Source organism: Nocardia sp. NPDC051321, from assembly GCF_044455225.1.
GTDB lineage: Bacteria > Actinomycetota > Actinomycetes > Mycobacteriales > Mycobacteriaceae > Nocardia.
The window spans coordinates 55,654-112,993 of the sequence record NZ_JBITEM010000022.1 but is presented as its reverse complement, the minus strand read 5'-3'; the positions used below and the strand labels follow the sequence as shown (position 1 = coordinate 112,993).

Annotated in this window: 52 protein-coding genes and 1 tRNA gene (2 of these 53 running past the window's edge); 36 read left to right on the top strand and 17 right to left on the bottom strand. The window is 66.9% G+C overall.

Going from position 1 to position 57,340, the window contains the following annotated elements; all coding sequences use genetic code 11:
• The 6 genes from ACIA8C_RS39570 to hisH form a co-directional block, all read left to right on the top strand.
• Window positions 1-276: the 3' portion of a penicillin-binding transpeptidase domain-containing protein gene (locus tag ACIA8C_RS39570; RefSeq protein WP_397143986.1), read on the top strand. 1,476 nt of this gene lie to the left of the window's left edge; only the last 276 of its 1,752 coding nucleotides appear in the window; the start codon falls outside the window, past its left edge; its stop codon occupies window positions 274-276.
• A 156-nt stretch (window positions 277-432) separates the two neighbouring features.
• A complete protein-coding gene (locus ACIA8C_RS39565) occupies window positions 433-2,010 on the top strand; it encodes a protein kinase (RefSeq protein WP_397143984.1) in 1,578 nt (525 codons plus the stop codon).
• A gap of 115 nt (window positions 2,011-2,125) precedes the next feature.
• On the top strand, window positions 2,126-3,463 hold the full coding sequence (hisD, locus tag ACIA8C_RS39560; RefSeq protein WP_397143982.1) for a histidinol dehydrogenase: 1,338 nt from the start codon (window positions 2,126-2,128) through the stop codon (window positions 3,461-3,463).
• Window positions 3,460-4,593, top strand: coding sequence for a histidinol-phosphate transaminase (locus tag ACIA8C_RS39555; protein ID WP_397143980.1), 1,134 nt, complete (start codon window positions 3,460-3,462; stop codon window positions 4,591-4,593). Before hisD ends, ACIA8C_RS39555 begins: the two co-directional genes overlap by 4 nt.
• Before the next feature lie 20 nt (window positions 4,594-4,613).
• Window positions 4,614-5,231 (top strand): imidazoleglycerol-phosphate dehydratase HisB, encoded by a 618-nt coding sequence (hisB, locus tag ACIA8C_RS39550; RefSeq protein WP_397144012.1) that lies wholly within the window; start codon window positions 4,614-4,616, stop codon window positions 5,229-5,231.
• Entirely contained in the window at window positions 5,228-5,863 is a 636-nt protein-coding gene (hisH, locus tag ACIA8C_RS39545) for an imidazole glycerol phosphate synthase subunit HisH (protein WP_397143978.1), read from the top strand. Before hisB ends, hisH begins: the two co-directional genes overlap by 4 nt.
• Window positions 5,864-5,874: 11 nt before the next feature.
• Here hisH and ACIA8C_RS39540 read toward each other — a convergent pair whose 3' ends face one another.
• A complete protein-coding gene (locus ACIA8C_RS39540) occupies window positions 5,875-6,336 on the bottom strand; it encodes a hypothetical protein (protein WP_397143976.1) in 462 nt (153 codons plus the stop codon).
• A gap of 258 nt (window positions 6,337-6,594) precedes the next feature.
• Between ACIA8C_RS39540 and ACIA8C_RS39535 the strand changes: the two genes are divergently transcribed.
• The 6 genes from ACIA8C_RS39535 to hisI all read left to right on the top strand — a co-directional run bounded on the left by ACIA8C_RS39535 (window position 6,595) and on the right by hisI (window position 10,932).
• Complete coding sequence (locus tag ACIA8C_RS39535; RefSeq protein WP_397143974.1) at window positions 6,595-7,035, top strand: MarR family winged helix-turn-helix transcriptional regulator; 441 nt, start codon at window positions 6,595-6,597, stop codon at window positions 7,033-7,035.
• Between the two features lie 121 nt (window positions 7,036-7,156).
• Entirely contained in the window at window positions 7,157-7,888 is a 732-nt protein-coding gene (gene priA, locus ACIA8C_RS39530; protein WP_397143972.1) for a bifunctional 1-(5-phosphoribosyl)-5-((5-phosphoribosylamino)methylideneamino)imidazole-4-carboxamide isomerase/phosphoribosylanthranilate isomerase PriA, read from the top strand.
• On the top strand, window positions 7,885-8,709 hold the full coding sequence (locus ACIA8C_RS39525) for an inositol monophosphatase family protein (RefSeq protein ID WP_397143970.1): 825 nt from the start codon (window positions 7,885-7,887) through the stop codon (window positions 8,707-8,709). The genes priA and ACIA8C_RS39525 overlap by 4 nt, the downstream gene beginning before the upstream one ends.
• A complete protein-coding gene (gene hisF / locus ACIA8C_RS39520; RefSeq protein ID WP_397143969.1) occupies window positions 8,706-9,479 on the top strand; it encodes an imidazole glycerol phosphate synthase subunit HisF in 774 nt (257 codons plus the stop codon). The genes ACIA8C_RS39525 and hisF overlap by 4 nt, the downstream gene beginning before the upstream one ends.
• 109 nt (window positions 9,480-9,588) lie before the next feature.
• Entirely contained in the window at window positions 9,589-10,533 is a 945-nt protein-coding gene (locus tag ACIA8C_RS39515; RefSeq protein ID WP_397143967.1) for a TIGR03564 family F420-dependent LLM class oxidoreductase, read from the top strand.
• A gap of 51 nt (window positions 10,534-10,584) precedes the next feature.
• Complete coding sequence (gene hisI, locus ACIA8C_RS39510) at window positions 10,585-10,932, top strand: phosphoribosyl-AMP cyclohydrolase (RefSeq protein ID WP_397143965.1); 348 nt, start codon at window positions 10,585-10,587, stop codon at window positions 10,930-10,932.
• A 1-nt stretch (window position 10,933) separates the two neighbouring features.
• Here the strand turns inward: hisI and ACIA8C_RS39505 are convergent, their stop codons facing one another.
• The 4 genes from ACIA8C_RS39505 to ACIA8C_RS39490 all read right to left on the bottom strand — a co-directional run bounded on the left by ACIA8C_RS39505 (window position 10,934) and on the right by ACIA8C_RS39490 (window position 13,117).
• Complete coding sequence (locus ACIA8C_RS39505; protein ID WP_397144010.1) at window positions 10,934-11,374, bottom strand: MarR family winged helix-turn-helix transcriptional regulator; 441 nt, start codon at window positions 11,372-11,374, stop codon at window positions 10,934-10,936.
• Between the two features lie 201 nt (window positions 11,375-11,575).
• Entirely contained in the window at window positions 11,576-12,148 is a 573-nt protein-coding gene (locus ACIA8C_RS39500; protein ID WP_397143963.1) for a permease, read from the bottom strand.
• Between the two features lie 95 nt (window positions 12,149-12,243).
• Complete coding sequence (locus ACIA8C_RS39495; protein WP_397143961.1) at window positions 12,244-12,705, bottom strand: peroxiredoxin; 462 nt, start codon at window positions 12,703-12,705, stop codon at window positions 12,244-12,246.
• A gap of 118 nt (window positions 12,706-12,823) precedes the next feature.
• Complete coding sequence (locus tag ACIA8C_RS39490; protein ID WP_357391332.1) at window positions 12,824-13,117, bottom strand: hypothetical protein; 294 nt, start codon at window positions 13,115-13,117, stop codon at window positions 12,824-12,826.
• Between the two features lie 205 nt (window positions 13,118-13,322).
• Here ACIA8C_RS39490 and ACIA8C_RS39485 point away from each other — a divergent pair, with 205 nt between their 5' ends.
• From ACIA8C_RS39485 to ACIA8C_RS39430, 12 genes are all read left to right on the top strand, one after another.
• On the top strand, window positions 13,323-14,870 hold the full coding sequence (locus tag ACIA8C_RS39485) for an anthranilate synthase component I (protein WP_397143959.1): 1,548 nt from the start codon (window positions 13,323-13,325) through the stop codon (window positions 14,868-14,870).
• A complete protein-coding gene (locus ACIA8C_RS39480) occupies window positions 14,867-15,652 on the top strand; it encodes a TIGR02234 family membrane protein (protein ID WP_397143957.1) in 786 nt (261 codons plus the stop codon). Before ACIA8C_RS39485 ends, ACIA8C_RS39480 begins: the two co-directional genes overlap by 4 nt.
• Window positions 15,653-15,834: 182 nt before the next feature.
• Window positions 15,835-16,653 carry an indole-3-glycerol phosphate synthase TrpC gene (gene trpC / locus ACIA8C_RS39475; protein WP_397143955.1) on the top strand — a complete coding sequence of 273 codons (819 nt, stop codon included), beginning with the start codon at window positions 15,835-15,837 and terminating at the stop codon, window positions 16,651-16,653.
• On the top strand, window positions 16,650-17,912 hold the full coding sequence (trpB, locus tag ACIA8C_RS39470; protein ID WP_397143953.1) for a tryptophan synthase subunit beta: 1,263 nt from the start codon (window positions 16,650-16,652) through the stop codon (window positions 17,910-17,912). The genes trpC and trpB overlap by 4 nt, the downstream gene beginning before the upstream one ends.
• 73 nt (window positions 17,913-17,985) lie before the next feature.
• Window positions 17,986-18,786 carry a tryptophan synthase subunit alpha gene (gene trpA / locus ACIA8C_RS39465; RefSeq protein ID WP_397143951.1) on the top strand — a complete coding sequence of 267 codons (801 nt, stop codon included), beginning with the start codon at window positions 17,986-17,988 and terminating at the stop codon, window positions 18,784-18,786.
• 72 nt (window positions 18,787-18,858) lie between these two features.
• Window positions 18,859-20,022 carry a prolipoprotein diacylglyceryl transferase gene (gene lgt / locus ACIA8C_RS39460; protein ID WP_397143949.1) on the top strand — a complete coding sequence of 388 codons (1,164 nt, stop codon included), beginning with the start codon at window positions 18,859-18,861 and terminating at the stop codon, window positions 20,020-20,022.
• Window positions 20,023-20,375: 353 nt separating this feature from the next.
• Window positions 20,376-20,891, top strand: coding sequence for an NINE protein (locus ACIA8C_RS39455; protein WP_397143947.1), 516 nt, complete (start codon window positions 20,376-20,378; stop codon window positions 20,889-20,891).
• Between the two features lie 270 nt (window positions 20,892-21,161).
• Window positions 21,162-21,890, top strand: coding sequence for an amino acid ABC transporter substrate-binding protein (locus ACIA8C_RS39450; protein WP_397144008.1), 729 nt, complete (start codon window positions 21,162-21,164; stop codon window positions 21,888-21,890).
• A gap of 12 nt (window positions 21,891-21,902) precedes the next feature.
• Window positions 21,903-22,571: an amino acid ABC transporter permease gene (locus tag ACIA8C_RS39445; RefSeq protein WP_396989929.1), complete on the top strand. Its 669-nt coding sequence runs from the start codon at window positions 21,903-21,905 to the stop codon at window positions 22,569-22,571.
• Window positions 22,572-22,645: 74 nt separating this feature from the next.
• A complete protein-coding gene (locus ACIA8C_RS39440; RefSeq protein ID WP_397143945.1) occupies window positions 22,646-24,169 on the top strand; it encodes a hypothetical protein in 1,524 nt (507 codons plus the stop codon).
• Window positions 24,170-24,393: 224 nt separating this feature from the next.
• Entirely contained in the window at window positions 24,394-25,812 is a 1,419-nt protein-coding gene (gene pyk, locus ACIA8C_RS39435; RefSeq protein WP_397143943.1) for a pyruvate kinase, read from the top strand.
• A gap of 95 nt (window positions 25,813-25,907) precedes the next feature.
• Window positions 25,908-26,741: an acyl-CoA thioesterase gene (locus ACIA8C_RS39430; RefSeq protein WP_397144006.1), complete on the top strand. Its 834-nt coding sequence runs from the start codon at window positions 25,908-25,910 to the stop codon at window positions 26,739-26,741.
• A gap of 70 nt (window positions 26,742-26,811) precedes the next feature.
• On the opposite strand, the gene ACIA8C_RS39425 is transcribed toward ACIA8C_RS39430, so the two are convergent.
• The 4 genes from ACIA8C_RS39425 to ACIA8C_RS39410 all read right to left on the bottom strand — a co-directional run bounded on the left by ACIA8C_RS39425 (window position 26,812) and on the right by ACIA8C_RS39410 (window position 30,006).
• A complete protein-coding gene (locus tag ACIA8C_RS39425) occupies window positions 26,812-27,231 on the bottom strand; it encodes a hypothetical protein (protein ID WP_397143941.1) in 420 nt (139 codons plus the stop codon).
• 135 nt (window positions 27,232-27,366) lie between these two features.
• Window positions 27,367-27,987, bottom strand: coding sequence for a low molecular weight phosphatase family protein (locus tag ACIA8C_RS39420; RefSeq protein ID WP_397143939.1), 621 nt, complete (start codon window positions 27,985-27,987; stop codon window positions 27,367-27,369).
• A 251-nt stretch (window positions 27,988-28,238) separates the two neighbouring features.
• A complete protein-coding gene (locus ACIA8C_RS39415) occupies window positions 28,239-28,751 on the bottom strand; it encodes a monooxygenase family protein (protein ID WP_397143937.1) in 513 nt (170 codons plus the stop codon).
• A gap of 1,171 nt (window positions 28,752-29,922) precedes the next feature.
• Window positions 29,923-30,006, bottom strand: a tRNA-Leu gene (locus ACIA8C_RS39410).
• Window positions 30,007-30,230: 224 nt separating this feature from the next.
• Between ACIA8C_RS39410 and ACIA8C_RS39405 the strand changes: the two genes are divergently transcribed.
• The 8 genes from ACIA8C_RS39405 (at window position 30,231) to polA (ending at window position 41,304) form a co-directional block, all read left to right on the top strand.
• Complete coding sequence (locus ACIA8C_RS39405) at window positions 30,231-30,848, top strand: ANTAR domain-containing response regulator (RefSeq protein ID WP_150406672.1); 618 nt, start codon at window positions 30,231-30,233, stop codon at window positions 30,846-30,848.
• A 286-nt stretch (window positions 30,849-31,134) separates the two neighbouring features.
• A complete protein-coding gene (locus ACIA8C_RS39400) occupies window positions 31,135-32,334 on the top strand; it encodes a branched-chain amino acid ABC transporter substrate-binding protein (protein WP_397143935.1) in 1,200 nt (399 codons plus the stop codon).
• A 113-nt stretch (window positions 32,335-32,447) separates the two neighbouring features.
• Window positions 32,448-33,485: a branched-chain amino acid ABC transporter permease gene (locus tag ACIA8C_RS39395; protein WP_397143933.1), complete on the top strand. Its 1,038-nt coding sequence runs from the start codon at window positions 32,448-32,450 to the stop codon at window positions 33,483-33,485.
• Window positions 33,482-34,906, top strand: a complete 1,425-nt coding sequence (locus ACIA8C_RS39390) for a branched-chain amino acid ABC transporter permease (protein ID WP_397143931.1) — start codon at window positions 33,482-33,484, stop codon at window positions 34,904-34,906. Before ACIA8C_RS39395 ends, ACIA8C_RS39390 begins: the two co-directional genes overlap by 4 nt.
• On the top strand, window positions 34,903-35,898 hold the full coding sequence (locus ACIA8C_RS39385; RefSeq protein WP_397143929.1) for an ABC transporter ATP-binding protein: 996 nt from the start codon (window positions 34,903-34,905) through the stop codon (window positions 35,896-35,898). The genes ACIA8C_RS39390 and ACIA8C_RS39385 overlap by 4 nt, the downstream gene beginning before the upstream one ends.
• 89 nt (window positions 35,899-35,987) lie before the next feature.
• Entirely contained in the window at window positions 35,988-36,683 is a 696-nt protein-coding gene (locus tag ACIA8C_RS39380; RefSeq protein ID WP_397144004.1) for an ABC transporter ATP-binding protein, read from the top strand.
• Between the two features lie 53 nt (window positions 36,684-36,736).
• Window positions 36,737-38,419, top strand: coding sequence for a DUF885 domain-containing protein (locus ACIA8C_RS39375; protein ID WP_397143927.1), 1,683 nt, complete (start codon window positions 36,737-36,739; stop codon window positions 38,417-38,419).
• Between the two features lie 140 nt (window positions 38,420-38,559).
• Window positions 38,560-41,304, top strand: coding sequence for a DNA polymerase I (polA, locus tag ACIA8C_RS39370; RefSeq protein WP_397143924.1), 2,745 nt, complete (start codon window positions 38,560-38,562; stop codon window positions 41,302-41,304).
• Between the two features lie 60 nt (window positions 41,305-41,364).
• On the opposite strand, the gene ACIA8C_RS39365 is transcribed toward polA, so the two are convergent.
• The 5 genes from ACIA8C_RS39365 to ACIA8C_RS39345 are packed head-to-tail and all read right to left on the bottom strand — an operon-like array spanning window position 41,365 to window position 44,970.
• Window positions 41,365-42,444, bottom strand: a complete 1,080-nt coding sequence (locus ACIA8C_RS39365) for an FAD-dependent oxidoreductase (RefSeq protein WP_397143922.1) — start codon at window positions 42,442-42,444, stop codon at window positions 41,365-41,367.
• A gap of 46 nt (window positions 42,445-42,490) precedes the next feature.
• Window positions 42,491-43,096, bottom strand: coding sequence for a nitroreductase family protein (locus tag ACIA8C_RS39360; protein WP_397143920.1), 606 nt, complete (start codon window positions 43,094-43,096; stop codon window positions 42,491-42,493).
• Window positions 43,083-43,625, bottom strand: coding sequence for an amidohydrolase family protein (locus tag ACIA8C_RS39355; RefSeq protein ID WP_397143918.1), 543 nt, complete (start codon window positions 43,623-43,625; stop codon window positions 43,083-43,085). Before ACIA8C_RS39355 ends, ACIA8C_RS39360 begins: the two co-directional genes overlap by 14 nt.
• A complete protein-coding gene (locus ACIA8C_RS39350) occupies window positions 43,564-44,112 on the bottom strand; it encodes an amidohydrolase family protein (RefSeq protein ID WP_397143916.1) in 549 nt (182 codons plus the stop codon). Before ACIA8C_RS39350 ends, ACIA8C_RS39355 begins: the two co-directional genes overlap by 62 nt.
• Window positions 44,113-44,136: 24 nt before the next feature.
• Window positions 44,137-44,970: an LLM class F420-dependent oxidoreductase gene (locus ACIA8C_RS39345; protein ID WP_397143913.1), complete on the bottom strand. Its 834-nt coding sequence runs from the start codon at window positions 44,968-44,970 to the stop codon at window positions 44,137-44,139.
• Window positions 44,971-45,403: 433 nt separating this feature from the next.
• On the opposite strand from ACIA8C_RS39345, the gene ACIA8C_RS39340 reads away from it, so the two are divergent.
• Window positions 45,404-46,333, top strand: a complete 930-nt coding sequence (locus tag ACIA8C_RS39340) for an AsnC family transcriptional regulator (protein WP_397143911.1) — start codon at window positions 45,404-45,406, stop codon at window positions 46,331-46,333.
• A 42-nt stretch (window positions 46,334-46,375) separates the two neighbouring features.
• Here the strand turns inward: ACIA8C_RS39340 and ACIA8C_RS39335 are convergent, their stop codons facing one another.
• Entirely contained in the window at window positions 46,376-47,197 is an 822-nt protein-coding gene (locus ACIA8C_RS39335; RefSeq protein WP_397143908.1) for a MarR family transcriptional regulator, read from the bottom strand.
• Window positions 47,198-47,454: 257 nt separating this feature from the next.
• On the opposite strand from ACIA8C_RS39335, the gene ACIA8C_RS39330 reads away from it, so the two are divergent.
• Window positions 47,455-47,973: a GNAT family N-acetyltransferase gene (locus ACIA8C_RS39330; RefSeq protein ID WP_397143906.1), complete on the top strand. Its 519-nt coding sequence runs from the start codon at window positions 47,455-47,457 to the stop codon at window positions 47,971-47,973.
• A 104-nt stretch (window positions 47,974-48,077) separates the two neighbouring features.
• Here ACIA8C_RS39330 and ACIA8C_RS39325 read toward each other — a convergent pair whose 3' ends face one another.
• Together ACIA8C_RS39325 and ACIA8C_RS39320 are read right to left on the bottom strand one after the other, a co-directional pair.
• Window positions 48,078-48,488: an SgcJ/EcaC family oxidoreductase gene (locus ACIA8C_RS39325; protein WP_397143903.1), complete on the bottom strand. Its 411-nt coding sequence runs from the start codon at window positions 48,486-48,488 to the stop codon at window positions 48,078-48,080.
• 110 nt (window positions 48,489-48,598) lie between these two features.
• Window positions 48,599-49,561: a sigma-70 family RNA polymerase sigma factor gene (locus ACIA8C_RS39320; RefSeq protein ID WP_397143901.1), complete on the bottom strand. Its 963-nt coding sequence runs from the start codon at window positions 49,559-49,561 to the stop codon at window positions 48,599-48,601.
• Window positions 49,562-50,133: 572 nt separating this feature from the next.
• On the opposite strand from ACIA8C_RS39320, the gene ACIA8C_RS39315 reads away from it, so the two are divergent.
• Both ACIA8C_RS39315 and ACIA8C_RS39310 read left to right on the top strand, forming a co-directional pair.
• Complete coding sequence (locus ACIA8C_RS39315; protein ID WP_397143899.1) at window positions 50,134-52,176, top strand: AMP-binding protein; 2,043 nt, start codon at window positions 50,134-50,136, stop codon at window positions 52,174-52,176.
• A protein-coding gene (locus ACIA8C_RS39310) for a type I polyketide synthase (RefSeq protein WP_397143897.1) crosses the window boundary here: on the top strand, window positions 52,173-57,340 show its 5' portion. 334 nt of this gene lie beyond the right edge of the window; the window shows 5,168 of its 5,502 coding nt (coding positions 1-5,168); the start codon lies at window positions 52,173-52,175; its stop codon lies off the right edge, out of view. Before ACIA8C_RS39315 ends, ACIA8C_RS39310 begins: the two co-directional genes overlap by 4 nt.

The following is a 57,340-nucleotide window of genomic DNA, read 5'->3' as shown; positions in this document are numbered from 1 at the left end:
CCGGACAAGACACCGGCCCCGCTGCCCGCGAGCGTTGCCGACCAGGTCAAGGCCATGATGCGGGAGACGGTCACCGCCGGAACCGCCACCCAGCTGCGGGATATCCCGGGTCTGCTCGGCAAGACCGGCACCGCCGAATTCATCGACGACACGCACGCGCACGGCTGGTTCGTCGGCATCGCCGATGACCTGGCATTTGCCGTGTTCATCAACGATGCGAACAGCTCAGGACCCGCGGTCGACGCGGCCGGGCGGATGCTGCGGGCGGCGCGCTAGCTCCGCCGCGCCGATCTGGGCGGAGAATATGCCCGTGCTGGCGCGGACCGAAGTCGCGCGGCCAGCTACACTCGTCCCCGGACCGCGTCTGTAAGCAATATGCGGGATGTCACGATTTCGAGAAGGTTCGGAGTAGGCGCCATCGATACCGGTCAGTTGATCGCGGAGCATTACCGCCTGGTCGAGCGGATTGGTAGCGGCGGCACAGGCGTTGTTTGGCGTGCCATCGACGAGCGTCTGCAACGCTCGGTGGCCGTCAAGCAGATCCATATCAAGCCGAGCCTCCCCGAGGCCGAGCGTGATGTGGTGCGCCAGCGTGCCATTCGCGAGGCGCGCAACGCCGCTCGCTTCCAGCATCCGAACGCCATCGTGGTGTTCGACATCACCGAGCATCAGGGCGATCCCTGCTTGGTGATGGAGTACCTGAAGTCCAACAGCCTGGCGGGCGTGCTGTCCGCGCAGGGCCCACTGCCGTTGACGCAGGTCGCGCGGATCGGCGAGCAGGTCGCCTCGGCGCTCATCGCTGCGCACGACGCGGGCATCGTGCACCGCGACGTGAAGCCGGGCAACATCCTGCTCGACGACCACGGCACCGTGAAAATCACCGACTTCGGTATCTCCCGTGCCGCGGGCGATGTCACGCTCACCGAAACCGGCCTGATCTGCGGCACCGCCGCCTATCTCGCACCGGAGATGGCGCGCGGCGCCGACCCGACCCCGGCCTCGGACGTATTCGCCTTGGGCGCAACGCTTTTCCACGCGCTGGAGGGCGAGCCGCCGTACGGCGCGAACGCCAACCCGCTCGCGGTGCTCTACGCCGCCGCCAACGGCCAGGTCAGCGAGCCGCGAAACGCCGGTCCCGCAACGGATTTCCTGCTCGACCTGCTCAGCCCGGAACCGCAGGACCGGCCGACCATGCGCGCCGCCCTCGATCATCTCGCCGCGTTCGCCGACTCCGGCCCCGCGCCGGTGGCGGCCGGATTCGTGCCCGCCAGTGAGGCTTTCGTGCGCCGCCGCAACGGTGCGCCGGAATCGGCGACGCGCGCGCTGCGTCCGTCGGCGGTGTCCGCGCCGGTGCATCAGCCGACCGAGCGCCAGCCGCGCCCGCAGAAGCAGGCACCGCGCCCGCAGCACGCGCCGCGACGGCCCGCGCAGTCGAACACCGCGACCCATCCGCGGACCCAGGCTCAGCCGCGACCGGTGCCGCGCAAGTCCGGCGGCAAGAGCAAGGCCGTGATGATCGGCGCGGTGGTCGGCGCCGTCATCGCGGTGGCCGCGATTCTCATCGCCGCGATGAGCCAGAAGGACTCGAATTCGCCGACGGTGCAGGCGGATTCGCCGTCGACGAGTGCGTCGAGCGGTGGCACGAGCTCGACGCCGCCGTCCGGCACGCCGGGCAGGACCACCAGCGATGGCAAGGTCACCGAGGGACCGGGGACCGCGCTGGTGAAGAAGTTCTACGACGACGCGGCCGGATCGTGGTCCATTTTGACGCCTGCGGCGCAGAAGCTCTACGGCACCGAGACGGCGTTCCGTACCTACTGGGATGCGCACACCGTCGAAAACTTCGCCGGTCTCCGGAAGGACCGGGACAACAACCCGGACGGATCACTCGATATCAAGCTGGACAGCCTCATCGTCGACGGCCAGGACAAGCCGATGACCCTGCGGGTGGTCAGCTCCGGTGGAAAGCTGCTCATCGACAGCGACACCCGCTTCCCCAACCTTTCCTGACAGGCGTGCGGCGCACCGAAGCGGCCCGCGAGGATAACCGGTGGCATCGGCCCGATAGGCTGGTAGCTGCAACTTTCCTGTTGCGGATTCGGCTGAGGACAAGGATCGACACCACATGACTACCCGCATCGAGCTCGCCCGCGTTGATCTGCGCGGTCGCACTCCTTCCGTTGCCGAGCTGCGCGCCGCGCTGCCGCGCGGGGGAGTCGACGTGGACTCGGTGCTGCATCAGGTGCGGCCGGTGGTCGAGGCGATCCGGGATCGTGGCGTCGCGGCAGCACAGGAGTACAGCGAGCGGTTCGACGGGGTCACGCCCGCGACGGTGCGGGTGCCCGCCGCTGAGCTGGAAAAAGCGCTGACCGAGCTGGACCCTGCCGTGCGTGCGGCACTGGTGGAATCCATTGCCAGGGCCAGGAAGGTGCACGCCGATCAGCGGCGCACCGACAAGACCACCGAGGTGGTGCCCGGCGGCACGGTGACCGAGCGGTGGGTGCCCGTCGAGCGGGTCGGGCTGTATGTGCCCGGCGGCAATGCCGTGTATCCGTCCAGCGTGGTCATGAACGTGGTGCCCGCGCAGACCGCGGGCGTCGGCTCGCTGGTGGTGGCCTCGCCGCCACAGGCCCAGTTCGGTGGCCTGCCGCACCCGACCATCCTGGCTGCCGCGCGGTTGCTCGGCGTCGACGAGGTGTGGGCGGTCGGCGGCGCGCAGGGCGTCGCGCTGCTGTCCTACGGCGGCGTCGATACCGACGGCGCGCAGCTGGAGCCGGTCGACTTGATCACCGGTCCCGGCAATATCTACGTGACCGCCGCCAAGCGGCTGTGCCGCGGCCTGGTCGGCATCGACGCCGAGGCGGGGCCGACCGAGATCGCGATCCTGGCCGACGCGACCGCCGACCCGGTGCACGTGGCGGCGGACCTGATCAGCCAGGCCGAGCACGACGTGCTGGCGGCCAGCGTGCTGGTCACCGACAGTGCCGAGCTGGCCGACGCGGTGGACACGGCGCTGACCCGGCAGCTGCCGGTGGTCAAGCACGCCGATCGGGTGACGGAAGCGTTGCGCGGCAAGCAGTCCGGGACGGTGCTCGTCGACGACATCGCGCAGGGTCTGCGCGTGGTGAACGCCTACGCGGCCGAGCACCTGGAGATCCAGACCGTCGACGCGGCCGCGGTGGCCGCCCGAGTGCGCAGTGCCGGAGCGATTTTCGTCGGCGCGTACGCACCGGTGAGCCTCGGCGACTACTGCGCCGGCTCCAATCACGTGCTGCCGACGGCCGGATGTGCCAGGCACTCCTCGGGTTTGAGCGTGCAGACGTTCCTGCGCGGCATCCACGTCGTCGACTACACCGAGGCGGCGCTGAAGGATGTCGCCGGTCACGTGGTCGCGCTGGCCAATGCCGAGGACCTGCCCGCACACGGTCAGGCTGTGCAGGCGCGTTTCGAGGCGCTGTCATGACCAGGCAAGCCACCGTACCCGGCGCGGATATCAGCCTGGACGACCTACCGCTGCGAGAGAATCTGCGCGGCAAGAAGCCTTATGGCGCACCGCAATTGACGGTGCCCGTGCAGCTGAACACCAACGAGAACCCGCACCCACCGAGCAAGGCGCTGATCGACGACGTCGCCGAATCCATTCGGCTCGCCGCCGCCGACCTGCACCGCTACCCGGACCGGGACGCGGTGGCGTTGCGCACCGGCCTGGCCGAATACCTCACCAGGCAAACGGGTGTCGCGGTGGACGCCGACAACGTCTGGGCGGCAAACGGTTCCAACGAGATCCTGCAGCAGCTGCTGCAGGCGTTCGGCGGACCTGGCCGCAGCGCACTTGGTTTCGTGCCGTCGTACTCGATGCACCCGATCATCTCCGAAGGCATCGACACCGAGTGGATCGAAGCCAAACGCAACGCGGACTTCTCCCTCGATGTCGATTACGCGGTGGCCGCCATCGCGGAGCGTTCGCCGAACGTGGTGTTCGTGACCAGCCCCAATAATCCGACCGGGCACAGCATTCCGCAGGACGACCTGGCGCGGATCCTCGAGGCCGCGCCGGGCATCGTGGTGGTCGATGAGGCCTACGGGGAGTTCTCCGCGCAGCCGAGTGCGCTCGCGCTGATCGACCGCTTCCCGGCGAAGCTGGTGGTGACCAGGACCATGAGCAAGGCGTTCGCCTTCGCGGGTGGCCGCCTCGGCTACCTGGTGGCCGCGCCCGCGGTGATCGACGCGATGCTGCTGGTGCGGCTGCCGTACCACCTTTCGGTGGTCACCCAGGCGGCCGCGCGGGCGGCGCTGCGGCACGCCGACGAAACCCTCGGCAGCGTCGCGGAACTCGCGGCGCAACGCGACCGGGTCGCGGCGGCGTTGGCCGAGCTCGGCTTCGACGTGATCCCAAGCGACGCGAACTTCCTGCTGTTCGGCCGGTTCACCGACGCGGCCGCCAGCTGGCAGCGCTACCTGGACCACGGTGTGCTGATCCGCGACGTCGGCATTCCCGGCTACCTGCGCACCACCATCGGCCTCGCCGCGGAGAACGACGAATTCCTGAAGGTCAGCCGAGTCCTGGTCCGCACCGACCTGACGCCCCGATGAATTCGCCTGTGGAGGAAGCAATCATGAACCGAACCGCGCGGGTGGAGCGCGTCACCAAGGAGTCCAGCATCGTGGTGGAGCTGGACCTGGACGGCACCGGCAAGACCGAGATCGCCACGGGCGTCCCGTTTTACGATCACATGCTGACCGCACTCGGCGCGCACGCCAGCTTCGACCTGACCGTGCGAGCCGAGGGCGATACCGAGATCGAGGCGCACCACACGGTGGAGGACACCGCGATCGTGTTCGGCCAGGCGCTGGGAAAGGCGTTGGGCGACAAGGTGGGCATCCGCCGGTTCGGTGACGCCTACATTCCGATGGACGAGACCCTGGCGCACGCCGCGGTCGACGTCTCCGGACGGCCCTATTGCGTGCACGTCGGCGAGCCGGAGCACCTGCTGCACGCCGTTATTCCCGGGTCCGGCCCTGGCGCACCGTATTCCACGGTGCTCAACCGCCACGTCTTCGAGTCGATCGCGTTGAACGCCCGCATCGCGCTGCACGTGCGCGTGCTGTACGGCCGCGACCAGCACCACGTCACCGAGGCCGAATTCAAGGCGGTGGCACGGGCTTTGCGTGCCGCGGTCGAACTCGACCCGCGGGTGCAGGGTGTGCCCTCGACGAAGGGGACATTATGACCTTGAAGTCTGTTGCCCTGCTCGATTATGGCTCGGGCAATCTGCACTCGGCCGAGCGTGCGCTGGTGCGGGCGGGCGCGAAGGTCGAGGTGACCGCCGATCCGGAGATCGTGCTGGCCGCCGACGGCCTGGTGGTGCCCGGCGTCGGCGCCTACGCCGCCTGCATGGCCGGACTGCGAAAGGTGCGGGGCGAGCGGATGATCGGCCAGCGGCTGGCCGGTGATCGTCCGGTGCTCGGCATCTGCGTCGGCATGCAGATCCTGTTCGAGCGCGGTGTGGAATTCGGCGTGCAGACCGACGGCTGCGCGGAATGGCCCGGCGTGGTGGAACGCCTGTCCGCGCCGGTGCTCCCGCACATGGGGTGGAACACCGTGTCCGCGCCGCGCGACAGCGTGCTGTTCGCGGGCATGGACAAGGACACGCGTTTCTATTTCGTGCACTCCTATGCCGCGCAGACCTGGGATCTGCCGCCCGGCGAGCATTTCGCCGCGCCGAAGCTGACCTGGGCAGAGCACGGCGTGCCGTTCCTCGCCGCGGTGGAGAACGGGCCGCTGTCGGCGACCCAGTTCCACCCGGAGAAGTCCGGCGACGCCGGGGCCCAGCTGCTGCTCAACTGGGTGCAGGCGCTGTAACCCGAAGCGGCCTACTTGGTTTCGGCCCGGTTGACCAGCCAGCGTCCGTTCACGTTCTCGACGGTGATCAGCAGCGACATCTTGTTGGTCTTCGGCATGCCGTCGGTCTCGTCGCTTGTCGTCGTCCGCACCACGTCGACGGTCACGTCCGCGCGCGCCTCGTCACCGGAAACGATCCGGCAATCCACCGAATCGACCGTCGCGCGGGTGTGACTGGCGGCGGCGTTCGCCTGAATGGTCGGCCGCGCCTCCACGAACTCCGCCCGGAACATGCCGGTGGTGATGTCGAGCATCTTGCCGACGTGGTCATCGAAACGCGCGTAGTCGTAAGTCCCGGCGACAGTGCCGAAATCGCACCCGGCCAGCCGCGCCTCCTCGGGCGGCGCGGCCGCGGCGGTCTGCGCGGTGGCGAGCACCGCGGTGCAGGTGGCCGCCGAAATCAGGAGCACGGCAGGCAGGGTCGAACGCGACATACGAGATCCCTAGGGAGAGTGCGGAGTCGGCGATCGGAGTGATCGCCGTGGCGAGACACTACCGGCGATTCGCCGGTCGCGGGTGCTGCCCGCCGACTTGGTTGCATCCGGGTAGACCCTGACCGGGATGGCCGCGGGCGACCATCCTGTTCGACGATCGCGGCAAGCACTGTATTGCGGTTCGGTGATGGTGCCCCAACGTTGCTGTGGCCACGTCAACATATTGTGGGTGGCACCAACAAGGGTTAGATTGCTGCCATGGCGAACTCGCACGAGAGCGCTCCCGCCAGGCTGCGGGCGCTGCCCACCCGGCTGGTCAATCAGGTTGCCCTCGTCGCCAACCGGGCCACCGAGCGCGCGCTGAACGCCACCGGCTCCCGGCGTTATCACTACGCGCTGCTCGCCGCGCTCGGCGAGTTCGGCTCGATCAGCCAGGCCGACCTGGGCAGACGCACCCGGATCGACCGCAGCGACATCGTCGCCACCGTCAACGAGCTGGCCGACCGTGGTTTCGTCGAGCGCAGTCCGGACGAGGGCGATCGCCGGCGCAAGATCGTCACCATCACCGACGCGGGCACCGCGCATCTCGCCGAGCTCGACGAGCGACTGGCCGGTGCGCAGGACGAACTGCTGGCCGGTCTCAACGCCGCAGAGCGTGCTGAGCTCGTCCGACTATTGACTCGCATCCTCGATCGGTGATCCAGCTCCTATATGCGCAGGCCGGAGACCGGCCGAGTGGAGCAAGCCACTAAGGTGGTCGCGTGAGTGAGCGCAGCGATCGAACCAGCAACACAGCGTCAGAGGCGAGCGAGGCGCAGTCGTGAGTCTTGTGCTGCTACCCGCCGTCGATGTGGCCAATGGCGAGGCTGTGCGCCTCGTGCAAGGGGAGGCCGGTAGCGAAACCAACTACGGCTCGCCGCGCGACGCAGCCCTGGAATGGCAGCGTGCGGGCGCGGAGTGGGTGCATCTGGTCGATCTCGACGCGGCGTTCGGGCGCGGCTCGAATCGTGAACTGCTGGCCGGAGTTGTCGGCGAACTCGACGTCAAGGTGGAGCTGTCCGGCGGCATCCGTGACGACGAGACCCTGGAGGCCGCGCTGGCCACCGGATGCGCCCGGGTAAACCTCGGCACCGCCGCGCTGGAGGATCCGGTGTGGTGCGCCAAGGCCATCGCCAGGTACGGCGAGCGCGTAGCGGTCGGCCTCGACGTGCGCATCATCGACGGCGACTACCGGCTGCGCGGGCGCGGCTGGGTCAGCGACGGCGGCGATCTGTGGGAGGTGCTCGAGCGCCTGGAGCGCGACGGCTGCTCCCGCTACGTGGTCACCGACGTCACCAAGGACGGCACGCTGACCGGCCCGAACCTGGACCTGCTCCGCGAGGTGTGCAACGCCACCGACGCGCCGGTCATCGCCTCCGGCGGCGTCTCAACCATCGAGGACCTGGTCGCGATCGCCGAACTGGTGCCAGAAGGAGTCGAGGGTTCGATCGTCGGTAAGGCGCTCTACGCGGGCCGGTTCACGCTGCCCGAGGCGCTGGCCGCGGTGAGATGAGCCCGGACCTAACGGCACTGCTAGCTGTCGCCCGCGAGATCCTGGACTCGGTCACCTCCCGCTTCATCGAGGGGGTCGGCGCGCCGAGCGCGGTCACCAAGGGCCGCAACGACTTCGCCACCGAACTCGACCTGGAGCTGGAACGCACCATCTCCGCCGAGTTGGAGCGGCGCACCGGAATCAAGGTGCACGGTGAGGAATTCGGCGGACCGCAGCTCGTCTCGGGCACCGCGTGGGTGCTCGATCCGATCGACGGAACCTTCAATTACTCTGCCGGGCACCCGCTTTCGGGCATGTTGCTGGCGCTGGTGCACGATGGCGAGCCGGTGCTCGGCCTGACCTGGCTGCCGCTGCTCGGTCAGCGCTACGCCGCGATCGAGGGCGGACCCGTCCTGCTGAACGGCCAACCGCTGCCGCCGCTGCCGCACGGGAAGCTGGCCGAGGCGATGATCGGGTTCGGCGCGTTCAATGTCGACGCGCAGGGGCGAATTCCCGGACAGTTCCGATTCGATCTGCTCGGCCCGCTCAGCAGGCTCTCCTCCCGCGTGCGGATGCACGGCTCTACCGGCATCGACCTGGCGTTCACCGCGTCCGGTGTGCTCGGCGGTGCCATCGTGTTCGGCCACCATCCCTGGGACAACGCCGCGGGGGTCGCGCTGATCCGCGCCGCGGGTGGCGTGGTCACCGACCTGGCCGGCGCGCCGTGGACCATCACCTCGGGCTCGGTGCTCGCCGCCGCGCCAGGCGTGCACGAGGAGCTGCTCGAAATGATCTGCACGGTGGCCGAACCGGCTACCGCGGAGGAAGGGGCGAGTCAATGACGTTGGCGGTACGCGTGATTCCGTGTCTGGATGTCGACGCGGGCCGGGTGGTCAAGGGCGTGAACTTCGAAAACCTGCGGGACGCGGGCGATCCCGTCGAGCTGGCCGCGACCTACGACGCGCAGGGCGCCGACGAGCTGACCTTCCTGGACGTCACGGCCTCCACCGGCGATCGCGGCACCATGATCGACGTGGTCACCCGGACCGCCGAGCAGATCTTCATCCCGCTGACCGTCGGCGGCGGCGTGCGCACCGTCGAGGACGTCGACCGGTTGCTGCGGGCCGGTGCCGACAAGGTCTCGGTCAACACCGCCGCCATCGCGCGACCCGACGTGCTGCGCGAGATGTCGGAACGCTTCGGCTCGCAGTGCATCGTGCTGTCGGTGGACGCGCGCACGGTGCCGGAAGGACAGCCCGCGACGCCTTCCGGATGGGAGGTCACCACGCACGGCGGTAAACGCGGCACCGGTCTCGACGCCGTCGAATGGGCAACGCGCGGAGCCGAATTGGGTGTCGGCGAGATCTTGCTCAACTCGATGGACGCCGACGGCACGAAGGCGGGCTTCGACCTCGGGATGATCCGCGCCGTCCGCGCCGCGGTCTCCGTCCCCGTCATCGCCAGCGGCGGCGCGGGCAGCGTCGAACACTTCGCCCCCGCCGTCCAAGCAGGCGCCGACGCGGTCCTGGCCGCCAGCGTCTTCCACTTCGGCGACCTCACCATCGGCCAGGTAAAAGACGCCATGCGCGCCGAACACATCGTCGTCCGCTAACTCCGCGCCCCGATTCGCCGACGATGTGCGCGGCACGTCGGGGCTGAAGTGGTCGGCGGGAATCCGCCGTGGCGGAATCTGTTGCGCGCGAGCCGGTGTTGCTCCGGGTATGAGCCTTGGTATCGCGCTGTCTCCGTTCACGCTCGACGCGACCGATCACGCGGTCGATGCGGCTGTTGCCGCCGGCCGGCAAGCCGCCGCGGCGGGGTTGAGCTCGCTGTGGTTCGGCCATACGTTCAGCCATGACAGCATCGTGTTGTCCGCGGTGGTCGGCCGGGAGGTGCCCGAGCTGGAGGTGGGGACCTCGGCGGTACCGATTTCGGCGCGACATCCGCTGCTGATCGCCAGCCAGGCGCAGACCGCGCAGGCGGCGACGCACGGCAGGTTCGCTCTCGGACTTGCCCTCGGTACGGCGGCGTTCACCGAGCCGGTTTTCGGCGTTACCTTCGACCGGCCGATCGCTCGGCTGCGCGAGTTCCTGACCGCGCTGCGCAGCGTACTCGACACCGGCACAGTCGATTTCCACGGCGAGACGCTCACCGCGGTCGCGCCGCTGCCCGCCGCGGTGGCGGGTGCGAAGCCGACCGTGCCGGTGCTGGTCGCCGCGATGGGGCCGCAGGCGTTGCGCGTCACCGGCGAATTGGCCGACGGCACACTGCCTTTCCTGGTCGGCCCGAAGGCACTGGCCGAGCAGATCGTCGCACCGATCACCAAAGCGGCTGAGCGAGCTGGACGTTCCGCGCCGCGCATTGTCGCCATGGTTCCAGGGGTCGTCACCGCCGATATCGAGGGCGCTCGCGCAGCGGCCGAGGAGTCGACCGCGTTCTACAACGACATCCCCTCGTATCAGCGAATCATCGAACTGTCCGGTGCTTCTCGCGCCGCCGAGCTGGTCGTCATCGGCGACGAGCAAACGATCGCCGACCGGGTCGCCGAGTACTTCGAGGCAGGCGCCACCGACGTGGTCTTCGCCCAAACGGACCTGACAACCCCCGCCGACGAACAGCGCACCTGGCAATTACTCGGCGAACTGAACCGTTCCGCTCAGCAGTAGGGGAACGACCCGTTCGGCCCTGCACCCATGTCCGACTGTTATAACGGTGCTATGACTCTCGATCCCGCCATCGCCACCAGGCTCAAGCGCAACGACGCCGGTCTGGTTGCCGCCGTCGCGCAGGAACGCGGCACCGGTGACGTGCTGATGGTCGCGTGGATGGACGACGAGGCGCTGGCCCGCACGTTGGAAACGCGCAAGGCGACCTACTTTTCCCGCTCGCGCCAGCAGTACTGGGTGAAGGGGGAGACCTCCGGCCACACCCAGTATGTGCACGAGGTCCGGCTCGATTGCGACGGCGACACCATCCTGCTGGTGGTCGACCAGGAGGGCGCGGCGTGCCACACGGGGACGCACACCTGTTTCGACTCGGATGTCCTGCTGGCCGAACCGGCCTGAACTAGGCGTCCGAGGGCCGATTTTCCTGATCCGTGGCACTGGTTCGGCTCAGCGCGTCGGTGAGATGGTCGGCGAGGAGCTCGCTCAACTCCGCCAGCTGAGCCGTCTGCTCCGGCTCCAGACCATCGAATACCAAGCGGCGCACGGCATCCAGGTAACCGGGCGCCGCCTCGATCACTTTGTGGTAGCCGTCGTCTGTCAGTACCGCCTGCACGCCGCGGCGCCCGGCGGTAGCCGAGCGCTCCGCCCAGCCCATCCGCTCCAGCTTCGACACCACATGCGAAAGCCGTGATAGCGATGCATTTGCCTTGTGGGCGAGGTCACTCATCTGCAGCCGATGGCCCGGTTCCTCGGAAAGCAAGGTTAAAACCCAGTACTCAAAATGGGTGACCCCGGATTCGCGCTGCAGCTGCGTATCCAAAGCGCCTGGTAGGCGGGTCATCAACGCGACAATCGCGCGCCAAGCTCGTTGTTCTACGGGGTCGAGCCACTTCGTCACTATGTGCCTTCTTTCAAGCCAAGTGACGTGGTTTTGTTAGGTTGCCTACCGATTATTGAAAAGCATGTTCACAGTCACCCGTGGCACTGAGTTTGCCACGACTTCGCTCGCCCGTCATGCAGTTGTTCAGTAGCGTGAGTTCACTCACAAACCGTCCGGGCGGGTCATGGCCGGATCGGCGGTGGCCGGCTGGGTGGTTTGCCGCTTCGGATGCCTGCGCCGCCACCACCGCATGGCGACCAGAACCAGTGCCGCGAGCCAGATCGCGGCGGCGACGATCGCGCCGACCATGGTGGCGCCGCGGAAGGCGGGCGCGTCGACATCGAGGATGCGCTGTCCGGCATGGGCGGCGTTGCTGCCGCCGAGCACGATGGTCAGCGTCATCAGATTGGGAATCGCGACGAGCACGGCGATGACGACGGCCGCGCCCGCCATGAACCGGCCGCCCCGGCGCCGCCACACCCGCAGCGCGAACAGCAGCAGGAACAGCGGGATCACCGTGCACACGCCGCCGAAGGTCAGACCCCAGCCGATGCCCTTGGCGAAGCTGCCGTTGACCATCTCCGCGATCCGCTGCGCCCACCAGCGTGGGATGAACGCGGACAGGATGAAGTAGGCGATGAACAGCAGGGCGACCACCGCCAGCCCGCCGATGATCCAGGTCTTCCAGGCGGGCCCGGTCGATTTCTGCTGCAGCTGTCCGTCGGTCGCAGTCATGAGCCAAGCGTAAGCCGGGTGAGCGGCGGAAACGTGGTGATCGCCCCGGCGTTTCCGGTACGGCCGTCCCGGCAGCCGGATCGGCGCGCCCGGAACTACTTCGCGCGCTCGCGCAGGAACTTCAGCGCCTCGTCGGCGTGCACATTGGCGCGAAACTCGCCGCTGATGATCTTGCGGACGGTGCGGTCCTGATCGATCACGAAGGTCTGCCGCTTGACCGGCGCCAGCTTGCCGAGCAGCCCGCGCTTGACGCCGAACTGCGCGGCGACCGTGCCGTCGGCATCGGACAGTAGTGGATAACCGAGGCCCTGCTTGTCGGCGAAACCGGCCTGGGTGTCGACGCCGTCGGCGCTGATGCCAGCGCACGAGGCGCCGAGCGCGGCGAAGTCGCCTGCCACATCACGGAAGTGGCAGGCCTCCGCCGTACACACCGGGGTGTTCGCGGCGGGATAGAAGAAGAGGACCAGCGGGCCGTCCGCGAGCAACGCGTCGAGCGAACGGGGAGTGCCGGTTTGATCGGGGAGCTCGAACTGGGGAGCGAGCTGTCCTGTCTGCATAGAAAGGGACAGTACCGGGCACATGTCGCACCCGGTACCGGTCCGTTCGGGCTCAATGGCGAACCGCCGCCTGCCTGCCGAGGAACGCGCGGCCTGCCGGTGGACGACGCGCTACGTCCTATATGCCGATCAGTGCCGCGACTTCGGGGTTCTTGATCTGCATGACGTCGAGAATGCCGTGCGCGCGCAGGAACGGCTTGAGTTCCTTGATCCGGTCGGCGTGCGTGGCGTATTCGTCCGGGAAGTGGTTCTTGTCCAGGGACTCGAGTGCCTTCGCGTAGGTGACGAAGGTGGCTAGTGCGTTCGGGGCACCCTGTTGGCCTGGTTTCGACTGCAGACCGACCATCCGTGGGGCCTGGCTCGGCGCACCGCCCGGGGCGGCGTGCCTGCCCTCCGGTTGCGAGGGGTACATCAGTTGTCTCCTCTCGATCATGGATACCGCGTGCGAGATGGAACGGAGCGAGTGTAGAGACGCCCGTCACATCGCTGGCGAGGGCATGAGAACCGGGCGGTCGTGTTTGTGACTGGTGTGAATTAGGGGGCGCGCGTCATCGACGCGTCGGATTCCTTCGGGGTGCGCCGGGAAAGGTGTCGGACGGACCTGGGAGGATGTGGTCATGCAAGGCGCGTCGACCCCAACCACCACGACCCGTGCACAGTTCCACCAGCTGGCCGCGGAACATCGAGTTGTCCCGGTGACCCGAAAGGTATTGGCGGACTCCGAAACTCCGCTCTCCGCCTACCGCAAGCTGGCCGACGATCGAGCGGGCACGTTCCTGTTCGAGTCGGCGGAGAACGGACGATCGTGGTCGCGCTGGTCGTTCATCGGCGCGGGCAGCCCGTCCGCGTTGACCGTGGTCGACGGCGAGGCGGCGTGGCTCGGCAATATCCCGGTCGACGCGCCCTCCGGCGGCGATCCGCTGCTCGCGCTGCGCGAAACACTCGAACTGCTGCAGACCGAGCGGCTGCCCGGCCTGCCACCGCTCACCAGCGGCATGGTCGGCTACCTCGGCTACGACGCGGTGCGCCGGATCGAGCGCCTGCCCAACCTGGCGGCCGACGATCTGCAACTGCCCGAAATGGTGCTGCTGCTGGCCACCGACCTCGCCGCGTTCGACCATCACGAGGGCGCGATCACGTTGATCGCCAACGCCGTCAACTGGAACGGCACCTCCGACCGGGTCGACGAGGCCTATGACGACGCGGTCGCCCGGCTGGATCGGATGACCGAGGCGCTCGCCGCGCCCGCGCCGTCCACCGTGTCGGTCTTCGATCGTCCCGAGCCGGAATTCCGCCGCCGCCGCACCACCGAGGAATTCGGCGTCGGCGTGCGCCGCCTGGTCAAGGAGATCGAGGCGGGCGAGGCTTTTCAGGTGGTGCTCTCGCAGCGCTTCGAGATGGACTACGACGGTGCGCCGCTGGATCTGTACCGGATGTTGCGCGCGTCGAATCCGAGCCCGTACATGTACCTGCTGCACATCCCGGACGGCGACGGCGGCACCGCGTTCTCCATCGTCGGCTCCAGCCCGGAGGCGCTGGTCACCGTGAAAGACGGTGTCGCGACAACACATCCGATCGCGGGCACCCGCTGGCGCGGCGACACCGAAGAGGACGACCTGCTGCTGGAAAAGGGCCTGCTCGCCGACGAGAAGGAAAACGCCGAGCACCTGATGCTCGTCGACCTCGGCCGCAACGACCTCGGCCGGGTCTGCCAGCCGGGCACCGTGCGGGTCACCGAATACCGGCACATCGAGCGGTATAGCCATGTGATGCACCTGGTCTCGACGGTGTCGGGCCGGCTCGCCGAGGGCAAGATCGCGTTCGACGCGGTGCGCGCCTGTTTCCCCGCGGGCACGCTCTCCGGTGCGCCGAAGGTGCGCGCGATGGAACTCATCGAAGAACTCGAGCCGACCCGGCGCGGCGTCTACGGCGGCGTCGTCGGCTATCTCGACTTCGCGGGCGACGCGGACACCGCGATCGCCATCCGCACCGCGTTGCTGAAGAACGGCACCGCCTATGTGCAGGCGGGCGCGGGCATCGTCGCCGATTCGGTCGCCGAGTACGAGGACGTCGAAGCCCGCAACAAGGCGATGGCGGTGCTCAAGGCGATCGCGGCGGCGAAGACGGTGCGCGCGTACGGGGCGCCGAACGGCGGCGACGCATGACGGCAGCCGAGCCCGGCGGCGAAGCCGCTACCCCAGACCCCGACCTCGTCACACCGGACACCGCGGGCACCGAGACGATCGAACCGGGCCCCGCGCGGCGCAAGTCCCCGGTCGGCGCCCTCGTGCTGCTCGCCGTCGCGGCCGCCGCGCTGTGGGGCTCCTCGCGGATGACCTGGGTGACGGTCGCCTCCACCGACGGCCTCACCGAACCGCGCACCGACCGCCTCAACGGCGGCGTCTGGTTCGGCGCGCTCACGCCGCTGGCCCTGGTGCTGCTCGCGTCCATCGCGGCCGTGCTGGCCACCAGGGGCTGGCTGCGCCGCATCCTCGGCGTGGTCATCGCCCTGATCGCCGCCGTCGCCGCGGTACCGTCCTTCGCCCTGCTCACCAGCTCGGGCAAGATCGCCGAGCGCGCCGCCAAGCTGGCCGAGCTACCCGCCAGAGCGCAGGTGGGGGAGGCGACGACCTCGGTCTTCCCGGCCGTACTCGCCCTGCTCGGCGCGCTGGCGGCGTTCGCGGCGGGTGGACTGCTCGCCCGGATGCCGCAGGACACCGCGCGACTGTCCGGCAAATACGACAACCCGGTGTTCCGCCGCGCCGCCGCCACCGAGCAGGTGACCAAGCAGCGCGACGAGCCCGGCGAGCCTGGCTCACCCCAGCTGTCCGAACGCGTGCTGTGGGACGCCCTGGACGCGGGCACCGACCCCACCGAGGACGCCGTGAACTCCGGTGGGCGACCCAACGATCCGGACGCCGGCGGGCCAGGCGGACGTGTCCGCTGAGTGATTCGCGCACGTGACTGTGGCGGTGCACACCTTGCGCATGGACTGGTTGCCTGGTCCACAACATGCCCCGGCGCAAACGCGGCCGGTACGCCCATTTATTCTTTGTCAGCATCGGTGAGACAGCGCCTGGGGAGATTCTCAGGCAGCAAGTCCGTCTCCCCAGAAAGGATTCGAGCCAGATGACGGTACTCGACTCGATTCTCGACGGGGTCCGCGCGGATGTGGCCGCGCGGGAAGCCCTCCTCGATTTCCAGGCGATCAAGGCGGCCGCAGCGGCGGCCAACAGCCCGCTCGACGCACGCGCGGCCCTCCTCGAAGACGGCATCGGCGTGGTCGCCGAGGTGAAGCGGGCCAGCCCCTCCAAGGGCGGACTCGCCGACATCCCCGACCCGGCCAGCCTGGCCAAGGCGTACGAGGACGGCGGCGCGCGCATCATCAGCGTGCTGACCGAAGGCCGCCGCTTCCACGGGTCGCTGGAAGACCTGGACGCGGTCCGCGCCACGGTGAGCATCCCGATCCTGCGCAAGGACTTCGTCGTCGGGCCGTACCAGATTCACGAGGCCCGCGCGCACGGCGCCGACGTGATCCTGCTGATCGTCGCGGCGCTGGAACAGGACGTGCTGTCCTCGCTCATCGACCGCACCGAATCGCTCGGCATGACCGCGCTGGTCGAGGTGCACACCGAGGAGGAGGCCGACCGCGCGCTCGAGGCAGGCGCCTCGGTGATCGGCGTGAACGCTCGCAACCTCAAGACCCTCGAGGTCGACCGGGACGTGTTCGCCCGGATCGCGCCCGGTCTGCCCACCGAGGTCATCCGGATCGCCGAATCCGGCATCCGCGGCACCGCCGACCTGCTGGCCTACGCGGGCGCGGGCGCGGACGCCGTGCTCGTCGGTGAAGGTTTGGTGACCAGCGGTGATCCCCGCGCGGCCGTGTCCGAGCTGGTGACCGCGGGCACCCACCCGTCCTGCCCGAAGCCGGCACGGCGGGGCCGGTGACCGGAGTGACCGAGCTACCCAAGGCCAGCGAAGGCGTCGCGCACCGCAGCGCCCACGAGCCAGATACCGGCGGCCACTTCGGCGTCTACGGCGGCAGGCATGTGCCGGAGGCGCTGATGGCGGTGATCGAAGAGGTCACCGCGACCTACGAGAAGTCGCGCCTTGACCCGGACTTCCTGAACGAGCTGGACCGGCTGCAGCGCGATTACACCGGCCGCCCGTCGCCGGTGTTCGAATGCACCAGGCTCGCCGAGCACGCGGGCGGCGCGCGCATCCTGCTCAAGCGGGAAGACCTGAACCACACCGGTTCTCACAAGATCAATAACGTGCTCGGCCAGGCGCTGCTCGCCAAGCGCATGAGCAAGACCCGCGTCATCGCCGAAACCGGCGCGGGCCAGCACGGCGTCGCAACCGCCACCGCATGCGCGCTGCTCGGCCTCGACTGCGTCATCTACATGGGTGCCGTCGACACCGCACGGCAGGCCTTGAACGTGGCCAGGATGCGGCTGCTCGGCGCCGAGGTGGTCTCGGTGACCACCGGCTCGCAGACGCTCAAGGACGCGATCAACGAGGCGCTGCGCGACTGGGTCAGCAACGCCGACGACACCTACTACTGCTTCGGCACCGCAGCGGGCCCGCACCCGTTCCCCATGCTGGTGCGCGACTTCCAGCGCGTCGTCGGCCTGGAGGCCAGGGCGCAGGTGCAGGAATCCACCGGCAGGCTGCCGGACGCGGTCGTCGCCTGCGTCGGCGGCGGCTCCAACGCCATCGGCATCTTCCATCCGTTCCTCGACGACGCCGACGTCCGGCTGATCGGCTACGAGGCGGCCGGTGACGGCGTCGAAACCGGCAGGCACGCGGCCACTTTCACCGGCGGCACGCCCGGCGCGTTCCAGGGTGCCTACTCCTACCTGCTGCAGGACGAGGACGGCCAGACCATCGAGTCGCACTCCATCTCGGCCGGTCTGGACTACCCGGGCGTCGGCCCCGAACACGCCTTCCTCAAGGACATCGGCCGCGCCGAATACCGCCCGATCACCGACACCGAGGCGATGGACGCGCTGCTGCTGCTGTCCCGCACCGAGGGCATCATCCCGGCGATCGAATCCGCACACGCGGTAGCCGGGGCGCTGCAATTGGGCAAGGAGCTCGGACCGGGCTCGATCATTCTGGTGAACCTGTCCGGTCGCGGCGACAAGGACATGGATACGGCGGCGCGGTGGTTCGGGCTGATCGATGAAGGGGCGGTGCAATCGTGAGGGAGCGCAGCGAGCGAACCATGGGCACAGCGTCTATGACGTCGACGGAGCCGAGCGTCAGCGAGGTGCAGTCGTGAGTCAGCAGTCTCGTCTCGCAAATACTTTTGCCGCGGCTCGCGGTGAAGGGCGTGCCGCGCTCATCGGCTACCTGCCCGCGGGCTACCCCGACATGGCCGGGTCCATCGAGGTCGTCCGCGCCATGGTCGAATCCGGTTGCGACATAGTTGAAGTCGGCGTCGCCTATTCCGATCCGGTGATGGACGGCCCGACCATCCAGGCCGCCGCCGATCAGGCGTTGCGCGGCGGCGTGCGGGTGCGCGACGTGTTCTCCGTCGTCGAGGCGATCACCTCGGCGGGTGGCCAGGCCGTGGTGATGAGCTACTGGAATCCGGTGCTGGCGTACGGCGTCGACCGTTTCGCGCGCGACCTCGCCGGTGCGGGCGGGGCGGGCATCATCACCCCGAACCTCATTCCGGAAGAGGCCGACGACTGGTTCGTCGCCTCGTCCACGCACAACCTGGACCGCATCTTCCTGGTCGCGCCGTCCTCCACCGAGGAGCGTCTGGTGAAGACCCTGGAGGCATCGCGCGGCTTCGTGTACGCGGCCTCGACCATGGGCGTCACCGGCGCCCGCGACGTGGTGTCCTCGGCCGCGCCCGCGCTGTGCGCACGGATCCGGACGCATTCCGACATCCCGATCGGCGTCGGCCTCGGCGTCCGCTCGGGTGCGCAGGCGGCCGAAATCGCTTCCTACGCAGACGGAGTCATCGTGGGTTCGGCGCTGGTGACCGCAGCGGGGGAGAGTCTCGACGCGGTCCGCGCGCTCACCACCGAGCTGGCCGATGGTGTCCGTTCGGCGACCGTCGCCTCCTAATACGGCGTCTGGGGACCGCCGCCACGGTGCGGTGGTTCCAGCGCCGGTGACGTTCTCCGCTACGGTGGCCCCGTGACCTTACGAGTCCTGGCGTATATACCCAGCCCCCCGCAGGGCGTGTGGCACATCGGCCCATTCCCGCTGCGGGCCTACGCGCTGTGCATCATCATCGGCATCGTCGTCGCCATCTGGTGGGGCGAACGGCGCTGGCGCGACCGCGGCGGACAGCAGGGCGCGATCCTGGACGTCGCGATGTTCGCGGTGCCGTTCGGTCTGGTCGGTGGGCGGCTCTATCACGTCGCCACCGACTGGCAGAAGTACTTCGGCGCCGACGGCGACCCCAAGGCCGCGCTGGAGATCTGGAACGGCGGCCTCGGCATCTGGGGCGCGGTGCTGCTCGGCGGCGTCGGCGCCTGGATCGGCTGCCGGGTGTATCGAATCCCGTTGCCCGCGTTGGGTGATGCGATCGCCCCGCCGATCCTGCTCGCGCAGGCCATCGGCCGCCTCGGCAACTACTTCAACCAGGAGCTGTACGGCCGCAAGACCGACCTGCCCTGGGGCCTGGAGATCTACTTCCGGTACAACGACAACCTGAAGCCGGACGCGATGAACGGCGTCTCCAACGGCGTCGTCGACAAGGTCGTGCATCCCACGTTCTTGTACGAGCTGATCTGGAACGTGCTGATCGTGGTGCTGCTGGTGCAGCTGGACAAGCGCTACCAGATCGGGCACGGGCGCCTGTTCGCGCTGTACGTCGCGGGCTACAGCTTCGGCCGCTTCTTCGTCGAGCTGATGCGCGACGACGAGGCGACCAAGATCGCGGGCATTCGCATCAACTCGTTCACCTCCGCGCTCGTATTCCTCGCGGCCATCGCCTATTTCGTGTTCGCGACCAAGGGACGCGAGACCGCGGAGCAGTTGCAACCGTCCACCGAGCCCCGCCCATGGCCGTGGCAGGTCGGCGCGGTGCGCGCGGCGAACGCCGCGGCCGTCGCGAATGCGACCTCGGATACGGTTGTGCTGGAAAAGGATTCGGCCGCGACGGCCGACGGTGCCACGGCGACGGACAAACTCGAGCCGGACGAGTCGAGCGAAACGGCCGAGGCGGCTGACCCGTCCACCGAAGCGGCAGCCGACACCAACACCGCAGTCGATACCGACACGGACAAGGACACCGACGCGGACTCCGCCACGGTGAAGACCGCGTCGAAGAAGGCCACGGATTCCGACAAGTAGTCGGTGAATGTCCGCTGCCTGCAACGAATGGGCGATCCTCGGCGATAACAGCGTGGAGTCCGGCGAATCCTGTCGCCGGACTCCGATCCAACGCCTTGAACTGCACTGCGTGGTCGAGTCGGACGAAGTACAGTCTGATAAAGCCGCACGGCCGGACACGGCCGCGGAGCTGAAACTACAAGTCTCCGATCAGGGCAACTGATTTCGTAACGACATGGGTAACTCGTCGGGGACGTCCGAACTCAGCTGCGCAGCCGACCGCCGGACCGCGACGAAACTGTCGCGGCACTCGACGTCCGGCAAAAGTCGCGCCAGAGGCGGGGGAGCGCCCAGCACGAATGAGGAGGACATTGGTGACCGACCCCTACCAGCAGAACAACCCAGGATTCGGCGGGCCGCAGTACGGTCCGCCCGGCACGGGGCCGGATCTGAACAAGCCGCAGGACACCGCGGCCATGCCGCAGCAGTTCGACTCGCAGCCGTACGCCCAGCAGCCCGCCGACCCCTACGCGCAGCCGCAGTACGGCCAGCCCAACCCATACGGCCAGCAGCCGGGCGGCTACCCGCCATCCGGTGGCTACGGCCCGCAGGGCTACAACCCGAACGATCCGGAAGCCCCCTGGGGCCGTGACCAGTTCGGTGCGCCGTTCTCCGACAAGCAGAAGCTCGTGGCGGGCCTGCTCCAGATCTTCCTCGGCAGTTTCGGCGTCGGCCGCTTCTACACCGGCCACACCGGGCTTGGTATCGCCCAGTTGGTCGTCAGCGCCGTAACCTGCTTCACCCTCGGCTGGATCTGGGGCGTCATCGACGGCATCTTGATGCTGACCGGCAAGGTGCCCGACAGCGACGGTCGTCCGCTGCGCGACTGAGCCACGCCGAAAGACCACGGGCATTGCCGATCCGGCGGTGCCCGTTCGCCTTTCCAGAGCGTTACGAGCAGGTCAGAGCCCGAGGAATGGGGGCAGGCCCACGCGATTCGCCCTCGAATTCGGCGAGTGCAACCCTTTCGCGCACCATGATCGATATAGGGTCCTTCGGATAAGTCCCGGCGTAGCATGAGCCGGATTTGCGTGTTGTGCGTGGGATGTCCGCGTACCGAAGAGAGGGAACCCGTGCGTCGCAAGCTGTTCGCCGCCGCCATGCTCGCCATCGTCGCCGCCACCGGGCTCACCGCCTGCGGTAGCAGCAGCGATCCGAACGTGTTGAAGGTCGGCACCGAAGGCACCTACTCCCCGTTCAGCTTCCAGGGTTCCGACGGCAAGATCACCGGCTACGACATCGAGGTGATCCAGGCCGTCGGCGACAAGCTCGGCAAGAAGGTCGAATTCGTGCAGACCCCGTGGGACGCCATCTTCGCCGGGCTCGAGTCCAAGCGCTTCGACCTGGTCGCCAACCAGGTGACGATCAACGACGAGCGCAAGAACAAGTACTCCCTGTCCGCCCCGTACACCACCTCCGACGGCGTGATCGTCACCCGCGCCGACAACAACGCCATCACCACCCTCGCCGACCTGAAGGGCAAGACCTGCGCTCAGTCCGCCACCAGCAACTGGGGCAAGGTCGCCACCGCCGCGGGCGCGAAGGTCGAGGCGGTGGAAGGCTTCGTGCAGGCCATCCAGCTGCTGAAGAACGGCCGCGTCGACGCCACCGTCAACGACACCCTCGCCGTCGCCGAATACACCAAGAAGACCGGCGACACCGGCGTGAAGGTCTCCGGCAAGACCGGCGAGACCAGCAAGCAGGCCTTCGCCACCCGCAAGGACGACGCACTGATCAAGGACGTGGACAAGGCCCTCACCGAACTGCGCGCCGACGGCACGCTGGCCAAGATCTCGGACAAATACTTCGGCACCGACGTCAGCAAGTAGCCGACGCCCTCCATGGACCCCGCTACCAGGGAACTGATCTGGCACAACCTGTGGCCGATGCTGCAGGCCACCCTCAAACAGACACTGCCGCTCACCGCGGTCAGCTTTGTCATCGGCTTGGCGATCGCGGTGTTCGTCGCGCTGGCCAGAATGTCGCCGGTGTGGCCGCTGTCGGCGGCCGCCCGGTTCTACATTTCGATCATCCGCGGCACGCCGCTGCTGGTGCAGCTGTTCATCGTGTTCTACGCGCTGCCGCAATTCGGGTTGGTGATCGACCCGTTCCCGGCTGCGGTGATCGCGTTCAGCCTCAATGTCGGCGGCTACGCGGCGGAGATCGTGCGCGCGTCCATTCTCAGCGTCGCGAAGGGGCAGTGGGAGGCCTCGCAGGCGGTCGGCCTGACGTATCCGCAGATGATGCGGCTGATCATCCTGCCGCAGGCGTCCCGGATCGCGGTGCCGCCCTTGTCCAACACGTTGATCTCGTTGGTGAAGGACACGTCGCTGGCCTCGACGATCCTGGTGACCGAACTGCTGCGCGTCGCCCAGCTGGCCGCCGCGCCGACCTTCGACTTCTTCGCGCTGTACGGCGTCGCGGCGGTCTACTACTGGATCATCTGCCTGATCCTCGGCTTCGGCCAAACCAGGTTGGAGACGCGCCTGGCGCGGCACGTGGCCACCTGACGCGCCCCTCGTTTTCCTGTCTTGGCGGCGCGCCGCCCCGGGGCTAAGTTGTCCGGGATCGGAAGGAGTCGGCGGTGGACGGCTGGTACGTGCTCGAAGCCAGTGCGCCGCATCGCAGCCGAATTCCGATGCCGGACAACGCGCTACCCGCGTCCGTCGCGGCCGGTGCCGGGTTGGGCGCGGACTACTTTCGCGCGTGGTTCAGTTACTGCGCGTTGTTCGGTCAGTGGTTCCTCCGGCTCTGGTGGACCGCGCGTCCGCCGGAACGTCTGTGGGAGGCCGATCGGGTCGCCGGGCGTGGCAACTGCCTGCTCGCGGTGGGGCCGCTGAACGAAGTGGTCATCGAGTCGCGGCACACCGTCGATGGTCTTCCGCATCGGTATCGCATTGCCCGTCGCAGCGCGCACGACTCGTCGCCGCGCACCGTGCGATTCGGCCTCGGTCACGCGGTGACGGCCCGCGCCGACGAGGTGTTCGACCTCGACGCGGCCGCCGAGTTGTTCGGCGCCTACTACCGCACCGGAACCGTGCCGAGTGCGGAATACACACTGCGGGAACTGTATTCACCCGATGTGCTGGACGATCTCGGTGCGCGGACGCACGTGCTGACCGTCGAGTACGACTATCTCCGGCCGGTGCTCGCCACCGTCGCCGACGGCGAGTTCGCACAGGTGCTGCAGGAATGCGAAGCCAGTGCCGGTTTCGCCGTGCTCGGACTGTCGGCGTTGCCGTCGGGGCAGACGTGGGCCGAACTCGACGAGAAGGATGCCGCCGGAACCGGGGAGTTCGTGCAGGCCGCCGGATCAGGTGGCCGCTACCTGGTCGAATGGCGGATGTGGGACGGCGATGACTACCGCATGTTCGTCATCGGCCACCACGCGACGTCGCCGCTGCAGAGTCTGAAAGAGTCGATGCGGCAGCTCGATGAGCTGGGGGACGAGCTCCGGGCGCTGCGGGTGTCGATGGACCGGCCGCTGGATTCGATCAGCATCCCGGCGGCCGAGTGGGCGAGGCCGGCGGAATTCCCGGAGATCAAGACCGCCGAGATCGTCTATTCCGACCCCGCGATGGCACCGACCCACTCAGTTGCCGAGACGGCTGTGCCTCGCCCGGTGACCGAGGTGGCTGAGGCCGGGTACTCGGGACCCACCACTGCGCCTCTCCCGGTGACCCAAGCGGCTGAGGTCAGGTACTCGGAGCCCGCCACCGGGAGCTTCCCGGCCATGGATGCTGTCGCGTACTTGGAGACCGCAACTGCGCCCCTCCCAATCGTCGAAGCGGCCCAGATCGCGTACTCGGATCCGTCGACGGCTGCCGACGACTCGGCGACCAGCGCCGCGCGACAATCCGGTCCGATCGATGAGCCGCTCGCGCCTGTCATCGAGCTGCGCGCCCCCGAGATCGCGGATACCCCACCCCGCAGCACCCCACGACCGACCGACGACATCCTGATTTCCTTCGACGGCCACGTCCAACACGTCTACCCGAACGAGGTCTTCACCCCGGCCGAAGTCGACCTCCTCCTCGTCCACTACACCCGCACCGGCACCATCCCCGAACTCGGCTTCAGCTACCGCGAAATCACCTTCGATCCGTGACGTGACAACCCGGCGCCGACCCGTCGATTTCACCCGGTTCGGCCCCGCGAATTTCTACCAGCGAGTAACATTTTCCGACCATGTTTCAAATATGTTGCCGTGGCCTGGGGCGTTGCGCCATCCGTAACGGTTGTAGGTTTCACCAAGTCGCGAACGTTTTTTTCACTCAGCTTTCACCTGGGGCACAGGCAGCTCTGGGTACCGGTCGGGACTAGGCTCTACCCGTGATGCGACGGACGAAGATTGTGTGCACGCTCGGCCCGGCTACTGCCTCCGAGGACCGTATCCGCGAACTCGTCGAGAGCGGCATGGACGTGGCTCGACTGAACTTCAGTCACGGCGAACACGCGGATCACGCAGAGAATTACAAGAAGGTACGGGCGGCCTCCGATCACCTCGGCAGAGCGGTCGGCATTCTCGCCGACCTCCAGGGACCGAAGATCAGGCTCGGCCGATTCATCGAGGGCAAGACCGTCTGGGCGACGGGTGAAGAGGTCAGGATCACCGTCGACGAGGTCGACGGAACCCACGACCGTGTTTCGACCACATACAAGGAACTCGCGCAGGACGCGAAGGCGGGCGACCGACTGCTCGTCGACGACGGCAAGGTGGGGCTCACCGTGACCCGGGTAGACGGCAACGACGTCGTCTGCCGGGTCACCGAGGGTGGACCGGTCTCCAACAACAAGGGTGTTTCGCTGCCGGGCATGGACGTCTCGGTGCCCGCGCTGTCCGAAAAGGACATCGAGGATCTGGAATTCGCGCTGAACCTCGGCGTCGACTTCATCGCACTGTCGTTCGTGCGGTCCCCGTCCGATATCGAGCTGGTGCACGACATCATGGATCGGGTCAACCGCCGGGTGCCGGTGATCGCCAAGCTGGAGAAGCCGGAGGCGATCGACAACCTGGAAGCCATCGTGCTCGCGTTCGACGCGGTCATGGTGGCCCGCGGCGACCTCGGTGTCGAGCTGCCGCTGGAGCAGGTGCCGATCGTGCAGAAGCGGGCCATCCAGATGGCGCGCGAGAACGCCAAGCCGGTGATCGTGGCGACCCAGATGCTGGAGTCGATGATCGAGAACTCGCGTCCAACCAGGGCCGAGGCCTCCGACGTCGCCAACGCGGTGCTCGACGGCGCCGACGCGGTGATGCTCTCCGGCGAGACCTCGGTCGGCGCATGGCCGATCGAGACGGTGCGCACCATGGCGCGCATCGTGCACGCGGTGGAGACCGAATCGACCAGGGTGCCCCCGCTCACCCACGTGCCGCGCACCAAGCGCGGCGTCATCTCCTACGCCGCCCGCGATATCGGCGAGCGGCTCAACGCGAAGGCACTGGTGGCGTTCACCCAGTCCGGTGACACCGTGCGCAGGCTGGCCCGGCTGCACACCCCGCTGCCGCTGCTGGCGTTCACCCCGCTGCCGGAGGTGCGCAGCCAGCTCGCGCTGACCTGGGGTACGGAGACCTTCATCGTGCCGATGGTGGACACCACCGACGCTATGATCCACCAGGTCGATGTAGCACTGCTGTCCATGGAGCGATATCAAAAGGGTGACCTCGTGGTAATCGTGGCCGGCTCCCCGCCGGGTACGGTCGGTTCCACCAACCTGATCCACGTGCATCGCATCGGTGAGGAGGATCATTAACAGTGAATAGTTCTCTTGGAGGGTCGGTCGTCGATTCGTCGGCGGCCGGGAAGTCTGATCTGGACGTTTTGCTCGGTCTGCTCGATCTGGAGCAGATGGACGAGAACGTGTTCGTCGGGCAGCATCCGGAGAAGGTGTGGAGCCGCACATTCGGCGGCCAGCTCGTCGCGCAGGCGATCATCGCGGCGGGCCGCACGGTCGGTGACCGTCCGGTGCACGCGATCAACGCGCATTTCGTGCGCGGCGGCGATACCAAGAAGCCGATCGAGTACCGGGTCGACCGGCACCGCGACGGCCGTGCGTTCGCCAACCGCACCGTCACCGCCCTCCAGGACGATCAAGAGCTGTTCGTGATGCTCGCCGCGTTCCAGGACTGGAACAAGGGGCTCGAGCACGGGCACCCGCTGCCCGACGTGCCCGACCCGGACACGTTGCCGCGCATCGAGGAGAGCTTCGTCGGCTTGGAAGACAAGCTGGAGATGTTCATCAAGGCGCCGCACCCGATCGACATGCGCTACACCAATGACCCGGCCTGGATCATGAAGGGCACCGGCGAGCGGCTCAACCACAATCGAGTGTGGATGCGCACGGACGGGCGGCTGCCGGACGATCCGCTGCTTCACGTTGCGACGCTGGGTTATTCGTCCGACACCACGGTGCTGGATTCGATCATCACCACGCACGGGCTTTCCTGGGGACTCGACCGGATCGTGGCGGCGACGGTGAACCATTCGATCTGGTTCCATCGGCCGTTCCGGTTCGACGAGTGGGCGCTCTACGCCACCGAATCCCCGGTGGCGTCGGGCTCGCGTGGCCTGGCCACCGGTCGCTTCTTCTCTCGCGAGGGCGATCTGCTGGCCACCACCGTGCAGGAGGGGCTGATTCGGCACTTCCCGGCGCGGGGCAAGTCGGCCGCGCGAGAGGTGTAATTTCCGCTGAACTTCGCCGCATCCGCTTCCCGATCCGCTGGGAAGCCGGTGCGGCGCAGTCGTTTCCGGGTCAGATCCGCTCGCGTTCGATGTCGAGGTCCACGTCGGCTCGCTGCCTGGCGCGGATCGAGAACGGAATGTTCTGGCCCGGCTCGGTGCGGGCGGCACCGTAGATCCCGTGCAGCAGTTGCTGTTCCAGCCCGGCCATGTCGGTGTCGGTGAGTTCGGCGGGCGCGCCGACCAGGCTGAGCGCGATCTCGTAGGTGCCGCGCTCGCCCGGCTCGGTGCCGGGATGCTCCATCCGCCACTGGGTTTCGAGCGTGACGTGGGTCGGATCGTCGGTGTCCACCGGTAGCGTGAACCGCCACGCGAACACCTCGCGGTCCTGCAGGTGGTCGTCCACTACCTCGCGCACGGTCTCGACGACTCGTTCGAGAGTTTCCGGTGTCACATACACATGGAGCGAAACATCCGAAATGCGTTTCGGCATGTCTATTCCTGTCGTGTGTCGAACCAGCAACGGTGGAAGTTGGTGTCCGCGGGAGTGTAATACGTCCGGCAGGGAAATGGACATAGCAGCTCTGCATTGCTGTGTCGGAACGTTGAAATTTGCTGGTTCGGAAGACTACCTGATGCGGTGCGCCGCCAGGAAGGACGCCAGCGGCGGGGCCGCTTCGCGGGGCTCGATGACCAGGCCGGGGCGCTCGTCCGCGACCGGCCTGCGCTGTTCGTGCGGTGCCAGCGCGAGCAGCAGCGGCGCCAACGCTTCGGCGATCCGGTCGCCCACCTCGCAGTAGGCCTGCTCGGACAGCCCGACCGGGTCGATGATGTTCTCCCGGCCCACGATGGACAGGTCGTTGCGGGCGAGGTGCAGCTCAGCGATGGAGCGTGCGCCGGTGACGTGCGCGATCCGGTGCGCTTCGAGCAGGGTGAAGGTGCGCGCCGCGACGCCGAAACCCATTTCGCTCACCGTGTCGCGGATCTGCTGGGTCATGGTCAGCACCAGATCGGCGTTGTCGACCATCTCGTCCTTGAGGCGCCTCGCCTTGAAACCGCTCGCGTCCGCGCCGAGGCCCTCGATGGCTTGCGCGGCCAGCGGTTCGGCCGGAAAGCCGACCAGCGCACGGGTTCCCGCGCTCTCCGCGGTGAGGTTCGGCAGGTCGTGTTCGACCGCGAGCGCGCGGGTGAGGCGCTCGGCGATTACCGAACGGCAAACATTGCCGTTGCAGACGAACAGGACGTGCATAGGAATACGGTAAACGTTGGATAACGCCGCCGATGTCTGAAAACCACCAAAACACGCGGTCCAAGCCAATATTCATCTACAGGTCAAGTGCCGTACACGAATAGCGGCGCACATGAGGTGTGCGTCGCATCGGTAAACGATCATGTTCGACTGTGTCCCTGTGCACTTACCCCACCCCGGGATCATCGAAACACACCGTTGTAATTGCGTTGTGATACGCCAGCGTAGCCAGTAATCGTTCGATTGGGTAACTACTCGAGTTCGCCACTGTAGTAAGTCTTTTCGTCCACCACCGGGGCGACCTTCGACTGCTGGTCGTGCACTCGTCCCCTGGTGGAGAACATCCGCCCGCGCGAGGCGACCACCGGCGCGAACCGTGTCATCCCCGTCGAGGTGTCCATGTCGTCGTACATCGCGTCGATGCCGCCCCGCAGGAAGTACGCCTCATGCCAGAACCCCGTGCCGCCCGAGTCCTGCAGAAACTTATGCCACCAATCCCGGTGCGGCGCCGACCGCGTCCACCGTTCCAGACTGTCCAGGTCCCGCCAGTACTGCCGCGCCCCCCAGTGCGGCGGAAACAGCGACCAGATCACGTCCTCGTGCGACAGCAGCCCGTCCGGCCGATCCTGGTGCGAGCTATACAGTTTCGGCCCGAGCCCCAGCAACCGCAGCATGCCGCGCGGCTTGCGCACCCGCATCCCGAGATAGATGACAACAAGATCCGGATACTCACCCAGATCCACCGTGCTCCTGTTCACCCGCACCGCAACCTCCGCTGATTTGGGCGTCCTATTCGCCCACCCTACGCGTGAATACGACCCCAGCGCCCAAACAGTTCGATGCGCGTGCGCTCCGTTCGTCGGTTCGATGCTGAGCCGGCCGGCCGTGCGTGCCGTAAGCCGTAACGACCCGGCCCATCCGGACCTCGGCCGCGCATCGTAGGTTCTAGCGCCCTGCTCGCCGACCCGAGCCCGCCCCGGCCGTGACGCATGTCCGATCCAGCTGGTCCGTCGCACGGTGGCCGCACGCAACCCCCACAGCTACACGCCTTCTGATTTCCCGCACCGGAAATCGCAATTCCCGGTGCGGGAAATCAGGAATGGTGCGTCGCTAGGCCAGCGCGGAATCGTGAGGCGATTCGAAACCGCAAGGTGCACACCGAGATTGATCCTATTTTGGAACGTTCCAATTGACAATGGTCATCTTTTCGAAATCGACTGTGTTTCAACAATTTCGGTCGATGGCTTGTCGTAAGGTATTGGCACCTCCCGCCGAGGGGCGATGGACCTAGTCCAAACATCGCGCCCAGGATGGAGGTGGTGGGGAATGGCGAAACATCGCCGAGCAAAGAGCAAAGCCCCGGTCGACTATGGCATCTTGATTGCAACAGCTGCCGTGGTCGCCGGGGCGCTCGTGCTAGTCCGCTGGTTGAGGGGCTAGGAGACCCACCAGGTGGGGCGTCGCGACAACGGCGTCCCACCGCCAGCATCACTTGCGTGACATCTCGATCATACTCGACGCCGAACGAGAAGGCTCGATTCGGAGAAAAAGAGTCGCCTCGGAATCAATCGACGATCCGAGACCACGAGATGTGAAGCGGCGCAAGCAAGTCGCCACTCCACCCGAACCCTCAGTTCCGGAGGGAGCGTGCACACCACTCGCGTCAACTGCGCCCTCTATATAAAGGATGTGCCTTTTGGAACGGATGAGCGGAGGAACACAGGCACTCCGCACCGCGCGGAATCATCATCGGTGCACGACGCAACTTCGAAATGAGCACGCAATCGATCGCAACCCACCCACGTACGCAACCACGCCATGGGGGGTTCGGGGGGCGAAGCCCCGCCGAGCGGGGTCTGGGGGCCGCGCCCCCGGTGTAATGACGAGACGACCCCCGTCCGCGCGTTCCGCGAACAGGGGTCGCCTGTCGTCGAGTGCCGAGTGTGGGACTCGAACCCACACGTCCTTTCGGACAACGGTTTTTGAGACCGTCGCGTCTGCCAGTTCCGCCAACCCGGCGCACCGGGAGGAAATGATAGCGGGTGGGGTGGGCTTGGACCTAACTGGTTGGTCGGTAACGCGCGGCCAGGCGGTTTGCCCTGGGTATATGCGTTCTATGCCGAAGTGAAAGGTACTCTTTACATCACTCGATAGCGCGGCGGTGAGGTCGATGGTCGGCTTGTTGGACCAACGTCCACACTGCCGCGTGTCGGGACAGGCATCTGAACCAGAGGGGTCTACCTATGAGTACAGCAGCAGGGGGCGCAAGCACTAAGCGCGACGCGGGGGCGAAGCGGGTTGTCGTCGCTGAGGATGAGGCGCTCATCCGCATGGACCTGGTCGAGATGCTGACCGAAGAGGGTTACCTGGTGGTCGGTGAGGCCGGCGACGGCCAGCAGGCGGTGGATCTGGCGGTGGAGCATCGTCCGGATCTGGTCATCATGGATGTGAAGATGCCGCGCCGGGACGGTATCGATGCGGCGGCCGAGATCGCGTCGAAACGTGTTGCGCCGGTGGTGATTCTGACCGCGTTCAGCCAGCGCGACTTGGTCGAGCGGGCGCGTGACGCGGGCGCGATGGCGTATTTGGTGAAGCCGTTCACCAAGTCGGATCTGGTGCCGGCGATCGAGCTGGCGGCGAGCCGTTTCCATGAGATCACCGCGCTGGAGGGCGAGGTCGCGAACCTGTCCGACCGCTTGGAGACGCGCAAGCTGGTGGAGCGGGCCAAGGGCGTGTTGATGCAGACGCAGGGTCTGTCCGAGCCGCAGGCTTTCAAGTGGATTCAGCGGACCGCGATGGATCGCCGGACTACCATGAAGGCGGTCGCCGAGGTCGTGCTGGAGAACCTCGCTCCCAAGTGAGGGGCCGGGTCCGCTGAGCGGACCGCCGACGGGGCAACGGCGTGTTGAACGACTGCGTCCGTCTGGGCCGATTACTCGTCGATTTTACGCGCGTGAAACGCAATCGTGAACAAAAATTCGACACGATGTTGCGTTCATGATCCGAATGTGATGCGGAACTAACGTATGAACGCTAAGTTCTGACCGGGCTGACGTGGTCGGCCTCCTCGGTGACCCGGGGGAGCACAGGACTTAGAGGTGAAACGTGCTTAGTTCGACATGGCACAGTCGTACGACGCGAGGTGTTTTGGCTATCGGCGCTGCCGCCGCGCTGGTGCTGACGGGATGTAGCGACAAATCGACCAGCACCGGTACGGACTCGTCCGGCACCAGCGGTGCGGCCGGACTGGCCATCGTCCCGGTGGCGCAGGTAGACATCAACGGTAAAGAGGTCCCGAAGACCGACCCGGCCAAGGCCGCCGATCCCGCCGGTGACGGCAAGGGGACCTGCCCGGCCGGCACGACCATCGCCTTCGCGGGCGCGCTGACCGGCCCGAACGCCGCGCTCGGGATCAACATCCAGATGGGTGTCAAGCTCGCGCTCGATCAGCACAACAAGGCCAACGCGGGCTGCAAGATCGAATTGAAGTCGTTCGATACCGAGGGCGACCCGCAGAAGGCCACCCAGGTCATTCCGCAGGTGGTCAACGACAAGTCGATCATCGGCCTGGTCGGTCCGGCGTTCTCCGGTGAGACCAAGGCGACCGGCAAGATCCTCAGCGACGCGGGCCTGGTCTCGGTGACCTCCTCGGCCACCAACGCCACGCTCACCCAGAACGGCTGGACCACCTTCTTCCGTGGCCTCGCCAACGATGACGTGCAGGGTCCGTCGGTCGCGAAGTACCTGACCGGCACCGCGGGCTACAAGAAGGTCTGCGTCGTCCAGGACAACAGCGACTACGGCACCGGCCTGGCCAAGAGCATCACCGATGGTCTCGGTGCCGCCGCCGACGCCGCCTGCTCGTCCAGCATCAAGACCGGCGACAAGGACTTCTCCGCGACGGTCACCAAGATCGCCTCGGCCAATGCCGACGCCGTCTTCTACGCCGGTTACTACGCCGAGGGCGCGCCGCTCGCGCAGCAGCTGAAGTCCGGTGGCTTCAAGGGTGTCTTCGTCGGCCCCGACGGCGTCAACGACCCGCAGTTCCTGTCCCAGGCGGGCAGCGCGGCCAAGGGCTCGACGCTGACCTGCCCCTGTGGTCCCGCGCCGGAGAAGTTCGCCAAGGACTACCAGGCCTTCAACGGCCAGCCGTCGGGTGTGTACTCGGTGGAGGCCTACGACCTGGCCACGATCCTGTCCAAGGGCATCGACGGTGGCAAGGTCACCCGTCCCGACCTGCTCGAGTACGTGAAGTCCTACGACGGTGCCGGTCTCGCGCGTCAGTACAAGTGGAACCCCAACGGGGAACTGAGCAACGCGCTGATCTGGATCTACACGGTCAAGTAACCCACTAACACGAGATCGCGCAGCACGTACCGGGGTTCGCGCGAATCCCAGTACGTGCTGCTGTGTCGTTCGGGCGAATCTATGAGGGCGAATCAATGAGGGCGAATTAGCGAATGAACTCATCGGCATTAACCGGCGTTGTACAACTCGCCGGCGGATCTATCGACTTCAACTATGAAGGTGTGATCCACGATTTCTGGCGACTGACCGTCGACGGATTGTCCTACGGCGCGATCTACGCGCTGGTTGCTGTGGGCTACACCCTGGTCTACGGCGTTTTGCGGCTGATCAATTTTGCCCATTCGGAAATATTCATGCTCGGCTTGTTCGGCCAGTACATCGGGCTGATGTTGCTCGGTTTCTCGCCGAGCGGTGATGTTTACTCCCAGGGCATCATCCTCACCATCACCTATCTGGCGTTGGCGATGATCTTCGGCATGGCGGTGTCCGGCGCCGCCGCGGTCGGATTGGAGCGGGTGGCCTATCGGCCGCTGCGCAGACGTGGCGCCAAACCCCTGATCTTCCTCATCACCGCGATCGGCGCCTCGTTCGTGATCCAGGAGGTGGTGCACTTCGTGCTGCCGAAGATCTGGCCGAGCCTGGGCGGCACCAACGCCCAGAAGCCGATCATGCTGGTCGAACCGACCAAGCAGTTCAGCCTCGGCGGCGCGGACATCACCAACGTGACGCTCGTGATCATCGGCGCCGCGGTCATTCTCGCGATCGCCACCGAACTGCTGATCAACCAGACCAAGTTCGGCCGCGGCATCCGGGCCGTTGCGCAGGATCCCGATACCGCGACGCTGATGGGCGTCTCGCGGGAGCGGATCATCATGCTCACCTTCCTCATCGGCGGCGTGCTCGCCGGTGCGGCCGCGCTGCTGTACGCGCTCAAGATCCCGAACGGCATCATCTACTCGGGCGGGTTCATCCTCGGCATCAAGGCGTTCAGCGCCGCGGTGCTCGGCGGCATCGGCAACCTGCGTGGCGCGTTGCTCGGCGGCCTGCTGCTCGGGCTGGCGGAGAACTACGGCCAGATCCTGTTCGGCACCGAATGGCGTGACGTGGTCGCGTTCGTGGTGCTCGTGCTGGTGCTGATGATCCGGCCGACCGGCATTTTGGGCGAGAGCCTCGGGAAGGCGAGAGCATGAGTGAGACCAAAACCGCCGCTCCGCCGATCAAGCCGGAGCGGCCGATGCACGGCATCGGTGACAGTCTGCGGTCCTGGTGGGGCGGGCTGTCCCGGCCTGCGCAGTGGGCCGTCGGCGTGCCCGCCATCATCCTGCTGGCGTTGCTTCCGTTGTTCCCGCCTCCGTTCCTCGATACCCCGGGCACCAGCTTCGGCGGCGTGATGGCGCAGTTCGCCATGTACGCGCTGCTCGCGGTCGGCCTGAATGTCGTTGTCGGACAGGCGGGTCTGCTCGATCTCGGCTATGTCGGCTTCTATGCCGTCGGCGCGTACACCGTCGGCCTGCTCACCAGTCCGAACAGTCCGTGGAATCAAACGGACGGCGGCTGGCTGAGCGAGGACTGGGCCTGGCTGGCCTGCCTGCCGCTGGCGGCGGCGGTCACCGCGGTCTCCGGCCTGATCCTTGGCACCCCGACGCTGCGGTTGCGCGGCGATTATCTGGCCATCGTGACGCTCGGCTTCGGTGAGATCGTCCGGCTGCTCGCCGACAACCTCGGCGACGTCACCAACGGCAGCCTCGGCCTGTCCGGCATCGCCTACCCGCACATCGGCGAGTCCGCGCACAAGCAGAACGGCGTGTTCTCCTCCGGCAACGTCGGAAACTCGGACACCTCCAACATCTTCGACAAGGCCAACGCGGGCACCTGGTGGTTCTGGGTCGGCATGATCCTGGTGATCATCGTCCTGCTGATCGTCGGCAACCTGGAGCGCAGCCGCGTCGGCCGGGCCTGGGTCGCGATCCGCGAGGACGAGGACGCGGCCGAGATCATGGGCGTGCCCACCTTCAAGTTCAAGCTGTGGGCATTCATGATCGGTGCCGCGGTCGGCGGGCTCTCCGGCGCGCTGTACGCGGGCCAGGTGCAGTTCATCAACCCGACCGGGTTCAACATCATCAACTCGATGCTGTTCCTGTGCGCGGTGGTGATCGGCGGGCAGGGCAACAAGCTCGGCGTGATCGTCGGCGCGTTCATCATCGTGTACCTGCCGAACCGGTTGCTTTCGGTGCAGGCCGTCGGGCAGAGCGCAGTCGGCTGGTTGCTGATCGTGGTCAGCGTGGCCGTGCTCGTCGCGTTGATCGTGGTGTGGCGCAGGTGGGCTCGTGATCAGGAAGGGCCGATCAGGCTGGGTTATCTGGCCGGGTCGATCGTGGCGATCGTGGTGCTGCTCATCGTGCTCGGCAGTGTGCTGAAGTTCCACGAACCGGGCGCGCAGTCGCTCGGCGACTACAAGTATCTGTTCTTCGGTATCACGCTGATGGTGGTCATGATCTTCAAACCGCAGGGCCTGTTCCCGGTCCGGCAGAAACTGCTCGCCTACGGGCGTCAGGTGTACCAGGCCGTACGTAAACCGTTCGGCGACGAGGGAATTGGGGCGACCCGATGACCGGGCCGGGCGCCGGTGGCGCACTGTTCGACAACGAAGACATGGCCGCCGGCTACGTGGCCGAGCCGGAGGCCGCGCCCAGTGCCGGCGTGGTCGATCTGACCGCGGTGATTCCGGATCTGGCCGACGCCGAGACGGTCGCGGAGGTCGTCGCCTCCAGCCGGGAGATCGAAACGGCTGTCGGTGCACCGCTTTTGCGCACCGAGGAGCTGACCGTGAAGTTCGGCGGTCTGACCGCGCTGGACGCGGTGAGTTTCGAGATCCGCCGCGGCGAGATCCTCGGGCTCATCGGCCCCAACGGTGCCGGAAAAACCACCTGCTTCAACGCGATCACCGGTGTGTACCGGCCCGCGTCGGGCACGGTGTACTTCGACGGCGCGCCGCTGACGAAGACCAAGCGCAACGCCATCACCCGGCTCGGCATCGCGCGCACCTTCCAGAACATCCGGCTCTTCGGCGAGATGACGGCGCTGGAGAACGTGGTGGTCGGCACCGACGCCAGGCACAAGACCTCGGTGCCCGGTGCCATCTTCCGCACCACTCGGCACCGGCGGGAGGAACACGACGCGATCGAGCGCGGCATGGCGCTGCTCGAATTCGTCGGTATCGCACCGAAAGCGGTGGAGAAGGCGCGCAACCTGTCCTACGGCGATCAGCGCAGGCTGGAGATCGCCAGGGCGCTGGCCACCGAGCCGAAGCTGCTCTGCCTGGACGAGCCCGCCGCCGGGTTCAATCCGAGCGAGAAGTCGGCGCTGATGGATCTGATCCGCAAGATCCGCGACGACGGGTTCACCGTGCTGCTGATCGAGCACGACATGCGCCTGGTGATGGGCGTGACCGACCGGATCGTGGTGCTGGAGTTCGGCCGCAAGATCGCGGACGGGCTGCCCGCCGACATCCGGGAGGACACCGCGGTGATCGCCGCCTACCTCGGTGTGCCCGATGACGGCACCGAGTCAGGGACGGCAAGCGCGCACGGGACAGACGGGTAGGAGCAGCGATGGCATCGCACAGAGAACCGGATCAGCAGGCCGTCGAGGTGACCAAGGGCAGTGCTGACGCGCTGCTCGAGGTCACCGACATGGTCGTCAACTACGGCAGAATCCAGGCGCTGCACGGGATTTCGCTGCAGGTGGCGGCGGGCGAGCTGGTTACCCTGCTCGGCGCGAACGGCGCGGGCAAGACCACCACGATGCGGGCGTTGTCCGGGCTGCTGCCGCTGACCCGCGGTCGAATCATGTTCGAGGGTCGCGACATCACCCACATGAAGGCGCACGAGCGGGTGGGCGAGGGCCTGATCCAGGCACCGGAGGGCCGTGGCGTTTTCCCCGGCATGACGGTGCAGGAAAACCTCGACATGGGTTGCTACGGAAGGCCGTTCAAGCAGAAGGCGGAATACAGCAAGACGCTCGACTGGGTCTTCGAGCTGTTTCCCCGAATGGCGGAGCGGCGCAAGCAGGTTGGTGGCACCCTGTCCGGCGGCGAGCAGCAGATGCTCGCCATCGGCCGTGCGCTGATGGCGCGGCCGCGGCTGTTGTTGCTGGATGAACCGTCGATGGGCTTGGCGCCCATGATCATTCAGCAGATCTTCCGGATCATCTCGGAGATCAACCAGCAGGGCACCACGGTGCTGCTGGTCGAGCAGAACGCGCAACAGGCGCTCTCGCGCAGCGACCGCGCCTACATCATGGAGACCGGCGAGGTCACCAAGACCGGCTCCGGCCGGGAACTGCTCACCGATCCGTCGGTGAAGTCGGCCTACCTCGGCGTCGGATAGTCCCGGTGTAAACCCCAGTGCCGCAAGGCCGTCCTCGAGGCATGATCGTCACCATGAATGGTCACGATGAGCTGACAGGTCTGGCCGAGCGGTACTGGGACACCGTCCTGGAGGCCAAACCCAGCGACGCGACGCTGCTCGGCGACCGTCGATTCGACGACCGCATCGAGGATCTGTCCGCCGCCGCTGACGAACGGTTGCTGGCCACCTGGCGCGAGTTGCTCGGTCAGGTCGACGCGCTCGACACCGAGCGGCTCGACCACACCGATCGCATCACCCGGAGCCTGCTGCGCACCGAATTGACCGGCGCGATCGAGCGGCTCGAATGGCGGCCGCTGGAATTGGCCTCCGATCAGATGGAGGGCGTACACGCCTACGCCCTCACCTTGGCGCCGCAGACCAACGCGCCACAGCCGGCGAACGCGAGCGCACTCATCCAGCGGTATCGGCAGTACGGCGACATGCTCGGCCAGGCCGCGGTGCGGTTCCGGGACGGCCTCGCGGCGGGCCGTACGCCCGCGCGGATCACCCTCGAGCGGTCGCTGAATCAGCTCGACGGATACCTCGCCTCGGAGCTGTCGGCGGATCCGTTCGTCACCATCGCGGGCCCGCAGGGCTGGGACGGCGAAGCGAACTGGCGGGCCGAATTGACCGAGGTGGCAAGGGAGGTCATCCGCCCGGCGTTCCAGGCCTACCGGGAGGTGCTGTTCAACGAGCTGCTGCCCGCGAGCCGCCCCGACGACAAGCCGGGCCTTTGCTGGCTCGGCGCGGACGGCGAGGACATCTACCGCCGTCAGCTGCGCTACCACACCACCCTGCCCGACCTGGGTGCCGACGAGATCCACGAGCTCGGGCTGACCGAGCTGGCCGGGCTGCGTGAGGAGTACGCGACGATCGGCGAGCGGCTGTTCGGCACCGCCGAACTCGGCGAGGTCTTCGCGCGACTGCGTGACGATCCGGCGCTGTGCTACGTCGACGGCGAGCAGATCATGTTCGACGCCCGCCACGCGGTCACCGCCGCGAACGCCGAGATGGGCAACTGGTTCGGCAGGCTGCCCAAGGAAACCTGCGACATCGTCCCCGTGCCGGACTTCCTCGCCGCGGACGCGCCGCCGGCCTACTACTTCCCGCCCGCCGCGGACGGTTCCCGGCCGGGCACCTACTTCGTCAACACCTCGCACCCCACCGGCCGCGGCCGATTCGAGACCGCCTCGGTGGCCTTCCACGAGGCCGTCCCCGGCCATCACCTGCAACTCACCATCGCCAACGAACTCGACCACCTGCCGCGCTTCCAGCGGCAGTCCTACGCGAACACCGCGTTCGTCGAGGGCTGGGCGCTCTACACCGAGCGGCTCGCCGACGAAATGGGTTTGTACGAGGACGATCTGGGCCGCCTCGGCATGCTCTGCGGCGACTCGTGGCGGTCCTGCCGCCTCGTGGTCGACACCGGCCTGCACGCCAAAGGCTGGACCAGGCAACAGGCCATCGACTTCATGGTCGCCAACTGCCCGGCGGGTCTGGCCGAGATCACCACCGAGGTGGACCGCTACATCGGCATGCCGGGCCAGGCCGTCGCCTACAAGATCGGCCAACTCGAGATTCGCCGCCAACGTCTCACCGCGACCGAACGCCTCGGCAGCGCGTTCGACATCAAGGGATTCCACGACACGGTCCTCGGCTCCGGGTCGGTCAGCCTGCCGGTGCTGCGGGAGCTGGTCGGGTCGTTGTTGTCGTGATCGCGTGCCTCAGCCGTGGCGCTCGCCGGCCGTGCTGCGCCCGGAACCGGATGCCGTTCCGGTGCGCTGTGCCCAGCTGACGTGGATGAGGCGGGTGTCGCCGTATCACCTTGTCGGTGCTGGTCCCTAGACTCTGTGGCGTGAGTTCACCCACGACTGCTCAGCGTCCTGCCACCGCGTCCGGCTCCGGCGATTCCGCGTCGGGTGACCGGCCGACTCTGCTGTTGTTGGACGGGCATTCGATTGCCTATCGCGCGTTCTTCGCGCTACCGGCGGAGAACTTCAAAACGGTGACGGGGCAGACCACCAACGCGGTGTACGGCTTCACCGCGATGCTGATCAACCTGCTGCGCGACGAGAAGCCGACGCACATCGCGACGGCGTTCGACGTGTCGAGGAAGACCTTCCGCACCGAGGCATACCCGGAGTACAAGGCGAACCGTTCGCAGACGCCGGACGAGTTCCGCGGGCAGGTCGAACTCACCAAGGATGTGCTCGGCGCGATGGGCATCCCGGTGATGGCGATCGACGGCTTCGAAGCCGACGACCTCATCGCCACCTTGACCACGCAGGCGGAGGCGCAGGGCTTCCGGGTGCTGATCGTCTCCGGCGACCGCGACGCCATCCAGCTGGTCGACGAGAACGTGACGTTGCTGTATCCGCGCAAGGGTGTCTCCGATCTCACCCGCTTCACCCCCGACGAGGTGTTCACCAAGTACGGCCTCACCCCGGCCCAGTACCCGGATTACGCCGCGCTGCGCGGCGACCCGAGCGACAACCTGCCCGGCATCCCCGGCGTTGGGGAGAAGACCGCGGCCAAGTGGATCCGCGAATACGGCGACCTCAACAGCCTCGTCGACAAGGTGGACGAGGTGAAGGGCAAGGTCGGCGACGCGCTGCGGGCCAACCTGAGCAGCGTGGTGCTCAACCGTCAGCTCACCGAGATGATCCGCGACGTGCCGCTGCCCTACACGCCCGATCAGCTGGCGCAGGCGCCGTGGGACCGCAACAAGATCCATCAGCTCTTCGACGACCTGGAGTTCCGCGTGCTGCGGGACCGCCTGTTCGAGACGCTGGCCCCGAAGGAGCCAGAAGCCGAGGCGGGCTTCGAGATCAGCGGTGGCGCACTCGAGGTGGGCGCGGTCGCCGACTGGCTCACCGAGCACGCGAAAGCCGGTGTCCGGCAGGGCGTCTCGGTCGTCGGCGCGGGCACCCCCGGCGCCGGTGACGTCCGCGCGCTCGCCATCGCGGCCGCCGACGGCGAGAGCGGCTACATCGACGTCGCCATCCTCACTCCGGAAGACGAAGCGGCACTTGGCGCTTGGCTCGCCGACCCGGCCGTGCCGAAGGCGCTGCACGAGGCGAAGGCCGCCATGCACGCGCTGCGCGGCCGCGGCTGGACCCTCGGCGGCCTCACCAGCGACACCGCGTTGGCCGCCTACCTGGTCCGCCCCGGCCAGCGCAGCTTCAATCTCGACGACCTCTCGCTGCGCTACCTGCGCCGCGAGCTGCGCGCCGAGACCGAGGAGGCCCCGCAGCTGTCGCTGCTCGACGACGAGGACGCCGTCGACACCGAGCTCGCGCAGACCGAGATGCTGCGTGCCAGGGCCGTCGCCGACCTCGCCGACGCGCTCGACACCGAACTCCAGCAGATCGAATCCGTTCCGCTGCTGGAGGACATGGAGTTGCCGCTGCTCGGCGTGCTCGCCACCCTCGAGGACGCGGGCATCGCCGTCGACACCGACCAGCTGGAGACGCTGCAGCGCCAGTTCGCCGACAAGGTGTCCGAGGCCGCCAACGCCGCCTACGAGGTGATCGGCAAGCAGATCAACCTCGGCTCGCCCAAGCAGCTGCAGGTGGTGCTGTTCGACGAGCTCGACATGCCGAAGACCAAGCGCACCAAGACCGGCTACACCACCGACGCCGACGCACTGGAGTCGCTGTTCGAGAAGACCGAGCACCCGTTCTTGCAGCACCTGCTCGAGCACCGCGACGCCACCCGGCTGAAGGTCACCGTCGACGGCCTGCTGAAGTGCGTCGCCGACGACGGCCGCATCCACACCACGTTCAACCAGACCATCGCCGCCACCGGCCGCCTCTCGTCCACCGAGCCGAACCTGCAGAACATCCCCATCCGCACCGACACCGGCAGGCAGATCCGCGATACCTTCGTCGTCGGCGCCGGCTACCAGTCGCTGATGACCGCGGATTACAGCCAGATCGAAATGCGCATCATGGCGCATCTTTCCGAGGACGAGGCGCTGATCGAGGCCTTCAACTCCGGCGAAGACCTGCACACCTTCGTCGCGTCGAAGGCCTTCGACATCCCCATCGCCGAGATCACCCCCGAACTGCGCCGCCGCATCAAGGCCATGTCCTACGGCCTCGCCTACGGTCTGAGCTCGTACGGCCTTGCCGCACAACTGAAGATCAGCACCACCGAGGCCAAAGAACAAATGGATGTCTACTTCGACCGCTTCGGCGGCATCCGCGATTACCTCTACGAGGTAGTCGAACAGGCCCGCAAGGTCGGCTACACCTCCACCCTGTTCGGCCGCCGTCGCTACCTCCCCGACCTCGACTCCAGCAACCGCCAGCGCCGTGAAGCCGCCGAACGGATGGCCCTCAACGCGCCCATCCAGGGCACCGCCGCCGACATCATCAAGGTGGCAATGATCAACGTGCACAAGGCGATCCGGGAAGCAGGGCTGCGCTCCCGCATGCTCCTGCAAATCCACGACGAATTGCTGTTCGAGGTAGCCGAGGGGGAGAAGGACACCCTGGAGGCCTTGGCTAAGGAACAGATGGCCGCCGCTATCCACCTCTCGGTGCCGTTGGACGTCTCGGTCGGCACCGGGCGCAGCTGGGACAACGCCGCCCATTGACGTGCGCGATGCCGCGCGCCGCCACAGTCGGCGCGCGGCATCGGCGGGACTCGAGCCCGATCAACGGCTGTTGTGCAGCCAGTTCAGGTATTCGGCGAATCGTTCCACGTAGGACAGCGGTGTCGGCGCTGCGGCGAGGTTGTCCGCGTACCGTCGCACTTGCCGGTACCGGTCGAGCCTGTCGTGTTGGTACGCGGCCAATGCGGGTGTGATGTCGGCGCGGCTGAGGTAATCACCGAGCACCCGCGCGTCCTCGATTCCCAGTGAGGCGCCGGACCCGATGTGCGGGGACATGGCGTGTGCGGCGTCTCCGGCGAGTACTACCCGATCACCGGCCCAGCGAGAGATGGGCGGCACCACGGCGACTCGGCTGTGCAGGACCGCGTCTTGTGGGGTGGCCGAGACGGCCGCGCGCAGCGCGAACGGCCAGGTCCCGTCGTGCAGGTTGGACACCCTGGCGAGGGCTTCTTCCTTGCTGTTCCTGGTGGTACTGGTGGTGGCGCCGAATTGGGCGATGACCCAGCAGCAAGAACCGTCGGCGAGGCGCATGAGCGTCCCTCGGGTGCGGTCGCGCCCGAGCACCGGACAGCCATCGCCGATCTCGCCGTCGAAGGGCAGTACCGCCCGCCACACGTGGTGCCCACCCTGGTGACGGCTCTCGGTACCCGGGGCGAGAATCGCACGCACCCGCGAATTCAGGCCGTCGGCACCGATGAGCAGGTCCGCGCGTTCGTGGTCACCATCGGCGTAGTAAACGGTGACGCCGGCCCGGTCTTCGACGTAGTCGACGAGTTCCTTGCCGGTTCGCAGGTCGGCGGCACCGACGGCGGCGGCGAGTAATGCGTTGAGCCTGGGCCGATATACCGTTCGGGCCGGCGGCATTTCGATCGTGGCCAACTCGGCACCGGAAAAATCGCGATAGCGTACGAAACTGGGTTCTGCTTTGATCTCGGCCAGCCGCGCGCCCAGCCCGAGTCGTTCGAGTTCCCGGATCGTGTGCGGCCACACGCCGAGAACGGCGCCGGTCGCCCTGATCTGCGGCGCCCGCTCCCGGACCGCGACCTCAAAACCCGCCCGACGCAGGGAAAGCGCGGTGCTCAACCCGACGATTCCCGCACCGGCGATGATGACCCGGCCCATCTCAGTTCTCCTACCGGAAGTTGCCGAACGAGTAGTGGTGGGGCGTTCACCAACCATCGAAGTGCATCACGTCCGCGATCGGCTTCCGTTTGACCGGACGGAATGGACGGGTCGGCCACCCGACTGCCATGGTCACACCGATGATCTTGTGATCGGGCACATTGAGCACTTGTCGGACGCCCCTGCTGTTGAGGTTATGGATGCCGGTCGGAGCGACTCCCAACCCCAGCGCCCTTCCGGCTACGAGCATGTTTTGCGAAGCTCCGTAAATCGCGGCGTATTGGTAGCGGTCCTCTCTCGGGTCGCCGGGAACCAGTGATGATCCACAGACGAATATCAGAATCGGGGCCTCTCGCAGTGTGGCCAATAGGTGATATCCGCTCTCTCCCATACGACGCTTCACCGGGTCGGCAGCGTCGGCCATCCGCTCGCGGACGGGGTCGAGTGACGAGATGTCGGGAACAATGGTCTCGTGCAGTCGCGCACGCTGTTCTGGTGACTTGACCACAATGAAGTCCCAGAGTTGGGAGTTCTCTGGACTCGACGCTCTGGTGCCGGCCCAGATCAGTTTATCGATCAGCTCATCTGGTACCGGCTCGTCGGCGAACCACCGCATGGTCATGGCCGACTCCATCGCCTCAAACACGTCCATGATCTACCTCCTGACGAGGAACGGCCCGAGATGGTGCCTTGTCGAAGTCGAATAGAGCCAACGCATTGCGGTAGAGGATCTGCTCGATTTCCTGGTCGGACAGTCGAGATTCCTTGATGTACTCGAATGTCCGCCTATAGGACTCGACCGTCAGCAGAGCAGGGAAGTCGCTGCCCGGCACGAGGCGGTCGGCGCCGAAGGGTTCGCAGGCACACCGGAGAGCGGCTTGTGAACCCCACCCAACGGTGTCGTAGTAGAGGCTGCGAGCCATCGCGCTCGGTGGACTGAGCAGGTCTGGCGTGTTTGCTTGGCCGTCGAGTCGCGCCAGCTGCATCGGGATCAGGCCACCCAAGTGGGGAATTATGATTTTGATATTAGGATAGCGAGCCGGGATATTTCGCTTGATCAAATGGAGCACGATGGCGGTGTCCTCCAGGGACGCCCCGGCCGCCGTCGTGAAGCCGTAGTCATTGATGAATGGTGAACAGATGCCGTTTTTGGCATGGATGAAAGAAAAGGGTCGTACCACGCGCGTTCATCTCCGCGTACAGCGGTTCGAATTCCGCTTCGGCCATGGAGCGGTTGAACACCGAACAGCTGAAGGCCACGCCGACCATGCCCAACTCGTCCAGCCCACGCCGCATTTCGTCGAGTGACGCATCGATATGCGGCAAGGGCAGCGAAACGAAGGAGGAGAATCGGTTGGGATGCGAATTGGTCAGTTCGCAGTAACTGTCGTTGAGGAGATGGGCCGCCTCGACCGCCAAATGAGATTCCGTAGCGTAAGGTGCCAGGCTGCCAGCAGAGAGAATCTGCCGTCCCACTCCGGCATCGTCCATCATGTCAATTCGCTGATTGATCATCCCCGGTTCATCGGACATTGCCGCGAACATCTGACGTGCCTCTGATGGCGAGTTCGCCGCGGGCGCGGTCGGCGTCCCCGACATCGCGGTCAATGTTCCCAACATGGGCCGATACGAAGTGGGCAAGTAATGGGTGTGTACGTCGATGATCATGTGTGTCGTCCTTCTTGTGTCCTACTAACCGATCTCGGCGAGGGCGGAGGCGAGGGGCTCGAGTACCGCCGGGTCGAGCGGCGGCCGCAGGGGGATGATGGCGAGGTCGAGCCCTTCCTCCCCCAGTGCGGCGGCAGCTGCGGCGGTGGCTCCCACGTCTCCGTCGTATTTCACGGGGCTCGACAGGAGGATTTCGCTCGGATCTCTACCGATGTCGTCGCAGTGGGCATGGAGCACGTCGCGCTTATGGGCGAATTCCTGCGGGGTCCCGCCGAGGAAGCTCCAATGCTGAGCGAAGCGGGCCGCCGTGCGGAGAGTGCGCTTCTCGCCGTTGCCCCCGATGCAGATCGGCGGGTGGGGGCGCTGGACGCCTTTGGGTTCGTTGCGGGCGTCGGTGAGTTGGTAGAACTTGCCGTCGAAGGTGGTCGTCTCCTGGCTCATCAGGCTGGTGAGCACCGCACACGCCTCCTCGAACCGGTCGCTGCGCTCCGCGGGTGTACCGAGCGCAATGCCGTAGGCGGCCGATTCCTCTTCGTTCCAACCGGCCCCTATCCCCAGCTCCAGTCGGCCTCCGGAAATGATGTCGAGAGCCGTCGCCATGTTGGCGAGGACGGCGGGATGCCGGTAGGGGATCCCGGTCACGAGGGTTCCGAATCGGAGTCTCTTGGTCGCCTGGGCCAGGGCGGTCGTGACCGTCCAGCCTTCCAGGCACGGCCCTCGGCTGTCGGAGAAGATGGGATAGAAGTGGTCGAAGGTCCATCCTGATTCGAACACCTCGATGTCGTCAGCCACCTGCCAGACGGCCAGTATCTCGGCCCAGGTGGTGTCCTGGGGGGCAGTCCTGAAGGCGAATCGCATGCTTTCCGCGTCCTCTCTCGTGGTCCATCGGCGTTGAGCGCAGGGCTGGCCCATCGTCGACATCAGAGTGGTGGGTCGAAGGGTGGCCAACTGGTGCCCTATAGTCGGACACTGTGACCTATTGAGTCCGAATATCGACCCATATGGGACGATATTCGGACTACTGCAAAGTACCGCTACTCCAGCGAAGTCGTCAATGACGGAAGTCCGCGCGGGCCGACTCGATCGGACCACTCGGGTCTATGGTCGAGGCCGTAGGCCCGCCACGAGCTCAGGCCAGCGAAGGCCATCTGGTCGATGGCGACCCCGGCCAGCTGAACCGGACTGCTCGCACGTGCATACCCTCACGACGACCCTATGGCTCCGAATATCGGCTATCTTGGTCGATATTCGGATTTCGGTGGGCTGTGCTGCCCGAGACGAGGAGGTTCAGGTGCGCGAGCTCGACGCGCTGGATAAACAGATCTTCGGCCTGCTGGCCGAGAACGGGCGAATGTCCAACCTCGAGGTCGCCGCCCAGGTCGCGGTGTCGGAGAAGACCGTGCGCCAGCGGATCCGCCGATTGATCGAGCGCGACGGTATGCGGGTGGTAGCCACCATGGACCGCGCGACGCCTCCATCGCGACTCATCGTCCTGGTGCGGGTCGAGTCGGGCCAGCGGTTCGTCGTCGCCGACCGCCTGGCGGCGCTGCCCCAGGTGGATGCGGTCCACCTGACCACGGGGGCCTACGAGCTGATCGTCCTGGCGTCTTTCGGATCCGACAGCGACGCGCTCGAGTTCTATGTCCGCCACATCGAGCAGGGACCTGGGATCGGGGCGTCACTCTCGACGCACGTCGTCGAGACGATCACCCCAGGCACCGCTAGCCGGGTGGACCACTTCGAGCAGTTCGACAAGCAGGCATCGAAGGTCGGGAGCATGTCCGAACTGCTCGACCTCGCCTGCGACGTGGCCACCGCGTCGCTGGGCGCGGACCGGGTCCACGTAGCTGCCGGGAACGTCTGGGCCGCCGATCCGTCGCCGTCCACGATGCGCTGGCGAGGTCTCTCCTCTCGCTACGTCGAGGAGATACTCGTCAAAAGCCGGGTCGAGGGCGTCGTCCTCCCCAACATCGTCAAACACAACCAGCACGTCTTCGTGGCCGACGCCCGAACCGATCCGCTCTTCCGATCCGTGACCGATCTCGTTGTCTCCGAAGGCTTCCACAGCTGGATGGGCATGCCGGTGTGCAACGGTGACACCCAGCTCGGCACCCTCTGCCTGTACTGGGACAACATCATCACCTACCGGGAAGACCTGGTCCGCCGAGCCCAGGCGCTGGCCGACACCCTCGGCAAGCACCTTCCGCGCTACTCGTCCTAGCCATCGGAGCCCTCGCAGGCGCCGGCCTGAGTTCCGCGTCGCTCAGTCGTCGGTTTGTGCCGCGGCGGCGATCGGCTCGAGTCGCGAGGTCAGTTCGTCGAGCTCGGCTGTGCTGAGCACGTCGTACGCCGGTGCCGCCAGCTCGTCGGTGCGGGCCTCGATGCGCTGCTTGATCTCCCGGCCTGCGGCGGTGAACCCGCCGGCGGCGTCCACGAGGCCGCGCCCGCGCAGCCGATCGATGACGGCGGCCAGCTGCGCCTTGGGCAGGTGGTGGATCCGGCCGAACTCCTCCGCCCGCATGCCGAGCGAAAGTGCGAGCAGGACATGGGCTTCGGTGCCGCCGATGCCGTTGGCGAGCAGGGCGGCGTTGTGGCCGTCGCCGCGGTGCTCGCGCAGCAGCGTCGCCGCGTGCCAGAGCCTGGCCACCGGCTCCTCGGGTATGTCGAGCGCCCGGAGCCCGGCGTAGAGCGCTCGGCCCTCGGTCGGCGCGCTGACCGCGGCTCGGGTGGCGAGGTCGGCGGCGCGGATCAGACCCGGGGAGTCGGCGAGCTGCCCGATCCGCTGCCGCAACGCGGCGGCGCTGCCGCGCTCGCGCACGGCGATCGCCTCCTGCGGGGTGATCTTCCCCCACACCCACGGGATGTGGCGTGCCACTTCACCATCGGCGAAGTTGTAGAAGACCGCGTGCACCACCTCGGCCGGTGCCAGTCCCAGCGGTGCGGCCCGGCCCGCGAAGTATCCGTCCCAATAATTGCGCATGCCCACAGCCAGGAACGCCTCGTTCGCCACCGCGGAGAAGGTGACGGTGGCGATCGGCTCGATGAGCTCGAACATCCGGTGGATCTTGGTCTCTGAGTGCGACATCGGTCGGCTCCTATGGTCGTATCGGCGCCCTCGTGGCGGCCGTTCACTATCGCTACGAACAGCGCGGCCCGAATCCGACACTCTGATCGATTCTGCTGGGCGGCGCCGGGGTTTGCCGCGTTCTTCCACGTGAATAGCGGCAAGTGTCTCGATGTGCCTTGTACCCCAGACGCTTCGGGCACTCCGGCCAGCACGGCCGAATTCCATACGCCGCCACGTGACTCACGACCAGAGCCCGACTGTGATCGAATATCGGGATGCAGATACGGATACGGGAGGGGTGGCCGGACGACGCCGCGATGATGTTGGCTCTCGGTGACGAAGCCGTGGCTTGGCTGGTCGAGTCGGGGCGCACCGGACAGTGGGGCAGCGAGCCGTGGACTGGCAATCCGAAGCGTGAAGCAGCCGTGCGTGACTGCGCCGCCGGCGGTGGTCTGCGGGTCGCGGAGACCGACGATGGCCAACCACTTGGTGCCCTCGTTATCACCGAGACACCGCCGCCTTACGTCGCTCCGGCCGGTGAGCGTGAGCTCTACATCAACTGGTTGCTGGTATCACGCCGTTATCGCGGCGCAGGCGTCGGCGCTGTCCTGATCGAACGAGCCCGCGAAGAGGCTCGCGAGTGCGGCATCGATCTCATCCGGCTCGACTGCTACGCGGGCGACGACGGCGCGCTCATCGATACATATAAGCGTCTCGGCTTCACCGCGGCCGGTAGGTGCACAGATGGGGACTGGCCAGGACAGATCCTGGAAATGCGTTTGTCCGAGCAATAATCCGAGCGGAGATGTGCGAGCGAGGTTTCGCCGCAACGGTTCAGGGCTGCTGGCCCCCAACCGCGTTGGCGGGTGGGGGCCGTCTGGTCAGTGCACGCCGCAGCTCACTGAGCAGGTGTCAGTACCGGGCTGTTGTGATAGGCGGCGATCAGCCAATGGCCGTCGCGCTTCTCGAAGACCCAGGTCGCGTTCACTGTGCGCGCGGCGGGAACTTCGGTCTCGCCGGCGAACAGGATGGCGGATTCGCTGATGACGATCGCCGCGTCGGTGCCGACGAAGCGGATGCTGAGCTGCTTGTTGACGGTCGAGCTGCCCGCGAGCGGGCCCGCGAAAGCCGATGCCATGCTCTGGCTGATCATCTCGCGGCTGTCACGGAGCGAGCCGGGCATGATGGCGGTCGCGTCCGCGGTGTAGTCGGCGACCATGGCGTCGGCGTCGCCCGCCTCCCACGCCTTGTAGGAATCAGCAAGCACGGCCTGGATCGCGGCCTCGTCTGCGGCACGATTGTTCGACATCGGAGTCTCCCTTGTTGATCGGCTCGCCCGGAGTGTTCCGGCGAACTCGGGAATACATACCGGCGGCGGCGCCCGAACTCATCGCGTCTGCTGAAAAGAAATTTTCGGGCCTAAGCGTCGCGCCGGGCCGCCAGGCCGAAAGTCGCGAAGATCTCTGGATCCTGGAACACCGAGTTACGACTGATGCCTTCGGCGGTGACGGTGAAGATCTGCAGCGTGTGCAGTTCGTACCGGTCATCGACGCGCTGGTAGGCGGCGAATCCGGGTTGGCCGCCGTTGGCGGTGACGTGCTCGAGCCGCCAGTCCTTCCCGGCCGCCTCGAAGACCCACGCCATGAACAGGCCGTAGTTGGTGCGCCCGCGGAACCAGTTGACCATCGGCGGCATCTCCATGATGACGTCCTCGGTGAGCAGTCGCTTGAGGCCCTCGACGTCGGCGTGCGCGAACGCCGTCATGTAGCGCTCGACCCAGGCGCGCTGCTCCGCCGTGGACGGCTCGCTGACCCGTTCCAGCCCGGCCCCGATCTCTTTCAGGCGGGTGCGCGCCCGCTGAAGCGAGCTGTTCACGGATACGACTGTGCTGCCGAGGATTTCCGCCGTCTCGGCCGCGGAGAAGCTGAGCACCTCACGCAGGATCAGCGCACCGCGCTGCCGCGCCGACAGATGCTGCAAGGCGGAGGCGAATGCCAAGCGCAGACTGCTGCGATCGATCACGGTCCCGGCCGGATCGCCGGTGCCAAGCAACGAATCCGGTACGGGCTGCAGCCAGGCGGCGTGCTCGCCAAGGACGAGCGGGTCGAGTGGATCCGTCGCGTCCACCAGTCCCGACGGCAGCGGTCGGCTGCCTCGGCGCTGCAGCGCGGTCAGGCAGACGTTGGTCGCGATCCGGTAGAGCCAGGTGCGTAGTGAGCTGCGCGTATCGTCGTACTGCTCGCGCGCCCGCCACGCCCTCAGATACGTGTCCTGGACCAGGTCTTCCGCGTCGTGCGCCGACCCGAGCATCCGGTAGCAGTACGCCAGCAGCTCCGTCCGGAACGGTTCGATCCGACGATCGAAGTCGTCTGCACCCTTCATCACGCCTCCACTGCCGCCGCAAGCACCATACCGGTCAGTTGCCGTGATCGTCCGCCGTGCCCGAATCTTGGCTGTACCGCCGGGATTTCGGGTGGACTCGCCGCCGAACGAGCCCGGGCCGCGCGACCGAACTTTCTTCCTCCGGAGGTCTCGGCGAGCGCCAGCGAGACGAAGCCGACCGATGCTTGCGGCGGTCCCGGCGCATGCCTCGCGACCCGGGAAAGTTCCCAGAAACATCGGGAGCATGCACCCTGCCGTGCCGCGCATATCTGGGAGAACCTTTCCGAGGACAAAAGGAGAAACGATGTCACCTGCCACTGTGCCTGTTCGTCTATCTCAATGCTGAGATCAACTCGGACGGGTGAGATCCGATCTTGCGGCCCGTGCAGCGAGACAGGGTTGCAATATCGGCCGGACGTCATTTTATGAAGAACGAGTAGTCGACTACTCAAGCTCCGGCATCATCGCGATTCTATCCTTTGATCTCGAACCGCTGCCGGAACAACCCGTAGGTCGGCGCAGTACGCGACGTCGCGTTCGACATTCTTTGCAGTGCAAACAAAGGGGGAGATATGGTCTCGAACCTGCCTATCACCGAAAAGACGTCCTTCGTCGACGTTATCCGCCACCATGCCGACAACACCCCGGGACGTAGGTCACTGACTTTTGTTACTGGTGCTTCGGAATTAGACGTGCACTGGACATACGGCGATCTGGATACCCGAGCGCGGGCGATCGCCTCCGCATTGCAGGACCAGTGCCTGCCAGGTGATCGGGTGCTACTGCTGTATCCACCCGGCCTGGAGTACGTCGCTGCCTTTCTCGGTTGCCAATACGCCGGTGTCACCGCGGTTCCCGCCTATCCACCGGAGGTGGGGCGATCTGCTCGGTCGCTGTCGCGCCTGCTGGGGATCATCGAGGATGCGCAGGTGTCGATGGTACTCACCATCAGCGCGGTGCGCGCCGTCGGCGACTCGTTGTTGTCTCAGCGCGAAGGACCCGAGTTACGTTGGTGCGCAACCGATATCGTGCCGGACAGTGCGGCCGCGGACTGGCGCCCCCTGCTATCGACGGCAGACGATCTCGCCTTCCTGCAGTACACATCGGGCAGTACCCGTGCCCCGCGCGGAGTCCGAGTGACCCAGCGAAACCTGGTGGCCAACAGCGAGCTCATCCGGCACGCGATGCGACATGACCCGGATTGCCACGTGGTGACCTGGTTACCGCCCTATCACGATATGGGCTTGATCGGTGGCATCCTGCAACCCCTCCATGTCGGAATGGCCTGCGAGCTGATGTCGCCGCTGACTTTCCTGCACTCCCCATCGACCTGGCTCGAACGAATTTCCGGCAAGTCGCGGGTCAGCGCGGGGGGCCCGAACTTCGCTTACGACCTCTGTGCACGCAAGATCGAGCCACTCGACCGGGAACGGCTCGATCTGTCCGGTTGGGATGTCGCCTTCTGCGGGGCCGAACCGGTGCGCGCGCAGACGTTGCGGAGTTTCGCCTCGGCGTTCGAGGTCGCGGGATTCCACAGGCAAAGCCTGTTTCCGTGCTACGGCATGGCTGAGTGCACCCTGATGGTGTCCGGGGGGCAGCGCCCGGACGGGCCGAGCGAAATCCGTGTCGACGCCGATGTTTTGGAGCAGGGCCGGATCAGCATGCGCGAGGGCGCGGGCACGCGCGTGCTGGTCGGCAACGGGCCGGTGGTGCCCGATCATGACGTGCAGGTGGTGGATCCGCAGACGAGACAACCTTGTCGTTCCGACGAGGTCGGTGAGATCTGGATCAGCGGCGCCTCCGTCGCCGACGGATATTGGTCCGAACCGGAGCACGGCGTGCAAACGTTCGGCGCCACCCTGCCCTTCCGGCCGGGAGTGCGCTTCCTCCGCACCGGTGACCTGGGTTTTCTCCGCGACGGCGAATTGTTCGTCACGGGCAGGCGCCGGGAGATGATCATCATCGACGGCCGCAACTTGTATCCCCACGATATCGAGCACAGCGTCGCGGCCTGCCATCCCGGCTTGCGGCCCGGCGGCGGCGTGGCATTCACGGTCGATCCGGATGGCCAGCCGGAACTTGTTGTCCTGCAAGAGCTCCGGCACGCACCCGAGATCGCGGATCGGGATGGTTTGCTGACCACGATCCGCTCCGTGGTCGGCGCCGAGCATGGCGTCATGCCCGCCGTGGTGGCCCTTGTCGAGCCGGGGGCCGTGCCCAAGACGTCGAGCGGCAAGGTGCAACGCATGCTGTGCCGGGCGGATTTCGAACGCGGCCGTCTCGCCGTTGTCGCGCAGTGGCGGCTGGCCGACCAGCCGACGACACTGCGTGCGGCACGGGGTCCCGCCTGGCAACGGCGCGACGAGCTCGTTCGCTACCTGACCGAGCGGATCAACACCGTACTGCGGCTCGGGAACGGGTCGGCGCTCGGCGCCAAAACCGGGTTCCTCGAGCTCGGTATCGACTCGGTGGCCGCGGTGGAGATCCGCAACCGGGTACAGGCCGAGCTGGGTGTATCGCTGCCGATCGGCCTGCTGTTCGATCACCCGACGATCGATGCGCTCGCCAGCTATCTGGATGGCGTGTTGGCAATTTCGGAAAGGACGCCGCGATGACCGACAGTCGCGAGGAAAAGATTGCCGTCATCGGAATGGGCTGCCGTTTTCCCGGTGCGGAACGCGGACCGGCCGGATTCTGGTCGTTGCTGTCCGACGGACGGGATGCGGTGCGGCCATTTCCGCCGGATCGGCTCGGGCAGTTCTACCATCCCGATCCGGACCGGACCGGCCGAACTCACGCGAGCGCGGGATCATTTCTCGACAACGTCGAAGATTTCGACGCCGACTTTTTCGGAATCGCACCCCGGGAAGCTCGGAGTATCGATCCGATGTTCCGGATGCTGCTGGAAACCACCTGGGAAGCACTGGAGGACGCCGGCCAGCCCGCAGACCAGTTGGCCGGTAGCAAAACCGGTGTGTTCGTAGGTGTTTCGAGCACCGACTTTCTCAATCTGCAGATATGGGCCGGGGCGCCGGAGATGATCGAGGCCTATACCGGTCCGGGAACGTTGCACGGCATGGCGTCCGGTCGACTTGCCCACGCGCTGGATCTGCAAGGTCCCGCGCTGAGCCTGGACACCGCGTGTTCCTCGTCCCTGGTCGCGCTGCACCTGGCCGCGGCCAGCCTGCGCCGCGGGGAATGCGATATGGCCCTGGTCGGCGGGGTGAGTCTGCTGCTCTCGCCCGATATCTGGATCAACCTCTCACTCGCCAAAATGATTGCGGCGGATGGACGTTGTAAAACCTTCGATGCCGGCGCCGACGGCTACGGCCGCGGCGAAGGCTGCGGGGTGCTGGTGCTCCGGCGGCTACATGATGTGTCCGATGGTGAGCGGGTGCTGGCCGTGCTTCGCGGATCGGCGGTCAAACACGACGGTCGCAGTGCCTCGATCATCGCACCCAACGGGGCGGCGCAGCGGGCGGTGATCCGCGAGGCGCTGGCCGCTGCCTGCGTGACACCGGACGAGGTCGGCTATGTCGAAGCGCACGGGACCGGAACGCCACTCGGCGACGCTATCGAACTGGACGCGCTCGGCGATGTGTTCGGACCGCTGGCAGGCCGGGAGCTGTTGGTCGGCTCGGTCAAGACCAACATCGGGCATCTGGAAGCCGCCGCCGGGATGGCGGGTCTGATCAAGACGATCTTGTGTTTCGAGAACGGCATCATCGCACCACACCTGAACCTGAAGGAACTCAATCCGCGGATCCGGTTGCACGGCTCACGGATTCGCATACCGACGGCACCGGACTCCTGGCCGTCGGGTGGGCCGCTGATCGCCGGGGTGAGTTCGTTCGGCTTGTCCGGCACCAATGCCCATGTGGTGCTCGAAGCGCCCGCGCGCGAGCGGGACGTGACCGCGCCCGCGGCGATGACGCCGGACCGGCCCGCGGTAATCACCGTATCGGCCCGCACCGACATCGGTCTGCGGAAACTGGCCGCCGGCTACCACCGGGCACTGGAGGCCGATCGAATCACGTTGCCGGATCTGGCCAGGACCGTCAATGCGGGCCGCGCCCATTTCGCGCACCGGGGTGCCGTGGTGGCCTTGGACCCGGCGGATGCCGCGGCCCAGCTGGCCGAGCTGACCGGGACCGCTACCGACGACGCCCGCCCCGCTCGGATCGCGTTCCTATACTCCGGGCAGGGTTCCCACCGCGCCGGAACGGGCCAAGAGCTGTACCGCGTCGAACCCATCTTCCGCGCGGCCCTGGACCGGTGCGCCGAAGCCATGGAAGAACATCTCGATATCCGCTTGCTCGAGGTGCTGTTCGGGTCCGGCACCCTGCTCGACCACACCGAGTACGCCCAACCGGCGCTGTTCGCCTTCGAATACGCGAGCACCGCACTGTGGGAGTCGATGGGCGTTCGACCGGACGCCGTGCTCGGGCACAGTGTCGGCGCCTACGCGGCGGCATGCGCGGCAGGCGTGTTCGATCTGGACACCGCCGCCCGCCTGGTAGCTACCCGCGGCCGGCTCATGCGGCACACCTCGCCGGGTGCCATGTATGCGGTGGTCGCCGGGGTGGACGTGGTACGGGACGCGATCGGGGAGCACGCGGATCGGGTCACGGTGGCCGCGGTCAACGGTCCGGCCGCGGTGACCATCTCCGGCGCGGAATCGGCTCTGGCTGAGGTGGTTTCGCGATTGTCCGGCGCCGGGGTGCCGACCCGCAGACTTCCGGTGACCCGCGGGTTCCACTCCGCGCTGATGGATCCGATGCTCGCGGAATTCGAACAGCAGGTGGCGCGCGCCGTGACACATGCGCCGCACACCGCGTTCGTCTCCGATCTGACCGGCGAGTTCGCCGACAGCACCGAGTTGAGCGAGCCGTCGTACTGGCGTCGGCATGTCCGCGAACCGGTGCGGTTCGCCGCCGGAGTACGGACCCTGGTCGACGCGGGTTGCCCGCTGATGGTCGAGATCGGACCGGCAGGCGTCTTGGCCGGATTCGTGCGCCGCGGCGTCGAGCACGCGAATGTGCACGCCGTGGCCGCGATGGTCGGCGCCGAACCGGAGCCGGAACGGGTGCAGCGGGCATTGGCCGCGCTGTACACCCGGGGGGCGCGGATCGATTGGGCGCAGTACCACCGGGACCGGCCCGGTCGCATACATCGAGCGCCGACATATCCCTTCGAGAGCGTCACCCATTCCAACAAGTTCGTCGAACGCGGTCGGCGGACATTGGCGCGGTTGGCACAGAGCGCGACGCCGGGGTCTTCCGCCGAACTGACGGTTCCCTATGCCGGCGCGCCGGTGTGGTTACCTTCCGGCGCAGCGGTTTTCGAGCAGATACTGGGTGAAAACCACCCGGCGGACAACGGTGATCATCGACTGTTCGGTCGTGTCGTTGTGCCGGGGGCGTATTGGTTGAGCGCCGCGGCAGGCTCCACCTGGCATCTAGCGAACAGCGCTGCGGATCTGGAGTTTTCCGACGTTGTCTTCACCCGGCCGCTCGTGCTCGCGGGGGAGCAGCAGCACCGGGCGCAATGCCATCTGACGCCGACCGAGCCGGACACCTGGGCGGTCGAGGTGCACAGCGCACCGGCCGAGGATGGACGGCCGCAGCACTGGAGCATTCACGCCAGGACCAAGGCGGCGTTGTGCTCGTCGATCGCCGACGAGCCCCCCGAGTCGGCGCGTCCCGACGACGCGATGGACGGTGCGGAGTTCTATGCCGAAGCGGCGCGCCGAGGGCTGCAGCTCAGCGGGAGTTTCCGGTGGATCCGGTGGGTGCGGCCGGGTTCGCGGTCGACCCGGTTCATGTTGGGCAGGCCCGACGGCGTGGCTGCGGACGTGGTCGCGGCCCCCGGTTTCGTGGACGCCTGCTTCCAAGCGATCGCCGGAGCCCTGCCGGACGCCGTGATTCAGGAGCTGACCGACCAGGGCAACCTGCTGGTCCCCCTGACGGTCCGGCGGGTAGTGCTCGCTCGCCGACCGGTGGCGGCCGCCTGGGGCGATATCGAAGTCCTGGAGATCGCACAGCGGGGCGGTTACCAGGTGCTGGCCGATATCCGGGTCTACGACGAGCACGGCCTGGTGCTGCTGCTCGAGGGGGTGCGACTGACCACGATAAAGCCTGAGCAGGTGGGACTCGCCGACCCGGATACGGTGTGCCGCTACGACATTCAGTGGCGGCCCGGTTCACCTCCGCAGCCTGCGCCCCACCCGGCTCGGACGGGCGCGTGGTTGGTGTGGTCGACTCGCAACTCGCTCAGTGATCGGATCCTGGAGCTGCTGGCCGAACGCGGCGAGCCCTGCGCGGTCATATCCGCCGTGGACGAGGGCTGGGAACTGTGCCACCCGGACGGTGGCAGGCAACGGCTCGACATCACCGATCCCGATCACTGGCGCACCCTCGGCGAAGCGCCGTGGCGTGGCGTGTTGTATCTCTCGGCGCTGGACCTGCTTCCGCTGGAGCCCGCCGCCGATGAGCCCTCGTCGACAGCGAATTCGCTTGTCCGCGAACTTGTTCCGCTGCTCAACGGCTGGACGACCACCGAAGGCGGCCCGGTGTGGCTGATCACCCGGGGCGCGCAGCAAGTGGCGCGGGAACCGATCGATCCCCGCCAGAGCACCGTGTGGGGGTTGGGACGGACGCTGGCCACGGAAAACCCGTTGACCTTCGGCGGACTGGTCGACCTCGATCCAAGCGGCTCGGTGACCGGCGAAGCCGCTGCTCTGGTCGATCTGCTGCTCAGCTCGGAACACGGAGTGCAACAGGCACATCGGGCAGACTCGTGGCTGACGCCCCGGCTGGTCGAGCTGGATCGGACGCACTCGGACGCAACGGTGCCGATCCGGCCGGATGCCAGTTATCTGATCACCGGCGGACTCGGTGGTGTCGGCCTCGCCATCGCGCGGTGGTTGATTGCCCAGGGCGCCGGGACGATCTTGCTCAACGGCCGCTCCGAGCTCACCGGCCAGGGACGCGCGGCGATCGCGGCGTTGGCTGCCGGGCCCGCCGACGTGCATTACGTGCGGGGCGACGTCGCCGATCCGCGTCAGGCCGTCGAGATCGTCGAGCGGATCCGGCGGGAATTCCCGCCGCTGCGCGGGCTGGTGCATGCCGCAGGCGTGCTGGATGACGCGCTGCTGCACCAGCAGAGCTGGCCTCAGGTGGCGGCGGTGCTCGGCCCGAAGGTCGACGGTGGCTGGCATCTGCACCGCGCGACGGCGGCATCGGAGCTGGATTTCTTCCTCCTGTGCTCCTCGATCGCCGGTGCGCTCGGTTCCCCCGGTCAGTCCGGCTATGCCGCGGCCAACACCTTTCTCGATGGACTGGCGCAGTATCGCCGAGCCAACGGCCTGCCTGCGGTGAGCATCGCCTGGGGACCGTGGGCCGGGGACGGCATGGTCGCCGACTCGGCCACCGCCGAACGGCTCACCGCCGTTGGCCTGCGTCCGATGCCACCGCAGGCGGCGGTGGCGGCGCTCGGCCGTGCTTTCTGCGACGACCGTGCGGTGCTCGCCGTCCTCGACGCGGATTGGCAACGCTGGCAACGCATTGCGGGTGGCCGTATCGGGGCGGGATTGCTCGGCGATCTGCTCAACGCAACGGCCGGCACCGACAACTCCGGCGCGAGCGCGGCGGGATACGACACCACCTTGATCGACCTCGCCGATCTACTCGATGCGGATCCCGCGCAGCGGATCGAGCGGATCAGCATCGAACTGCGGGCTCGGTTGGCACAGACCCTCGACACCGCACCGGAGCGGGT

What these genes read in the sequence shown, in the direction of transcription:
- hisD (WP_397143982.1), top strand. Translation starts at nt 2,126, where the DNA reads ATGACTACCCGCATCGAGCTCGCCCGCGTTGATCTGCGCGGTCGCACT.
- ACIA8C_RS39555 (WP_397143980.1), top strand. Translation starts at nt 3,460, where the DNA reads ATGACCAGGCAAGCCACCGTACCCGGCGCGGATATCAGCCTGGACGAC.
- hisH (WP_397143978.1), top strand. Translation starts at nt 5,228, where the DNA reads ATGACCTTGAAGTCTGTTGCCCTGCTCGATTATGGCTCGGGCAATCTG.
- ACIA8C_RS39540 (WP_397143976.1), bottom strand. Translation starts at nt 6,336, where the DNA reads ATGTCGCGTTCGACCCTGCCTGCCGTGCTCCTGATTTCGGCGGCCACC.
- ACIA8C_RS39535 (WP_397143974.1), top strand. Translation starts at nt 6,595, where the DNA reads ATGGCGAACTCGCACGAGAGCGCTCCCGCCAGGCTGCGGGCGCTGCCC.
- ACIA8C_RS39525 (WP_397143970.1), top strand. Translation starts at nt 7,885, where the DNA reads ATGAGCCCGGACCTAACGGCACTGCTAGCTGTCGCCCGCGAGATCCTG.
- hisF (WP_397143969.1), top strand. Translation starts at nt 8,706, where the DNA reads ATGACGTTGGCGGTACGCGTGATTCCGTGTCTGGATGTCGACGCGGGC.
- ACIA8C_RS39515 (WP_397143967.1), top strand. Translation starts at nt 9,589, where the DNA reads ATGAGCCTTGGTATCGCGCTGTCTCCGTTCACGCTCGACGCGACCGAT.
- hisI (WP_397143965.1), top strand. Translation starts at nt 10,585, where the DNA reads ATGACTCTCGATCCCGCCATCGCCACCAGGCTCAAGCGCAACGACGCC.
- ACIA8C_RS39505 (WP_397144010.1), bottom strand. Translation starts at nt 11,374, where the DNA reads ATGACCCGCCTACCAGGCGCTTTGGATACGCAGCTGCAGCGCGAATCC.
- ACIA8C_RS39500 (WP_397143963.1), bottom strand. Translation starts at nt 12,148, where the DNA reads ATGACTGCGACCGACGGACAGCTGCAGCAGAAATCGACCGGGCCCGCC.
- ACIA8C_RS39495 (WP_397143961.1), bottom strand. Translation starts at nt 12,705, where the DNA reads ATGCAGACAGGACAGCTCGCTCCCCAGTTCGAGCTCCCCGATCAAACC.
- ACIA8C_RS39490 (WP_357391332.1), bottom strand. Translation starts at nt 13,117, where the DNA reads ATGTACCCCTCGCAACCGGAGGGCAGGCACGCCGCCCCGGGCGGTGCG.
- ACIA8C_RS39485 (WP_397143959.1), top strand. Translation starts at nt 13,323, where the DNA reads ATGCAAGGCGCGTCGACCCCAACCACCACGACCCGTGCACAGTTCCAC.
- ACIA8C_RS39480 (WP_397143957.1), top strand. Translation starts at nt 14,867, where the DNA reads ATGACGGCAGCCGAGCCCGGCGGCGAAGCCGCTACCCCAGACCCCGAC.
- trpC (WP_397143955.1), top strand. Translation starts at nt 15,835, where the DNA reads ATGACGGTACTCGACTCGATTCTCGACGGGGTCCGCGCGGATGTGGCC.
- ACIA8C_RS39450 (WP_397144008.1), top strand. Translation starts at nt 21,162, where the DNA reads ATGCTCGCCATCGTCGCCGCCACCGGGCTCACCGCCTGCGGTAGCAGC.
- ACIA8C_RS39445 (WP_396989929.1), top strand. Translation starts at nt 21,903, where the DNA reads ATGGACCCCGCTACCAGGGAACTGATCTGGCACAACCTGTGGCCGATG.
- ACIA8C_RS39430 (WP_397144006.1), top strand. Translation starts at nt 25,908, where the DNA reads ATGGACGAGAACGTGTTCGTCGGGCAGCATCCGGAGAAGGTGTGGAGC.
- ACIA8C_RS39425 (WP_397143941.1), bottom strand. Translation starts at nt 27,231, where the DNA reads ATGCCGAAACGCATTTCGGATGTTTCGCTCCATGTGTATGTGACACCG.
- ACIA8C_RS39420 (WP_397143939.1), bottom strand. Translation starts at nt 27,987, where the DNA reads ATGCACGTCCTGTTCGTCTGCAACGGCAATGTTTGCCGTTCGGTAATC.
- ACIA8C_RS39405 (WP_150406672.1), top strand. Translation starts at nt 30,231, where the DNA reads ATGAGTACAGCAGCAGGGGGCGCAAGCACTAAGCGCGACGCGGGGGCG.
- ACIA8C_RS39395 (WP_397143933.1), top strand. Translation starts at nt 32,448, where the DNA reads ATGAACTCATCGGCATTAACCGGCGTTGTACAACTCGCCGGCGGATCT.
- ACIA8C_RS39390 (WP_397143931.1), top strand. Translation starts at nt 33,482, where the DNA reads ATGAGTGAGACCAAAACCGCCGCTCCGCCGATCAAGCCGGAGCGGCCG.
- ACIA8C_RS39385 (WP_397143929.1), top strand. Translation starts at nt 34,903, where the DNA reads ATGACCGGGCCGGGCGCCGGTGGCGCACTGTTCGACAACGAAGACATG.
- ACIA8C_RS39380 (WP_397144004.1), top strand. Translation starts at nt 35,988, where the DNA reads ATGGTCGTCAACTACGGCAGAATCCAGGCGCTGCACGGGATTTCGCTG.
- ACIA8C_RS39375 (WP_397143927.1), top strand. Translation starts at nt 36,737, where the DNA reads ATGAATGGTCACGATGAGCTGACAGGTCTGGCCGAGCGGTACTGGGAC.
- ACIA8C_RS39365 (WP_397143922.1), bottom strand. Translation starts at nt 42,444, where the DNA reads ATGGGCCGGGTCATCATCGCCGGTGCGGGAATCGTCGGGTTGAGCACC.
- ACIA8C_RS39360 (WP_397143920.1), bottom strand. Translation starts at nt 43,096, where the DNA reads ATGGACGTGTTTGAGGCGATGGAGTCGGCCATGACCATGCGGTGGTTC.
- ACIA8C_RS39350 (WP_397143916.1), bottom strand. Translation starts at nt 44,112, where the DNA reads ATGATCATCGACGTACACACCCATTACTTGCCCACTTCGTATCGGCCC.
- ACIA8C_RS39345 (WP_397143913.1), bottom strand. Translation starts at nt 44,970, where the DNA reads ATGCGATTCGCCTTCAGGACTGCCCCCCAGGACACCACCTGGGCCGAG.
- ACIA8C_RS39335 (WP_397143908.1), bottom strand. Translation starts at nt 47,197, where the DNA reads ATGTCGCACTCAGAGACCAAGATCCACCGGATGTTCGAGCTCATCGAG.
- ACIA8C_RS39330 (WP_397143906.1), top strand. Translation starts at nt 47,455, where the DNA reads ATGCAGATACGGATACGGGAGGGGTGGCCGGACGACGCCGCGATGATG.
- ACIA8C_RS39325 (WP_397143903.1), bottom strand. Translation starts at nt 48,488, where the DNA reads ATGTCGAACAATCGTGCCGCAGACGAGGCCGCGATCCAGGCCGTGCTT.
- ACIA8C_RS39320 (WP_397143901.1), bottom strand. Translation starts at nt 49,561, where the DNA reads ATGAAGGGTGCAGACGACTTCGATCGTCGGATCGAACCGTTCCGGACG.
- ACIA8C_RS39315 (WP_397143899.1), top strand. Translation starts at nt 50,134, where the DNA reads ATGGTCTCGAACCTGCCTATCACCGAAAAGACGTCCTTCGTCGACGTT.